This window comes from Candidatus Nomurabacteria bacterium (assembly GCA_020632075.1).
Lineage (GTDB): Bacteria > Patescibacteriota > Minisyncoccia > Phycocordibacterales > UBA918 > OLB19.
The window spans coordinates 113267-170937 of sequence record JACKGH010000002.1 but is presented as its reverse complement, the minus strand read 5'-3'; the positions used below and the strand labels follow the sequence as shown (position 1 = coordinate 170937).

The 57671-nt window shown below is 49.7% G+C and carries 56 protein-coding genes, 2 tRNA genes and 1 other RNA gene (2 of these 59 running past the window's edge); 29 read left to right on the top strand and 30 right to left on the bottom strand.

Annotation, left to right across the window (positions count from 1 at the left end; all coding sequences use genetic code 11):
* A protein-coding gene (locus H6786_05915; GenBank protein MCB9816895.1) for a PAS domain-containing sensor histidine kinase crosses the window boundary here: on the top strand, window positions 1-42 show its end. 1278 nt of this gene lie to the left of the window's left edge; the window shows 42 of its 1320 coding nt (coding positions 1279-1320); the start codon falls outside the window, past its left edge; the stop codon is at window positions 40-42.
* A gap of 5 nt (window positions 43-47) precedes the next feature.
* On the opposite strand, the gene H6786_05910 is transcribed toward H6786_05915, so the two are convergent.
* Window positions 48-422 carry a response regulator gene (locus H6786_05910; GenBank protein MCB9816894.1) on the bottom strand — a complete coding sequence of 125 codons (375 nt, stop codon included), beginning with the start codon at window positions 420-422 and terminating at the stop codon, window positions 48-50.
* Between the two features lie 121 nt (window positions 423-543).
* Between H6786_05910 and H6786_05905 the strand changes: the two genes are divergently transcribed.
* A complete protein-coding gene (locus H6786_05905; protein ID MCB9816893.1) occupies window positions 544-1152 on the top strand; it encodes a hypothetical protein in 609 nt (202 codons plus the stop codon).
* A gap of 83 nt (window positions 1153-1235) precedes the next feature.
* Here the strand turns inward: H6786_05905 and H6786_05900 are convergent, their stop codons facing one another.
* The 3 genes from H6786_05900 to H6786_05890 form a co-directional block, all read right to left on the bottom strand.
* The gene (locus H6786_05900; protein ID MCB9816892.1) at window positions 1236-1967 is read right to left on the bottom strand and encodes a hypothetical protein; all 732 of its coding nucleotides are present in this window, start codon (window positions 1965-1967) and stop codon (window positions 1236-1238) included.
* Window positions 1968-2169: 202 nt separating this feature from the next.
* A complete protein-coding gene (locus H6786_05895) occupies window positions 2170-2391 on the bottom strand; it encodes a hypothetical protein (GenBank protein MCB9816891.1) in 222 nt (73 codons plus the stop codon).
* Window positions 2392-2415: 24 nt separating this feature from the next.
* A complete protein-coding gene (locus H6786_05890) occupies window positions 2416-2745 on the bottom strand; it encodes a hypothetical protein (protein ID MCB9816890.1) in 330 nt (109 codons plus the stop codon).
* A gap of 183 nt (window positions 2746-2928) precedes the next feature.
* Between H6786_05890 and H6786_05885 the strand changes: the two genes are divergently transcribed.
* Entirely contained in the window at window positions 2929-3375 is a 447-nt protein-coding gene (locus tag H6786_05885) for a response regulator (protein ID MCB9816889.1), read from the top strand.
* 44 nt (window positions 3376-3419) lie between these two features.
* Here H6786_05885 and H6786_05880 read toward each other — a convergent pair whose 3' ends face one another.
* Window positions 3420-4259, bottom strand: a complete 840-nt coding sequence (locus H6786_05880) for a hypothetical protein (protein ID MCB9816888.1) — start codon at window positions 4257-4259, stop codon at window positions 3420-3422.
* A gap of 451 nt (window positions 4260-4710) precedes the next feature.
* Between H6786_05880 and H6786_05875 the strand changes: the two genes are divergently transcribed.
* From H6786_05875 to H6786_05855, 5 genes are all read left to right on the top strand, one after another.
* Window positions 4711-6360 carry a hypothetical protein gene (locus tag H6786_05875; protein ID MCB9816887.1) on the top strand — a complete coding sequence of 550 codons (1650 nt, stop codon included), beginning with the start codon at window positions 4711-4713 and terminating at the stop codon, window positions 6358-6360.
* Window positions 6361-6491: 131 nt separating this feature from the next.
* Window positions 6492-7949: a VWA domain-containing protein gene (locus H6786_05870; GenBank protein MCB9816886.1), complete on the top strand. Its 1458-nt coding sequence runs from the start codon at window positions 6492-6494 to the stop codon at window positions 7947-7949.
* Window positions 7950-8046: 97 nt separating this feature from the next.
* Window positions 8047-9720, top strand: coding sequence for a hypothetical protein (locus tag H6786_05865; GenBank protein ID MCB9816885.1), 1674 nt, complete (start codon window positions 8047-8049; stop codon window positions 9718-9720).
* Between the two features lie 6 nt (window positions 9721-9726).
* Window positions 9727-10722: a hypothetical protein gene (locus H6786_05860; GenBank protein ID MCB9816884.1), complete on the top strand. Its 996-nt coding sequence runs from the start codon at window positions 9727-9729 to the stop codon at window positions 10720-10722.
* Between the two features lie 3 nt (window positions 10723-10725).
* Window positions 10726-12423 carry a signal peptidase I gene (locus H6786_05855; GenBank protein MCB9816883.1) on the top strand — a complete coding sequence of 566 codons (1698 nt, stop codon included), beginning with the start codon at window positions 10726-10728 and terminating at the stop codon, window positions 12421-12423.
* A 46-nt stretch (window positions 12424-12469) separates the two neighbouring features.
* On the opposite strand, the gene H6786_05850 is transcribed toward H6786_05855, so the two are convergent.
* Both H6786_05850 and H6786_05845 read right to left on the bottom strand, forming a co-directional pair.
* Window positions 12470-12961, bottom strand: coding sequence for a hypothetical protein (locus H6786_05850; protein MCB9816882.1), 492 nt, complete (start codon window positions 12959-12961; stop codon window positions 12470-12472).
* A 101-nt stretch (window positions 12962-13062) separates the two neighbouring features.
* Window positions 13063-13368 (bottom strand): hypothetical protein, encoded by a 306-nt coding sequence (locus H6786_05845; protein ID MCB9816881.1) that lies wholly within the window; start codon window positions 13366-13368, stop codon window positions 13063-13065.
* Between the two features lie 252 nt (window positions 13369-13620).
* Between H6786_05845 and H6786_05840 the strand changes: the two genes are divergently transcribed.
* From H6786_05840 to H6786_05830, 3 genes are all read left to right on the top strand, one after another.
* Entirely contained in the window at window positions 13621-15528 is a 1908-nt protein-coding gene (locus H6786_05840; GenBank protein ID MCB9816880.1) for a hypothetical protein, read from the top strand.
* Between the two features lie 5 nt (window positions 15529-15533).
* A complete protein-coding gene (gene amrB / locus H6786_05835) occupies window positions 15534-17198 on the top strand; it encodes an AmmeMemoRadiSam system protein B (GenBank protein ID MCB9816879.1) in 1665 nt (554 codons plus the stop codon).
* 97 nt (window positions 17199-17295) lie between these two features.
* Window positions 17296-17742, top strand: coding sequence for a hypothetical protein (locus tag H6786_05830; protein ID MCB9816878.1), 447 nt, complete (start codon window positions 17296-17298; stop codon window positions 17740-17742).
* 15 nt (window positions 17743-17757) lie between these two features.
* On the opposite strand, the gene H6786_05825 is transcribed toward H6786_05830, so the two are convergent.
* Window positions 17758-18270, bottom strand: coding sequence for an SRPBCC domain-containing protein (locus H6786_05825; GenBank protein ID MCB9816877.1), 513 nt, complete (start codon window positions 18268-18270; stop codon window positions 17758-17760).
* Between the two features lie 14 nt (window positions 18271-18284).
* Window positions 18285-18614 carry a winged helix-turn-helix transcriptional regulator gene (locus H6786_05820; GenBank protein ID MCB9816876.1) on the bottom strand — a complete coding sequence of 110 codons (330 nt, stop codon included), beginning with the start codon at window positions 18612-18614 and terminating at the stop codon, window positions 18285-18287.
* 76 nt (window positions 18615-18690) lie between these two features.
* Here H6786_05820 and H6786_05815 point away from each other — a divergent pair, with 76 nt between their 5' ends.
* On the top strand, window positions 18691-20478 hold the full coding sequence (locus H6786_05815) for a TIGR04141 family sporadically distributed protein (GenBank protein ID MCB9816875.1): 1788 nt from the start codon (window positions 18691-18693) through the stop codon (window positions 20476-20478).
* Window positions 20479-20493: 15 nt separating this feature from the next.
* On the opposite strand, the gene H6786_05810 is transcribed toward H6786_05815, so the two are convergent.
* The 3 genes from H6786_05810 to smpB all read right to left on the bottom strand — a co-directional run bounded on the left by H6786_05810 (window position 20494) and on the right by smpB (window position 22358).
* Window positions 20494-21072: a YdeI/OmpD-associated family protein gene (locus H6786_05810; protein MCB9816874.1), complete on the bottom strand. Its 579-nt coding sequence runs from the start codon at window positions 21070-21072 to the stop codon at window positions 20494-20496.
* Between the two features lie 62 nt (window positions 21073-21134).
* Window positions 21135-21528, bottom strand: a transfer-messenger RNA (tmRNA) gene (ssrA, locus tag H6786_05805).
* Between the two features lie 380 nt (window positions 21529-21908).
* Window positions 21909-22358: an SsrA-binding protein SmpB gene (gene smpB / locus H6786_05800; protein ID MCB9816873.1), complete on the bottom strand. Its 450-nt coding sequence runs from the start codon at window positions 22356-22358 to the stop codon at window positions 21909-21911.
* 44 nt (window positions 22359-22402) lie between these two features.
* Here smpB and H6786_05795 point away from each other — a divergent pair, with 44 nt between their 5' ends.
* Both H6786_05795 and hflB read left to right on the top strand, forming a co-directional pair.
* Complete coding sequence (locus tag H6786_05795; GenBank protein ID MCB9816872.1) at window positions 22403-23320, top strand: hypothetical protein; 918 nt, start codon at window positions 22403-22405, stop codon at window positions 23318-23320.
* 242 nt (window positions 23321-23562) lie between these two features.
* Entirely contained in the window at window positions 23563-25467 is a 1905-nt protein-coding gene (gene hflB, locus H6786_05790) for an ATP-dependent zinc metalloprotease FtsH (GenBank protein ID MCB9816871.1), read from the top strand.
* Between the two features lie 45 nt (window positions 25468-25512).
* On the opposite strand, the gene H6786_05785 is transcribed toward hflB, so the two are convergent.
* From H6786_05785 to H6786_05770, 4 genes are all read right to left on the bottom strand, one after another.
* Window positions 25513-27519 (bottom strand): GAF domain-containing sensor histidine kinase, encoded by a 2007-nt coding sequence (locus tag H6786_05785; protein MCB9816870.1) that lies wholly within the window; start codon window positions 27517-27519, stop codon window positions 25513-25515.
* Window positions 27520-27606: 87 nt separating this feature from the next.
* The gene (locus H6786_05780) at window positions 27607-28212 is read right to left on the bottom strand and encodes a thermostable hemolysin (protein MCB9816869.1); all 606 of its coding nucleotides are present in this window, start codon (window positions 28210-28212) and stop codon (window positions 27607-27609) included.
* A complete protein-coding gene (locus H6786_05775) occupies window positions 28209-28961 on the bottom strand; it encodes a methyltransferase domain-containing protein (protein ID MCB9816868.1) in 753 nt (250 codons plus the stop codon). Before H6786_05775 ends, H6786_05780 begins: the two co-directional genes overlap by 4 nt.
* Before the next feature lie 118 nt (window positions 28962-29079).
* Window positions 29080-29769, bottom strand: coding sequence for a response regulator transcription factor (locus H6786_05770; GenBank protein MCB9816867.1), 690 nt, complete (start codon window positions 29767-29769; stop codon window positions 29080-29082).
* 124 nt (window positions 29770-29893) lie between these two features.
* On the opposite strand from H6786_05770, the gene H6786_05765 reads away from it, so the two are divergent.
* Window positions 29894-32419 (top strand): hypothetical protein, encoded by a 2526-nt coding sequence (locus H6786_05765; protein ID MCB9816866.1) that lies wholly within the window; start codon window positions 29894-29896, stop codon window positions 32417-32419.
* 117 nt (window positions 32420-32536) lie between these two features.
* Here H6786_05765 and H6786_05760 read toward each other — a convergent pair whose 3' ends face one another.
* The 5 genes from H6786_05760 to H6786_05740 all read right to left on the bottom strand — a co-directional run bounded on the left by H6786_05760 (window position 32537) and on the right by H6786_05740 (window position 36769).
* Window positions 32537-32989, bottom strand: a complete 453-nt coding sequence (locus tag H6786_05760; protein ID MCB9816865.1) for a hypothetical protein — start codon at window positions 32987-32989, stop codon at window positions 32537-32539.
* 98 nt (window positions 32990-33087) lie between these two features.
* Window positions 33088-33777 (bottom strand): ABC transporter ATP-binding protein, encoded by a 690-nt coding sequence (locus tag H6786_05755; GenBank protein ID MCB9816864.1) that lies wholly within the window; start codon window positions 33775-33777, stop codon window positions 33088-33090.
* Between the two features lie 9 nt (window positions 33778-33786).
* A complete protein-coding gene (locus H6786_05750; protein ID MCB9816863.1) occupies window positions 33787-35034 on the bottom strand; it encodes an FtsX-like permease family protein in 1248 nt (415 codons plus the stop codon).
* A 7-nt stretch (window positions 35035-35041) separates the two neighbouring features.
* Entirely contained in the window at window positions 35042-36547 is a 1506-nt protein-coding gene (locus H6786_05745; GenBank protein MCB9816862.1) for an HlyD family efflux transporter periplasmic adaptor subunit, read from the bottom strand.
* A gap of 148 nt (window positions 36548-36695) precedes the next feature.
* Window positions 36696-36769, bottom strand: a tRNA-Ile gene (locus H6786_05740).
* Between the two features lie 296 nt (window positions 36770-37065).
* Here H6786_05740 and H6786_05735 point away from each other — a divergent pair.
* The 7 genes from H6786_05735 (at window position 37066) to H6786_05705 (ending at window position 41643) form a co-directional block, all read left to right on the top strand.
* Window positions 37066-39051, top strand: a complete 1986-nt coding sequence (locus tag H6786_05735) for a S8 family serine peptidase (protein ID MCB9816861.1) — start codon at window positions 37066-37068, stop codon at window positions 39049-39051.
* Between the two features lie 497 nt (window positions 39052-39548).
* The gene (locus H6786_05730; GenBank protein ID MCB9816860.1) at window positions 39549-39818 is read left to right on the top strand and encodes a hypothetical protein; all 270 of its coding nucleotides are present in this window, start codon (window positions 39549-39551) and stop codon (window positions 39816-39818) included.
* Window positions 39819-39939: 121 nt separating this feature from the next.
* Complete coding sequence (locus H6786_05725; protein ID MCB9816859.1) at window positions 39940-40194, top strand: hypothetical protein; 255 nt, start codon at window positions 39940-39942, stop codon at window positions 40192-40194.
* A 126-nt stretch (window positions 40195-40320) separates the two neighbouring features.
* A complete protein-coding gene (locus H6786_05720) occupies window positions 40321-40533 on the top strand; it encodes a hypothetical protein (protein ID MCB9816858.1) in 213 nt (70 codons plus the stop codon).
* A 74-nt stretch (window positions 40534-40607) separates the two neighbouring features.
* Complete coding sequence (locus tag H6786_05715) at window positions 40608-40982, top strand: hypothetical protein (GenBank protein MCB9816857.1); 375 nt, start codon at window positions 40608-40610, stop codon at window positions 40980-40982.
* Window positions 40983-41052: 70 nt separating this feature from the next.
* Window positions 41053-41319, top strand: a complete 267-nt coding sequence (locus H6786_05710) for a hypothetical protein (GenBank protein ID MCB9816856.1) — start codon at window positions 41053-41055, stop codon at window positions 41317-41319.
* Between the two features lie 3 nt (window positions 41320-41322).
* Window positions 41323-41643, top strand: coding sequence for a hypothetical protein (locus H6786_05705; GenBank protein ID MCB9816855.1), 321 nt, complete (start codon window positions 41323-41325; stop codon window positions 41641-41643).
* Between the two features lie 3 nt (window positions 41644-41646).
* Here the strand turns inward: H6786_05705 and recG are convergent, their stop codons facing one another.
* The gene (gene recG, locus H6786_05700) at window positions 41647-43827 is read right to left on the bottom strand and encodes an ATP-dependent DNA helicase RecG (GenBank protein ID MCB9816854.1); all 2181 of its coding nucleotides are present in this window, start codon (window positions 43825-43827) and stop codon (window positions 41647-41649) included.
* Window positions 43828-43957: 130 nt separating this feature from the next.
* Between recG and H6786_05695 the strand changes: the two genes are divergently transcribed.
* From H6786_05695 to H6786_05685, 3 genes are all read left to right on the top strand, one after another.
* Entirely contained in the window at window positions 43958-44479 is a 522-nt protein-coding gene (locus H6786_05695; GenBank protein ID MCB9816853.1) for a cold shock domain-containing protein, read from the top strand.
* A 799-nt stretch (window positions 44480-45278) separates the two neighbouring features.
* A complete protein-coding gene (locus H6786_05690) occupies window positions 45279-46427 on the top strand; it encodes an NADP-dependent malic enzyme (GenBank protein ID MCB9816852.1) in 1149 nt (382 codons plus the stop codon).
* Window positions 46428-46603: 176 nt separating this feature from the next.
* Window positions 46604-47410 carry a ZIP family metal transporter gene (locus H6786_05685; protein MCB9816851.1) on the top strand — a complete coding sequence of 269 codons (807 nt, stop codon included), beginning with the start codon at window positions 46604-46606 and terminating at the stop codon, window positions 47408-47410.
* Window positions 47411-47504: 94 nt separating this feature from the next.
* Here the strand turns inward: H6786_05685 and H6786_05680 are convergent, their stop codons facing one another.
* Window positions 47505-47792 (bottom strand): hypothetical protein, encoded by a 288-nt coding sequence (locus tag H6786_05680; protein MCB9816850.1) that lies wholly within the window; start codon window positions 47790-47792, stop codon window positions 47505-47507.
* Window positions 47793-48052: 260 nt separating this feature from the next.
* Here H6786_05680 and H6786_05675 point away from each other — a divergent pair, with 260 nt between their 5' ends.
* Window positions 48053-49441: a hypothetical protein gene (locus tag H6786_05675; protein MCB9816849.1), complete on the top strand. Its 1389-nt coding sequence runs from the start codon at window positions 48053-48055 to the stop codon at window positions 49439-49441.
* 59 nt (window positions 49442-49500) lie between these two features.
* Here H6786_05675 and zupT read toward each other — a convergent pair whose 3' ends face one another.
* From zupT to H6786_05660, 3 genes are all read right to left on the bottom strand, one after another.
* Window positions 49501-50322 carry a zinc transporter ZupT gene (zupT, locus tag H6786_05670; protein MCB9816848.1) on the bottom strand — a complete coding sequence of 274 codons (822 nt, stop codon included), beginning with the start codon at window positions 50320-50322 and terminating at the stop codon, window positions 49501-49503.
* 90 nt (window positions 50323-50412) lie between these two features.
* Complete coding sequence (locus H6786_05665; protein MCB9816847.1) at window positions 50413-50847, bottom strand: DUF296 domain-containing protein; 435 nt, start codon at window positions 50845-50847, stop codon at window positions 50413-50415.
* A gap of 60 nt (window positions 50848-50907) precedes the next feature.
* A complete protein-coding gene (locus H6786_05660) occupies window positions 50908-51714 on the bottom strand; it encodes a ZIP family metal transporter (GenBank protein ID MCB9816846.1) in 807 nt (268 codons plus the stop codon).
* A 97-nt stretch (window positions 51715-51811) separates the two neighbouring features.
* Between H6786_05660 and H6786_05655 the strand changes: the two genes are divergently transcribed.
* Window positions 51812-53986 (top strand): valine--tRNA ligase, encoded by a 2175-nt coding sequence (locus H6786_05655; GenBank protein MCB9816845.1) that lies wholly within the window; start codon window positions 51812-51814, stop codon window positions 53984-53986.
* 46 nt (window positions 53987-54032) lie between these two features.
* Here the strand turns inward: H6786_05655 and H6786_05650 are convergent, their stop codons facing one another.
* On the bottom strand, window positions 54033-54554 hold the full coding sequence (locus H6786_05650) for a hypothetical protein (GenBank protein MCB9816844.1): 522 nt from the start codon (window positions 54552-54554) through the stop codon (window positions 54033-54035).
* Between the two features lie 140 nt (window positions 54555-54694).
* Between H6786_05650 and H6786_05645 the strand changes: the two genes are divergently transcribed.
* The gene (locus tag H6786_05645; GenBank protein MCB9816843.1) at window positions 54695-55207 is read left to right on the top strand and encodes a hypothetical protein; all 513 of its coding nucleotides are present in this window, start codon (window positions 54695-54697) and stop codon (window positions 55205-55207) included.
* A 253-nt stretch (window positions 55208-55460) separates the two neighbouring features.
* Here H6786_05645 and H6786_05640 read toward each other — a convergent pair whose 3' ends face one another.
* The 3 genes from H6786_05640 to H6786_05630 form a co-directional block, all read right to left on the bottom strand.
* On the bottom strand, window positions 55461-56084 hold the full coding sequence (locus H6786_05640) for a hypothetical protein (protein ID MCB9816842.1): 624 nt from the start codon (window positions 56082-56084) through the stop codon (window positions 55461-55463).
* A 283-nt stretch (window positions 56085-56367) separates the two neighbouring features.
* Window positions 56368-56454 (bottom strand) — tRNA-Ser (locus tag H6786_05635).
* A 196-nt stretch (window positions 56455-56650) separates the two neighbouring features.
* Window positions 56651-57238 (bottom strand): hypothetical protein, encoded by a 588-nt coding sequence (locus H6786_05630; GenBank protein ID MCB9816841.1) that lies wholly within the window; start codon window positions 57236-57238, stop codon window positions 56651-56653.
* 98 nt (window positions 57239-57336) lie between these two features.
* Between H6786_05630 and H6786_05625 the strand changes: the two genes are divergently transcribed.
* Window positions 57337-57671, top strand: the 5' portion of a protein-coding gene (locus H6786_05625) for a hypothetical protein (GenBank protein ID MCB9816840.1). It continues 67 nt past the right edge of the window; only the first 335 of its 402 coding nucleotides appear in the window; the start codon lies at window positions 57337-57339; the stop codon falls past the right edge of the window.

The following is a 57671-nucleotide window of genomic DNA, read 5'->3' as shown; positions in this document are numbered from 1 at the left end:
GTGTTGCCACTTGAACTACCAAAAGGCAAGAAAAAAGCGTAGACTCGCTACGCTTTTAGCTGTTCTTCAATTCGCTCTAGTAAGTCGGGAACGCTCCATTCAGGTTTGAATAAAATAAGGTCAGTTGGCAGGTCAATATTCTTTGAGATATTTTCAGTAGACTCTGAAGCAGTAAGAACCATAATGTTGGAGTCCTTTCCCCAGTCGTTTTCACGTATACGACGATAGACTTCGTACCCGTCGATATCGGGAAGTCTGATATCGAGGAGGATCAGGTCTGGTTGGTGCTCGATGGCCATCATGGCTCCTTCGCGTCCATTTGGTGCGATCAGTGCTTTATGGCCCTTGATCGCGAGCATATCTTCAAGAGACTCAGCCAAGTACGGTGAGTCTTCGATTACGAGTACGGTCTTCTGTGACATATGAACTAGTGTATCGCATTTTAGGCATATCTGTACCCCTTAGCTGTGGTTCTGTGGTGTATAGTCGTACCGCCCCTTGCCAGCAGGTAAGAAACTATGAGACCATACGTCAACAAATACTATGAATAAGAAATACGTTGTTGCTGTCATTATCATCGTTGGCATTGTCGGATATGCGCTATACACGCAGCTTATTAAGCCAACACTCGATGACCGGATGGTCAGTGCGGTGGTGCCGATGACGATCCAGAATGAGGATCTCGCATTTGCCTTCACCTACCCAAGCGGGGAAGCGGGGTATACATTGATCGAACCTCCGGTACCGACCACCACTGCCAGCGGTCTACAAAAAGTGTATTTGCTCATGGATACGCAAGAGTACATTGCATTCCAGCAGAGTGAATCTGCAGAGACGCCGCCAACGGTCAGTGTGTTTGTAGTGAAGATGCCAGACGTGGAAGTTGAGGGTGATCGTGAGACGCGCCTCATTGCGTGGGCAGAGCAGTATCCGCAATTTTCTTCATACGCAGTGAAGAATGATGATACGGAACACTATGATCTTGATGGTGTGGATGCGATCCGGTATAGCACTGACGGTCTCTATCGCCAGCAGGTATATTTGGCTTCGTATCGAGGGAATGCATATGTCTTCGTGGGGCAGTACAACGATGATGCTGATGGTATTCGTGACATGTATCTGCATCTGGTGAACTCAGTGACATTTGAGTAAGTATAAAAATACGAAAACCGCCTGTGGCGGTTTGGGTTGGTTGTGCGGGTCCCCTCTGGGGACCCGCACTTTTACTGTAGTGCTCACGCATATCGTCGCCTGGTGGCGCTGTTGACCTGTTCCATATCGATGATGTACGGAGCGAATGCTCTGCAAGCTTCGATAAACCGGGCGAAAAGACCGACCTTGGTCTGAGTCAGCTCGTAGCAGATCACTGAACCAGAGATCACTCGTTCTCCGGCGGCGAATGCGCTTAGTCCGGAAATGACAAGGTGTAGCAGGCTGTTGATCAAGCTGGCACCATAATGCAGAGCCTTTCTCCGCACTTTGTTGCTGGTGTCCCACTTTTGGCGATGTAACACATGCTTTTGCACGCCTCGTGCGAACGCTCGTACGCAGACGGCATCAGCGTGGCCCTGACAACAATTCGGCGACACATAGACGCGGTCGATCTCAAGACTGTCATCAGGCAACTCGTGTGTCACGAGTTCCTTCCACTCAGATGGAAGTCCAAGCAGATCGTACACGATACGACAACCCAGCAGGATCGTCGGGTCGTGGTCCGGTCCGGTAATGGTGAGGACGTACTCTGACTGGTGATTGCCATCGAACATGTCGTCGACGTACGGATCACCAGTGCGGTCGAAGAGACCACCTTGTCGCATCGGGACAAAGCCCAAGACACCCGTGTGATGGATGTCATGGAAGAGGCTGATAAGCCTTACTTCGTCAACGTTACCTGCTTCCTGAGCGAGGAGTGGCGAAAGGGAAACGACTCGAATGTCGGTCCCTGGAATGGTTGTGAGCGTTTCCATTGGAAACCTCCTTTCTTTCTGTTGAACTGGGGGAGCTTTACCTCCCGTTATCATAACAGAGTGCGGGAGGCTAGCTCCATGGATATTAACGTCAAAGTAAACAAAAAATACAGCTGAGGGAAAGTTAGCATAAATATTGACATTTGTCAACATTTATTTCTATGAAAAATGCGCGGTTTCAAGCCGCGCATTTCAATGAGTATCAGACCATTCGATACCAGTGTTCGTCCTCAGGCACTCGTATTGTGGTGGTGCCGAGGCGTTGTTTTTCTTTAAAGAACATCCAGCCGCCCCCGCGACGTGCGATCACGTCATAGGGGCGGAGCTTTGTGTGTGCAGGAAGTTTGATCGCATAGATCTTCCAGGTTCCGCCAGTTTGCGCATGGAATTCCGGCGCAGGGAACTCGGGTTCAGGATTATTCAAGAAGCTGTACTCCAGGTGATATTATTATTTTTCAACTCGTTGGAGATCGGTGATGATATCGCGCAATCGAGGAACTTGGATGAGTCCCTCCTTCAACCTGTTCAGTTTTAGAAGGTGTCGAGATACCGCGTTCACACGATCTTGCAGTCCTTGTCGAGAGGTTTGGCTGTGTGCGTTAGCGCTGGTATTGATCGCTTCCAGTGTTTGCAACAGTCGCTCTCTGGTGCCTTTAGGTACCGTTTCTTCAGCTTCATTGAGGAGCGATATTCCTTGTCTTGAGAGGTTGTGATACTTTCGCAGCCTGTCTTGCATCACGTCAGGGCGCATCAACCTATTGGTGCTGCTTCTATGCATGTTGTTCCTCGCTGTGTTGGTGGTCAGAATGACTGATCGTCTGATCTGGGAAAGGTACGTATCCGCCGTGTGGCAGTCCGGTACTGTTATAGTCAGTTCAGTACAGACTGTCAATCAGTCTATCGACAGTCTGTCTGTGTACTAGCTTGAGCCGTGTTGTAAAAGGAGTATGATGGATAGAGTATGAAAGGTCATAAAGATCGAAAGATAATTTTGGTTGAGGATGATCCGAACAATCACCCATTATTTGCAGAGGCCTTTTCTGCGGCGGGCTTTGAGGTGGTTATTTTCCCAGATGCTGACAGTACAGATTTTATTGGAGAGGTGCTCAGTGCGACGCCAGATATCATCTCGATGGATCTCATGATCGCACGAGAAAATAACGACGCGTTGCGTGATGGATTCGAAGCGGTCGAACTCCTTAAGTCAGACGAGCGCACCAAGGACATTCCGATCATGATCCTGACGACCTTCTTTGAAGAGCGTAAGGTAACTCGGGCCAAAGAACTAGGTGCGGTTGATTTTATTAGCTTGCAAGGGCATGACATTAAGCGTATTCCCGATATCTTCAATCGTTACTTGGATAATCCTAAGAAATACGTACCAATGCATCCGTTGATGCGAGGGTAGGACACAAAAGGGCCGCGGCGAAGCCGCGGCCCTTTTGTTTGGTCCTATCGGAATAGGTCTATTTGTGACTGCTGGAGGGCAATGATCTGCTTAAGTAAGGTAATCACCTGGAGTAGTTGTGCAATCTGTGCGTGGAGCGCTGCCTCAGTGCTGTTATATGCAGTGTTGCTTGCTTCTTTCTCGTCATCGATGTCGTCATCGCTACAGTGATTGCAGCCCTGGTCGTCGTCAGCATCCTCTTCGTCCTCACTTGAATCTTCCTCCTCCTCATCATCAGTAAGATAGTCTTCAATTCGTAGGTCAAGCTCATTAAAGACGTCATCGGCAAAGTCGGCAGCATCTTCAGCCAACTCCTCTGCGTCATCGTAGTGCTGGTCATCAAAGGCTTCTTCAGCGTCCTCGAGGGTTCGCTCCGCTTCGATGAAGATCAACATAGCGTCTTCGTAGTCAAGATCGTCTTTGTCAGTATCGTCGAGGATATCATCTGCGAGTCTGACCCACTGTCTCGCAAGAATGATCTTTTCTTTTGATTCCGCTGAGAGTTCCTGGTCAAGATCATCGATCGCATCATCGAGAATATCGTACGCTTCATCGGCAAATGCGAGCGCGTCGTCCCAGTCCTCATCGAGCTTTTGCTTCATCGCGTCGTCGTATAGGTCCACCGCATCGTCGAGCGAGTCTTCGGCGTATGAAGTGAAGATATCTTTTTCCTGTGCCTGATTGATCAAGCTGCGGATCTCTGAGAGTTGTTTCTCGACAGCATTGATACGGTCAGTCGCTTCTTTTTCGTATGGTTCTGCTGCCAGGGCGGTAGTGGCGCACAGCGCGCTGAGCAGTGCCGCAAAGATAAAGGTAATAACTCTGGTGTTGGTAGTGGTTTGCATACTAACTACTTAACAATAAATATGTTGTACATCATACATATCTGAGAGGGAATTGGAAGGGAAGAAGCTGTATTCCATTGACTCACCAGCGATCTTGTATCGTGTTTAGCTGCAGTGCGTCTATTCACAGATAAGAACATAGTTATCAACAGGTTTATGCAGGTTATCCAGAGGTTTATCCAGGTTTTTATACACAGTTACACATTTGATGGCCTGAAGAGGCCAATAAATAAGCTTATTTTTAAAGTGCTTGACGCACACTGACCTTTTTTGACGACCGCACTACTAGGCGATACCTTTGATACACAACAGACCACAACTGATGGGAAGTGGTACATACAATTTGGGGAAATTGAGCACCACTCAATCGGTTGTTTGAGACCTGTTTGGGTTCTTTTTGCGTCTGTGATGGGAAGTCTATTAGTACTTACACGTAGTAAATAAAATTTATATGTCTAGTTCAATTAGCTATATGAAGCTGATCATGAGTGTTGGAATGATCGCCTTCGTAGCCGCATTAGTAGTAGGGGGCACCGGTGCATTCTTCAATGACACTGAGACCTCAACCGGCAACGTCTTCACTGCCGGTGCGATCGATCTCAAGGTTGATAGTGTTGGCCACGTAAATGGTCTTGTCTGTTATGAAGGAAAGTGGGCGTCTGAAGTTGCAGTGCAGTGGAATGAAACAGATGAAGTGCTCGAGGTGGTCGGTGATCTGGTGGCTGAGAATGATGCATACAACCAGGCCTTTCCATCAAATGTGCCGCAGGCAGGTGATGATTGTGCAAGCACCTGGGCTGAGACCGACCTTGGTGTAGAGACTTTCTTCAGCTTCGCTGACTTGAAGCCAGGAGACAACGGAGAGAACACGATCTCACTCCATGTGTATGACAATGATGCATACGCGTGTGCGATCATCGACGACATGGTTGATGCCGATAACGGTCTCACCGAACCAGAAGCAGAAGATGGAGATGTTACCCCAGAGCTTGGAGAACTCTCACAGGAACTACGCTTCTTCGCGTGGGCTGATGATGGAGACAATGTATATGAGCCAGGTTCTAATGAGCGACCACTCTTCTCAAACATTGAAGGTCCTGCGAGTGACGTGATCGATGGTGTAGTGTATCCACTCTTTACTCCACAGACAGAGGTGCTTAAGGCAACCACCACACAGTACATCGGTCTCTACTGGTGTTACGGTGCGATCTCAACGGTGGACGGTGTGCTTTCTTGTGATGGGTCAGAAGTGACAAATATCACTCAGACCGACAGTCTCTCAGCAAGCTTCACCTTCTATGTTGAGCAGGCTCGAAACAATGAGAACTTCCAGTGTCCAGTGTTGGAGACCCCACCAGTTGCTGGTCCAGTTATTGTCGACACCTATGGAATCGGCTTTGAGCCACTTGCCTATGCAGTTGGAGACATCAATGGTCAGGACGGATGGAGTAAGACTGGTGGGTATGATGCAGCGGTAGTTGACAATCCAGTTATCTCAGACCTACAGTCACTCCGTATCTCTAATGCAGTCACGAGTGGTTCATTTGGTGATCAGACTATTGCGCCTGAACTAGCAGAGTCTGCTGGTGAGACAGGTGTTGCGACCAACAATTACTACGAAGCTGAGTTCCAGATCTCTTCAACTGACCTTAATGAACAGCCAGGTCTAGTTCTCTCAGTTTCACCTGACGATGGAGCTGGTTCACGCATGAGCTACCTCAGTTTCGCTGATGAAGCTGGTGGTATTCGCGTAACCTTCTACGATGTTACCAACGCCGGCCCACTTCCTACAGTGTCGTCATTCAATCCGACTGACCTCGGTCTCCTTGATCGCAGTACAGCTCACACGATCAAGTTTGCGATTGAATTTGTAGACGGTCCTGGTAACGACATTGTACAGATCTACATCGACAATGTCCTGGTACACACCGGTACTACTTGGGAGGATTACTACCGCTTTGACGGTGAGCAGACTGGTAACGGCAACGTACTATTCCCAGTTGATTCACTCATCATCCCGGTTCGTGGAACAGCCGTTCCTACAACACTTGGTGGTGGATACCTCTTCGACAACGTTTCACTCTCAGTAGGTACTATCTAAGACTCGAAATTGGTTCTCGTAATAACCAATTTTCCTTAGCCGTACAGAGTCCGACACGTTCGGGCTCTGCGGGCTGCGGGAAACAGCATTGTAAATTTGTAAACCATTTAATCACTTAAGCTTAAGAACTTATGAGCAGAATTATCATGAGTCTTGGTCTGGTTGTCTTTGTGGCAGCGGTCGTCGTAGGCGGCACTGGCGCATTCTTCAATGACACTGAGACCTCGACCGGAAACGTATTTACGGCTGGTGCAATCGATCTCCGTATCGATAGTGAACAGCATTACAACGGCAACGTCTGTATCGATGTTAATGATGACCCAGAGATCGATGATTATCAGTGGAGCGGTAATGCGGCCTACCCGGTACCTGGCACCGCGTGTGATGGATCTTGGGAACTAACCGACTTGGTGCCTGGTGTGCACAAGTTCTTCAACTTTGCTGACATCAAGCCAGGAGATGAAGGAGAGAACACAATCTCAATCCATCTCGACACCAACCCAGCGTGGATGTGTGTTGATATCGAGACTGTCGCAAACGATGATATGGACTGTACCGAACCAGAGACTGGTGACGATGCAGACTGTGACCCATCACTCGATCCTGATGCAGACGCATTCGACGGTGACCTCGCGCAAGAACTCAACTTCTTCGCGTGGCTTGACGATGGTTCGATCGATGGCTTCCAGGGCCAGGAGACTGATCCAGAAGAAGGAGACAATATCTGGCAGGCAGGGGAGGCTGCGTTGTTCTCTAACGACATCGGTCCGATCAGCGACACGATCGGCGGTGTAACCTACGCGTTGGCTGATTCTGGTACTGGTCTTGGTCCTATTCCAGCTGGTGCAACCCAGTACATTGGCCTCGCGTGGTGTGCTGGAGCATTCACTATTGTTGGTCCAGGAGACCTCGATTGTGATGGTTCACTTATGGACAATGCGGCTCAGACTGATGAGGTGATCGCCGACATTACCTTCCGAGTAGAGCAGTCTCGAAATAATGATGATTTCGTATGTCGTCCTGAGGGCGGCGGACTTGCTTGTAACGAGGAGAACGACGTGATGTTCGTACTTGATTCTTCAGGCAGCATCGACTCAGGTGAGTTGTCGACTATGGCAACTGCAGCTAAGACATTTGCTGCGGCTCTCATGCCAGATACACCAGGTAATCATATCGGTGTGGTCGACTTCGACAACACTGCAACTCTTCGTTCGCAGCTGACTGACGTGAATGCTGACATCGACAATGCGATCGACGCTATGATCTCAGGTGGCTCAACCAACCTGGCAGCTGGTATCGATGAAGCGGTGGCAGAACTTGCGAGTACGCGTGACCGTAACGACGCAACGGTGCCTGACTTCATGCTCATCATGACTGATGGTGTGCCTGATAGTGTGGGAGCAGCCGAGACAGCAGCGGATGCTGCCAAGGCTGCGGGTATCACCGTGTACGTGGTGGGTATTGGTGATGGAGTCGATGACACCTTCCTTGAGGGTATTGCGACTTCAGCTAACCATTACTTTACTGCAGCAGAGTTCGACAATCTTGAAGCTATCCTTGCTGGATTGGCAAGTTGTCCGATCAACTAGTTTTCACTAGCCGGATTGGCGGCAATTTGCTTCGCAAATTGCCGCCAAGGGGCTGCGGGAAACAGCACATTACCATCAACGAGTAACCATCATTTTTATGCAACGTATTATTCTCAGTCTGGCAGTCATTGCAGTACTGGCAGGCGCGGTCACCTTCGGCGGCACCAATGCTTTCTTCAATGACACCGAACGTTCCACTGCCAACGTATTTACCGCTGGTGCGATCGATCTCACGGTCGATAACGAAAGCTACTACAACGGTCTATTTAACAAAGACACAAGTTGGGAAGCGACCGATCTGACCGTAGAACGCTTCTTCGATTTCTTGGATCTGAAACCAAACGACTATGGTGAGGATACGATCTCGCTTCATGTTGCAACCAACGACGCATATCTGTGTGCCAACATGACCATCACCAGCAACAACGAAAATGGCTGTACCGAACCAGAAGGGGAAGTCGATGGCACGTGTGGTGATCCGGGTGCGGACGAAGGTGAACTGCCGGGGCTCGTAGAGTTCATCTGGTGGGCAGATGATGGTGATAATGTGCTTGAAGATGATGAGCTGGATTCAGTGTTCTTTGAGTCGACTGTCGATGACCTTTCGAACATTGTCGCACTGGCAGACTCAGACGAAAACGTGTGGACTGGTACTGGTGGTCCGGTGCCTGGAAATGAGACATTGTATCTTGGAAAGGCGTGGTGCTTTGGTTCGATCGGGACCGATCCGCTTACCCAAGATGGTGGTGATCAAGGACGTTCACCAGCTGGCGACACCGATGGTAACGGCACTGCTGGTGAGCCAGAAGATGGTGGTATCACCTGTGATGGTTCTCTCCTAGACAACATTAGCCAGACTGACTCACTCACGGCCGATATCACGTTTGAGGCAGTGCAGGCTCGCAACAACGAAGACTTCCAGTGTGTACCACCACGTCCTCGCACCACACTTACATTGGTGAAGGTACTCTTCAGTCCTGAAGACGCTGCAACTGACTGGACGTTGGTGGCTGATGGTCCAACAGCAGTCAGTGGTGTCACTGGTAGTGCTGATGTGACAAATGTCGTGATCGATCCAGGTAGCTACGATCTCTCTGAGACTGGTCCAGACACCTACAACGCATCAGTCTGGAACTGTGTTGGTGGTACGCAGGACGATGACGACACGATCACGATCGCAGAGGGTGAGAACGTCACCTGTACGATCATTAACTACATCAGTTGTACAGACCCACTTCTCCAGTACGCCGACAATGTCGTCTCGGTAGCGCAAGGCAAGCGAAAGAATGGTACAGATATTAACCTTGATCGTACCGATCCAAACGATGTGCTTGGTGCACCACAAAGTAGCGGCGCACCGTATGATAATCCAGTGCCGACCGGAGAATTCTTCAGTCTCGGATTCAATCCAGATACTAGCGTGAACTTTGATGGTGGAAAGATCACGATCGAGTTCGTGAACAACTTCTTGATCGATGGTCCTGGGAATGACCTCCGGATGTGGGAGATCACTGGTGGTACGAGTTACCCGGTAGAGAAACTCAAGATCGAGGTCAGTCAGGATGGTGGTACCTGGGCCGAGGTGGCGTCGAGTCTCGACCGCGATGCTGAAGCTGACCTGGCAAGTTCTGGTCTCGCCTGGGCACGCTACGTGCGCTTGACTGATGTGTCAGATCGAACACAGTTTGAAACGACTGCCGACGGGTATGATCTCGATGCCTTTAGTGCGCTTACCTGTGCTGACCGAACCTACCTAATTCAACAGCAATAATCGCGTATGGAGCTCTCCCGCTACAGCATCATTAAACTCACTTCGATAGTGGTTTTGGTGCTGTTTGTGGGTGTGCTCGCGCTTGGCGTTCGGCCAGTGGGGACTACCTTTGCGACGGGACAGGGACAAGGCGGGCTGGAGCTCCTGATCGACAGCACCACCTACTACAATGGCGCGCTCCAGCCCGCCCTGTCCTGGGACCTCAAAGACCTCGTCCCCGGAGTCGACCACTTCTTCTATTTCACCGACGTGAAACCGGGCGATACAGGCATCTCGACTATCAGCGTACACTTGCGCAAAAATCCAGCCTGGGTGTGTCTCGATTTTCTAAATCTTGTTGATGAAGAGAATGGTACGAGTGAGCCAGAGGCGTTGGTCGATTCGACTGAGGGTGGAGATTTATCGAGTGAACTCGAATTCTTCGCGTGGCTTGATGATGGCGACAATACCTTTGAGGTTGGCGAGGAGCCGCTCTTTGGTACGAGCTCGCAAGCGGCAGCTGTAGTTCTTGGCGGACAGACCTATGCGATCACCGATCGAAACAACGGTCCGGCACAGCGTCCAAATCAGACCAAGTATGTTGGTATTGCGTGGTGTGCTGGTGATCTTAGTGTCGATCTTGATACGGCAGAGATCACGTGTGATCCACTCGCGATGGGTAACGAAGCACAAACTGACTCAATGTCGCTCGATATTTCACTCCGTGCAGTCCCGGCTGGACTCTTTCCTGGGTACAGTTGTACGGAACCTGGTGGTCCTCTTGGCGGCCCAGGCCGTGGCAACAACGGCCATGGCAACGACGACGATCACAACGACGACAGCAATCCAGGTCACAGCAACGATGAAGACGACGACACTGACGACGATGGTCTACCACCTGGTTTTGTAAAGGATGACAATCATCACAACGACGACTACACGATGGAGTGGCACAAACCAACCAAAGAGGAGAAAAAACAGAGCTGGTTGGCTGGTTGGTCATTCTTCAAGAAGTTCAATTAACGTATGAAAATTATCAGCAACATCATCCAAGGATTCTTCGTTCTCCTCATGCTCGGAGTGGCCGGGTTATTCTTGGTACCAATGTTGCCGATCGAGCACAATATCGAACTCCGTATTGTGCAGTCTGGATCGATGGAGCCAACGATCATGACCGGATCACTGATCGTAGTACAGCCGCAAGATGAATACTCTGTCGGAGATGTGATCATGTTTGGCAGTCGTTATGCCAAAGTGCCAACCACACACCGGATCGTCGACACCTATGAAGATCGCGGACAGACCTGGTTCATCACCAAGGGTGATGCCAATGAAGAAGCAGATGCAGAGGCTGTGTCGCTTTCAGAAGTGAAAGGGGTGGTGAAAGCTGATGTGCCACGGCTTGGCTTTGTGCTTGATTTTACGCGGCAGCCGATCGGGTTCATGTTTTTGATCGTGTTACCAGCAGCACTCATTATTCTGAGTGAGCTCGAAAAGATCTGGCGTGAACTACGCAAGAAGCGAAAGGGGAAAGAAGTCGACGATCTTGATGATCGAACTGATGGTGGGACCATGCCCGACGATGTGGTGTCGGTAAAGGTGGCACGTCATACCCGCATGATGGATATCAGCATGCCGGTACATTTTCCGCTGGTGCCAACACTCGACTTGCGGTCGGCTGCGATCCATAAGCATTCTTCGTGGGAACTATTCTTTAAAGCGCTTGGGTTAGTCATTGTCTTCGTCTCGGTCTACGCTAGTGTTGGACTGCTTGGTTCGACTATGTCCTATTTCAATGATCTCGAAACCAGTCAGCACAATGAGCTACGAGCTATCGCGCTTGATTTTTCGGCGGCTGCTGACGGACAGACGTACAATTTTGCCGAGGGAGGGATTGTTGGTGATGATGGCTCCATGATCCTGACTATCGCACCAGAAGCAGGGAGTGTCGATATGCGATATGGTATCGAAGCTCAGGTGGTAGGTTCCTCGTCACCGCTGTGTGATGCGTTGGTGGCTGAATCGATCACGCCGTTTGCATACAATAACCTGCTAACCCTTCTTTCTGCGCACGATATTTCCTTCGCGGAGCCATGGACAGTGACACTTTTAATTCCAGACGAGACGGGCTTGGTGGGTGGTGAAGAGTGCGATATCGACCTTATCTTCACCGCTTGGTATTTTGATGAGATAGAAGATCAGGGATACTACGACGAAGAAGTCATTCCGCTGCATTTCAATTATCTCCCAACAGTGGCACTGCAATTGGTTTCACCGGCACTCCAGAGCTTTGCTGCCTTTAGCGCGGAATCAGGAGATGGTGGTGATACAGTGCCGCCTGAAGAAGAAACTCCTGCATCAGCTGATGACACTGGCGAGTCTGAGGAGGAGAGTGATCAAAAGTCTGAGCCTGAGACGCCAGTAGAGGAAGACGTACCGGAAGACGAGAAGGCTGAAGGATCAGGTGAAGAAACTGGCTCAACCGAAGGAGGAGAATCGGAAGATCAGAATTCTGAAGAGGAAGTCGAAGAGGGTAACGATCAGGATGAACAAGCAGAATCTCCAGCCGAGGAAGAGAGTGAGGAGGTGACAGAAGAGGGTGAACAGACAGAAGAGCCTGAGGAACTTCCTGAACCGGAAGCAGAAGAAGAACCGGAGGAAGAGAGTGAACCTGAGCAACCGGCGCCAGAACCTGCAGCAGTAGATGAGCCAGCCGCTGAGTAGTAAATACAGAATCAAAAACCCCGCAAACGCGAAGGCCTACGGGGTGCTAGAGGAGCAAGGTCTCGATCTGTCGCCAGTTCGATACTTGTGTGGTGTATGCTAAGTGCTTCTCAAAACCTCGAATTTCACGCACGCTTCCTCGGAACAGGAATTGGTGCGGTACTGTCGTGAGATAGCTGAGTACCTCCAGACGGTCATCGATGAAATGCGTAATGCCGAGTTCTGCGCAGATCGGCGCCTTGCCGTCGCGCGTACGACAGAATCGTACATGTTCGGGCTTGATGCCGGTTAGTTCAAAAAACTGGTGGTGTGCAAACCAGGCGAGGGTTTTCTCCTCGACTCTCTTGCCACACTTTGAAACGATGAAGACTCGGTCTCCAAAACGTTCACGGACGAGTCGAGTGAGAACTCGGAACACCTCAGGCGAGGCTGAGGTGTTGAGAAAATTTTCTGAAAAGAACGACGTGTCAGTGTTGTCATTTACCTTATCGATAATAACGCCGCCGACATCTACTCCAAGTGCTTCTGGTATGTCCATTGGTACCTCCTTTCTTCTGGTTATTATTGGACACCGCAGTAATACCACTAAACAAAAAGCCGCGCAAGCTTTGCTTGCGCGGCCGGGGGAAGAGCGAGATCTTACTTGGCCCGGAATTCGTAGTAGGCGTCGTAGGACTCGTTGTAGCCCGGCTTGTCGAACTCGACATGCCAGCCCTGTTGACGAAAGATGTCCTCGACATCGAACCAACCACGATTAAACGCCTCATGGCGGTCGATGCCTTTGCTGACGACTCGGTCGGCTGCCTCCTTCAGTTTGATCGTTGCGCTGTTGCCGTTGAACTTTTCTACGATCAGTTCGTTGAATGCTTCGATCATCTCGTTCGGGATCGATTCTTTGCGAGCATGTACAACATCTTTTGGACGAAGTGGTTTGATCGTTGCCATGACAGCCTCCTTTCAATGAACATGAATGACCGTACATAGCATAGTCGTAAAAGGGAATGATTGCTGTCTTTTCTGTAAAAAATGTATCAAAAAATTATAAAAGGTAATTTTACATTTATGTAAACATCTTAAAAATACTATCTATGCAGTTTTTTTATACAGCATTCAGTAGATGAATCTGTCTGTTGTGGTGGTCTCGGTGCTATACTGGATACATTGAAATTATTTTTGTAGTAACGCACCTTGTAACGTATGGAGAATCAAACACCGCTGCCACCAAACAATGGAGAGTCCCCTGTGCCTCTGCCGCCGGTTGAGCCGATCGCAAAAGATCATACGCAATCGATTATCATTGCTGTCGGGATTGTTTTTGCAGCCCTTGTTTTAGCTGGAGCCTATGTCTTTGTGTCTCTGCATAAAGTCGAAGCGCCAATCATTCCGGTCCCAGTTGTTGAGCAGTATGAGCACGAATCTGAGTTGCCGAAAGATACTGATGAGCTGATCGCTGAAGCGTTCAGTAAGGTTTTAGATGTAGAAGTGAGCAAAGAGAGTGAATTTGCACACAGTCTCAGAAATGACAATACCGACTATAGTCAGTACTATCAAAATCTAGTCGACCAGCCTGGAGTGGAATGGTTCACTGGTCCGGTTGAGGTTGGTGATCTACAGCTATTTAAAATGACTGGTGAAGCAGTGCAGTATTCATACGGAAACCTGAACCATTTTCAGTATTGGCAACTAGGTACGATCAACGGTACGCCGCTATACGTCACGATCGTGCCGTGGTGCGAGATGGGTTGTGTAAATAAGTCTTTGTACTTCCTAGGTACGCCGGAGGGACAGTATGAGTTGTTGCTCAAATACTCTGACTACGAAGACTTGACCAATGATTTCTATGGTGCAGTTTTTGCCACATCTACCGTACAACTCAACGATACAACTACTATCCTAGCGTTTGATCTACCTAAGACACTCATGGTGGGTAGTGAGACACTTGTGGTTACTGATGGTGAATTCTTTAGTAGTGGTAGAGATTTCTTTGCGAACTCCAGTTTTAACACTACTGACGAAAGTGAGAATCGGTACCTGCGTGAATTCGTTGCTGACACAGAGTATGGGCCACTATTCCGTCTATATCGTGATCTTGGTAATGGAGAAACCGCTGACGTTGACTATGCAATTCGTTTGCCGGGAGGCCTAGAGGCAACACTGTCCCAGGAGGATGGTTTCATCGGAGACGATCGAGTGCCGCTCATACAGTGGCTTGATGGAACGAGTAATACTGAAGCGTATCGGACTGATGGTGTTGGTAGTTGTGGCGGTTTTGGCTCGGAAGTGATGCTACAACCAATCTCTGAAAGTAGTCTGGAGTTGGTTGGTCATACGTACAATGAGATACCAGTGTATTCGGTAATCGATCCCGGGAATATACTGATCACCCGATTGTTCACTGATGGTGATGTTCGTAGTTACTACGAATACAACGAAGTGACTGGTCGGACAGAGGCGTTTGATCTCACTAAGGAACAATTCATAGCTGCGCACGGAGTGCTGATCTTTGAAGATTCGTTTGGTATCCAGCATACTCTTACCAACACCAAGTATGGTCCACAAGCTGAGTGTGCTAAGCCGGTGGTGTACTTGTATCCTGAGACTCCTACCACTATCTCGGTATCGCTTGATGCGTTGGTGACTAAGTCTGATCCGCTCTATGAAGATGGTTGGACGGTATTAGCGTATCCTTCTGGAGAACTACACTCCGATGGTGAAGTGTACGAATACCTTTTCTGGGATGGGTACGGTAATGGTGAGTATCCGGTCTTCGATTCAGGATTCGTGGTCCCGACCAGTGAAGCAATGAGTCTCATGCGCGAGCATCTGGCTACAATGGGTTTCAATGAAAAAGAGATCAGTGACTTTGCAGAATTTTGGACTCCACATTTGCCAGAAGAACCATACACACGATTTTCTTGGATCGGGACACTTGGAATGGAGCGGCTAGCTAAGCTTTCTATTGAGCCAGTACCAGACACGATGATCCGCGCATTCATTGATTTTAAAGGTCTGTCAGAATACGAATCAATTTCACCACAGACAATTCCACACCGCGAGCGCCGTGGGTATGTGGTGACCGAGTGGGGTGGACTCTTGCGTGAGTAGGCGGTATGAAGCGCGCGGCTGTTACTTTGGGAATCATAGGGCTGCTCTGTCTGGGTGGTTTGTCTGTTGTTTCTAAACCGGCGCCTGCGAAGCAGGCGCCGGTCGGTATCGTCGTACCGCATCACGACATGGTAGCTGCAGCACGTCGAGCATACTTTGATGAGGTTGCCGCACAAGTGCAACCAGAAACGATCGTTATTGTCGCGCCCGATCACTTCGACCAAGCAGTTGCTCCGATCGTCACTTCGCAGCAAGACTGGGAAACGGTCATAGGTACTGTCCCGGCTGATCGGGCGCTCATCGAGTCGCTCAACATTACCGTCCAAGCTGACTCATTTACCTCGGAGCACGCCATCACTTCGCTCCTTAAAGATATCAAGCAGAGCTTCCCGAGCAGCAAGATCGTACCGATACTGATCAATCGCGCGGCGACGTATGAAGAAGTGACTGCGCTGACCAAGCAGCTGTATGTTACCTGTCCTGAATGTCTACTCATTGCCTCGGTTGATTTCTCGCACACGATCGATGTGATGGTGGCCGACCTGCATGATGTTGCGGCACTACGTGGTCTTTTTGCTGCTGATGCGCCGCAGCTGTACCGTGAAGCGGAGGTTGATTCACCTGAGTCGCTCGTGGCGTTGGTGACTTGGTCGGCGCTCCATGGTGCTGAACAGTTTGATCTTTTCTCACACACCAATTCAGGCTTTCTCTCTGGCACGGTCAGTGGAGAGATGACCACACATATCATCGGTGGCTATCATATTGGTAGTGCAGCCCCGCAAGCTGGATCTATCACATTCATGATGGCGGGAGACGCAATGTTTGCGCGCGGAGTGCACGAACGATTCCAGCGAGATGCGACAGTGTTCGAATCTCTCGGACAGCGATTCTTCTGGGGTGCTGATGTGGCGTTGGTAAATCTTGAGGGATATTTCACAGATACCGTTGATAAAGAACTATGGCAAGCCGACCCACCACAGTTTGGCTTCCACACCGCGTACGTAGATGTGTTGCGGTACCTGCGAGTGAATGTGGTCAATGTCGCTAACAACCATGCTGGTGATGGAGGAGCGTCAGCATTTGGTGACAGTCTGAGGACTGTCGCTGGAGCAGGTATTTCATACATTGGAGACGATACAGACAGCACAAAAGCTTCTGTATATACAAAGGAGATCAACGGTGTGAAGCTCGCGATCATTGGGGTGTACACACATCAGGGATTTACCGGATTGCGAGAGACGATCGAACAATACTCGAGGGCTGGGTATCATGTCTTTGTGTATGCGCACTGGGGGGAGGAATACGCCGCTAAGAGCAATGAGATACAGCAGCAAATGGCACACGACTGGATCGATCGGGGCGCTGACTTGGTGGTGGGTATTCATCCCCACGTAGTGCAAGAGGTGGAAGTGTACGCTGGTCGGCCTATTGTCTACTCACTCGGAAACTTCATCTTCGATCAGGGCTTTAGCGATGAAACAAAAGTCGGTGCGGTTGTGGGTGGGGCAGTAAAGAGTGGTGAGCTATCAGTCTTTCTGGTCCCAGTGCAAAGTTATTTGAGTCCGGCAGTTTTAGAGCCCACGTTATACAAAAAGTATCGCGATACGTGGGCTGCTCCGTGGCAGGTGTATCAGAGTGAGAACGGGTACTACACATTTGATCTAGAGTGAAAACAGAGTTTGCTACCACCGACCTAGACTTGATTATATGAATTAGTACTTCAAGTCGTGTCATGAATGGTGGTGTGTCCTGCTATAATTTTGATATATGAAAGAGATAACCCTTCACGATCAGTGGGTCATTAAGGCTTCGGTAGCGGAAGTTGCGAACATCATGACCGACTTTGAAAGACTGCCTGAGTATTTTCCAAAGGTTGCCGAATCAGTGCTGGTCACTTTGCGCGACGGAAACAATTTAGAGATGGAAGCAACGGTAAAATCGTTCGGCAGGAGTTTTAAGGTAAAGATGAAGACACAGATCCTTCCGGGGAAGGGATTTATTTCAGACAACGACAGCTATCAGTTTGGCACTTCTGGGCATGAGGAGTTGCTACTCAGCGAGCACGGAGAGGGGACACTGATCGACTACACGTATCAGGTCACCATTCATAAGCGTTGGCTTCGGATCGTGGCGACACCATTGATCAAGTGGTATTCGATGAAGTTCTGGGAAAAGGCAGTTATAGATGAGCTGCGGAAGATGCTTGAGAAGTAGGGTTTATTAGAGCCTCTATTCTGCGGTGGTTACCATTTCTTCTAGTCTATCAAGTGTCATGTCGTAACCTTGCTCCATACCCATCTCGATGACGGTCTTGAGGTCGGCTTCGGTGTTGTAGGTCGTGGTGGCGGTGAAGGTGGTGGTGCCGTCGGCATTTTCGACAAACTCGATCTTTGAGTGTGAGCTCGGCATGTTTTCATTGATGGTAAACGACTCATCGGTGAAGTAGTCAGTGTATGAGAAAGAATCGTGCGGATCGATCTCTTTGTATACGCCCTTGCCAGCGCTGGCTTTGCCGTACCACTCGGTCTGCTCTGGGTCGACGCAGCGCATGATGTACTGCCACTCTCCCCCCACGGTGAAGTCGAGTTTTGGTACCTCAGTCTCCCATCCGTACGGGCCCCACCACTTGGCGACTAGCTCGGCGGTAGTGTACGCCTCCCAGAGCTTCAGCTTTGGTGCTGCGAAGGTGCGCGTGGCCACGAGAGTCTTTTTGTCTTCTCCAATAGTGAAGGTTGTTTTCATAAATACTTGCAAAATTACTTGGTTACTAAGTCCTCAAGCGCACTAAAGCGTGCATCCCACAGCTGTTCGTAGCGGGCGAGGTGTTCGGCGGCGATCTCGATCGTCTTTGGTGCGGCGGTGATGATCTGCTGCTTGCCGCTACGTTTTTTGATAATCAGCTGCGCTCGCTCGAGCACTCCCACGTGCTTGGCGATCGCCGCAAACGACATCTTGTATGACTCCGCGAGGTCTGAGATCGAGAGGGAAGCGGCAGCCACCCGCCGCAAAATATCCCGCCTGGTCTCATCCGCCAGTGCCTTGAAGATGTTGTCTAAATTATGGCCACTAATACTTTGTTCAACCATATAGTTGAATGATATAGGAATGGTGGGAGATGTCAAATTCTTGCCGGGTTTAGGAATTAGGGTATAGTCATTTTATATGGCAGAAAAGAACACTATTGGACTCTATAAGCTGAGCACAGACCATGAGGATTTTGAAGACGCTAACGAATCTGCTGCTGACTCCATCAGACGCATTGTAGAGCTTTACTCGGAGAAAAAACGCAAACAAGTCGAGGGGTATAGGTTGATTCCTATGGAACTTTCAGAGAATGTTGAGTTGCCTGAAGGATTTGTTGTGACTGCCTTTAGACATGAGAGGACAAATCCCAACGCATGGCAGAGGTTCCTTGAAAGTGCATTTAATGAAGTGCCCTCATTGCTAAATAAAAATCATGATTTTCTAGTATTTGTTCACGATACCTCGAGCGAATTGTTCTGTTTTACTGGAGGGTCAGCAAATCATGCTATTTCTGAATATATTGATGTAACTTTTCCAATTGAGTTGATGAAACGAATTACTGACCCTGAAAAGATTAAGCAAGCCAAAAGTCGAAGTGTCACAGGAGAATTATATGCCCGTGACCACTATTACCGAGGTTACTCAGCTGTAAGTGCAACAGAATCGTTTGGGCAAGTGTGGAAAGATTTATTAGCTTCAATCAGAGAGGATGTCTGGGACGATCCCGATATGGCTTCAATGCTTGGAACTAAAAAGCGAGTTGGTGTTGAAGTTAAAGGTTTCTTTAAGATTAAAAAAAGCATCAGTTTTGGTAACGTACTGAAGCTGATAGAGAGAATACAACACTATTTGGCAAATCCAGTTGATGATGAGACTGAAACGTCTTTTGCTTTTTTAGATTCAGTGATGCTGGTTAAGGGGCGAGTCATTGAAATGCAGCTAAAGCAAAAAGTGTATGAATCAATCTACGCGCGTGTAGCTAATCCTGATGCGGAATTAGATTTTGACCTTTGCCACGTCAATTATGATGATTTTTTTAGCGCAAACACATATCAGCTTCGATATAAAAACATTACATTTCAGGAGCTTGATACCTTGCCCACAACCGAAGACGTGATTGATTACACACTTGAGTATTTTCAACAAGAAAAACCAGAAGCCTTGGCAGATATTGATATTTTTATAGAAAATATTGAGCAAACTTTTATTGAAACCACTCACGACGAGCCGTTTTTTGGAACGGCAGGGAAAATATATGCGCACTTACATGGTGAGGTTCAATTAAACAACAAAACATTCTTCTTAGTTGATAAGCAGTGGTATTTAGTAAAAGATAGCTTTATTGAAGTCTTGCAAAGAGATTTTGATCAGTATGTAAGCAATAGCCGAATTTTAGGAATGGCAGACGTTGGTTTATCAGCTTGGGCCACAGGTCGAGAAGGTGCTTACAATGACAGTTACTGTCCTAATAATAATTTTATTGTTGGCGATAGAGTTATTCTGGACGGAATTGAGTATTTTGACCTACTCTACATTGGTGATCCAGATAAGGTTTATATAATTCAAGTTAAGAAGGGATTTGGAGGTAAGACAAGAGAGTCGTGTTCTCAAATTAGAAATTCTGCAAAAATGATAGAAAGTTCAGCTGTTGCAGATGGACATAGAAAACTCGTAGAACTTTACGAAAAGTTGGCAAGCCGCACAACAGCTACGTGCCCCGATCGACTTCATGGGATTTCTCAGACAAGTTTTGTAAATCTATTTCTCAACAGAGAACGAATATACTTACTTGCTGTAGGTGGAGTGAATAGTAGAGATGTGCTAATTGACACGGATTCAAACATTGCAAAGTTTGAAGTTTTGAGTACACGCGATGCGCTAAGAGTGATTAAGGAGAGTGATAGTTTCAGGATTTGTCTGGTTTAAATAATACAAACCAAATCAAACAATCTTCTCTCCCTTTGAAAACATCTCGATGAACCTCTCCGCGCGGTTTTGCTTGGTCTCTTCTTTCTTGGCGTTGTGGAGGCGGAAGGCAACGGCGTAGTGTTGGGTTTTGTTGAGCGTTTTGAAAAACTCGTACGCTTGCTTGTCGCGCTTCAGCTTAATGATAAACCAGGTGGGAACCCGCATGTCCATGGGTGAGTCGTAGGCGCTATCCCACCGACCGTCTTTCTTGGCGCGTGCTACCTCGGCGAGGCCGGGCGCTTCCATGCGCTTTTCCTTGATGAGCGTTTGTGCGATACCGCGATTGATCTTCGACCACACGCTGCGGGGGCGACGCTTCGAGAACAGCCGCATGAAGTACTCGTCGTCGAGCTTACTCAAAAGCCCGTCGATCCAGCCGTACCGGATCGCGACCTCGCGCGCTTCTTCGTAGGTGAGGGAAGTGGCGCCGGTGCCTTTCTTGGCAAACATGAGCCAAATACCTTCCGGCTGCTCGTGATGGGCTTTGATCCATTTCAAAAAAGCAGCCTCGGTCTTGAAGTGATGTACGGCACGGTCTTTGTGGGTTTCCATGATTTTGAGTATAGCAAAATAAAACCACTCAATAGAATTGAGTGGTTTTGTTTTTTAAAAGTATGTGGAGATGGGGAGAATTGAACTCCCGTCCGAATCAGGGTGCGAAGGTGAGTCTACAGTGTGTAGCTAGCCTTTTGGTTTGAAGATCGTAGCTAGAAGACTAGCCAAACACTACGATCTCGAGTTCATACATTTAAGTGGACTACGTGAACGGCGTGGTCGCACCGAGTCTCGTGGCTATTCTACCCAAGTCGACGTATGAGACGTTTATCGACTGAGCATCGCATCGGCGAGCGTTAAGTTACGCTACAGCGGGTGCGAATCCAAACGCGCGAGCGTAAGGACTTGGTACTGCTTTGTTTGCACGTACAGAGTGGAACCTTTTAACGAATTGATTACCAATTTCGACACGCACACATCCGACACGACTAACCGTCGATGCCTGGCATCCCCGCGGTAGGGGCGGGCGGGAAATTCCGTGAGGAATTTCCCGCCCGTACGCACTGCGGGAACGGTGTACATCATTAACTGCAAAACGGTAGGTCGGACGGTGTGTGTACCGTCCGACGATCGGGGTTACCGAGTTGGTTTCTCTCTCTGTTTGACTTTTTGTTCCGCCTGGCGCATCTGTCGTTCGGATTGGATACAGATACCCGCACGACACAGCTGACGATCTGTCATCTGTAGTGCAGTGTTTCCACCGTATGGTGTTGTGTCCGCTCCGGTCAGAGCAGCAATTGCCAGTAAGTCTTCATGAGCTGAAAAAGCCATTTTTCCTCCCCAGGAACAGTTTTACAATGGTGGGGCTTCATACCCACCGTTTTACAGTTAATTTAATACTGACTTTTCAAAGTACGATCAATGTCTCGCTTGGTGTCGCGAGCTTTGATGCTTTCGCGTTTATCAAACTTCTTTTTACCACGTGCGATCGCAATTTCAAGCTTGATATTCCGGCCAGAATTATACAACTTAAGTGGCACAGCTGTCAACCGATCAGTTTCGGTCTGTTGCTCGAGGTGTGTGAGTTCTTTCTTAGACAGAAGCAGCTTGCGGGCACGTTCGGGATCGTAGCTTTTTGGGGTGTTGGCTGGCTGGAAGGGGGTGATGGTAGCACCGACGAGGAATGCCTCACCACCGCGAATGATCACATACGCCCCTTCCAGCCGGCCCTTCCCAGCTCGAATAGCCTTCACTTCAAACCCATGCAACACCAAACCAGCCTCGAGTGTTTCAAGGATCTCAAAATCAAAGCGAGCTTTGCGGTTTTGGATATACGTGCTCATATTGGAGTACTGTACTCTATCAATGATACTATAGTGAGACAAGCATGATTTTTGATGGAGACCATTCAGTTATCGCTGCGCTGCGTGAAAAGAAACGTTTACGCGAAACGAGCCAACCACACGAACATATTAGACCGCTCTTGATTCAAGGTGGTGGGCTGATGCGTGGTGTCTATGGTGTAGGTGCGGTACTGGCGCTAGAAGAACGGGGCTTTACAAACGCATTCTCGACGATGGTCGGTATCTCATCAGGCGCACCGATCGTCGCACATTTTGCCGCCGGTACTGCCAAGGAAGGCGTGCAAATACTCCTTGAGGATTGTACTGATCCAAAGTTTGTGAATCCGTGGCGGTTTTGGAATCAGGTCGACACCAATCATTTTATGGACGTTGTGCGCAATGATCCAAGAAAAAAGATCGATGTTGCAAAAGTCTTCGCTAATCCAGCTGAGGTGTTTTTTGGCGTGGCGGAATACAAGACTGCTTTACCGAAGTTGATCAAGCCGCATAATGAGGAGCATTTCTTTAAGAGTATGCACGCATCGATCAACATGCAGAATGTGTCTTCGTACAAAGTGATCATCGATGGGGTGCAGTATGCTGATGGAGGTTTTTCGAGTCCGCACGTGATCGGAAAGGCGATCGAAGAGGTCAAACCAACCCACGTACTTGTGGTCACTAATAATGATCGTGATTTCACACCGATCTCCCGCAAAGAACGATTACTCAATCGTACGATCTTTCGGCTGCGACTCAACGGAGTACTAGCTCAAGCGATCAATTCTCGGCGCGAAGCGCGTGATACAGCGATCGCGGATGCGATTGAGGGAGGTATTCCGACTGCGGTAGTGTGGGGTGACGGATCCATCAGTGGTATGGAAAAGAATCCTGCCAAGATTGCCGCTACTGTTGAGGCATCACGCGTGTGGTGGCACGGTTTTTTGTCTGCGGACGAAAATTGAAAAACATAGCCATTTGGGCTGTTTTCTGTATAATAACCCTCATGAATACCCCCGAAAAATCAGATAAACCAACTGATGAGACGTTGGAAAATAAGGAGCAAATGAATGATCAGGCTCAGTCTGGCCAAGCTGAACCGAAGCCGATGCCAAAAGCATCTGGCGACAAGGCAAGTCCTGGAGGTCTTCGCCGAGGCGGCAAAAAGCTACCGGTAGGCCCCGGGCCAGGAAATTTTTGGAACAACATGCTCTCAACGCTGTTGTTACTGATCTTCGTGACTGCGCTTTTCTCATATCTCACAGAAAATAAAGTACAACCTGAAGAGTTGACCATCACGGATGTGGTTGAACAGGTAAAGGCAGGAGAGGTTGATACGATCATCGTCCGGGGGGCGACACTAGAGATCGACTACAAAGATGATACTCGTACACCAGCGGAGGCAAAGCGTGAGGTAGATGCGTCGATCACTGAATCTCTCACTAACCTCGGTGTTACTACTGAAGAATTGGCGAGCATAACGATCGACGTACAGCGTGAGACTGGCTTTATGTACTGGTTTGGTCAGTTTGCACCATTCTTGTTTCCACTTCTCTTCCTCGGGATCATCATTTGGTTTTTTACTCGTTCGGTAAAGGGAGCAGGAATGCAGGCAATGAGCTTTGGCTCAAGCAAGGCACGCATGATCGATCCAAATGACACCAATCAAAAGGTGACTTTCAAAGACGTAGCTGGTGCTAAGGAGGCCAAGCAAGAGCTCGAAGAGATCGTAGACTTCCTCAAGAACCCAAAGAAATTCCTCGATATTGGCGCAGAGATTCCAAAGGGTGTGATGATGATGGGTTCACCAGGTACGGGTAAGACACTGTTAGCCCGTGCGGTAGCCGGTGAGGCTGGGGTACCATTCTTCTCGATCTCCGGTTCTGAGTTTGTTGAGATGTTTGTCGGTGTAGGTGCGTCACGAGTGCGCGATCTCTTCCAGATGGCAAAGAAGGCCGCTCCAGCGATCATCTTCGTCGATGAGATCGATGCCGTAGGTCGCATCCGTGGTACTGGTGTTGGAGGTGGAAATGACGAGCGCGAACAAACCCTCAACCAGATCTTGGTGGAGATGGACGGCTTTGAACCAAACGCCAAGGTGATCGTCATGGCAGCTACCAACCGTCCAGATGTGCTCGATCCAGCGCTCCTTCGTCCAGGACGATTTGATCGTCGGGTAACGATCGACTTGCCAGATCGCGATGATCGTAAAGCGATCCTTGAGGTGCATGCACGCAAGAAGCCGCTCCAAGAAGATGTGAATCTCGACATTATCTCACAACGAACCCCGGGCTTCTCAGGAGCAGACTTGTACTCACTTATGAACGAAGCAGCGATCTTGGCTGCGCGTGAAAACCGCAAGAAGGTAGGGCAGTTCGATCTCATTCGTTCGATCGAAAAGGTGATGCTTGGTCCAGAGCGTAAGAGTCATGTGCTTACCAAGTACGAGAAGCTCGTGACTGCGTACCACGAGACTGGTCATGCGCTTGTCGCGTCAGTCTTGCCATACGCAGATCCAGTACAGAAGATCTCGATCATCTCACGAGGTCGAGCTGCTGGCTACACTCTTAAGCTACCTGATAAGGATCGTCGCATGCAGACGCGTAAGGAATTCATGGATGATATCGCAATGACACTTGGTGGGTACGTGACTGAGGAAATGATCTTCAAGGACCTCTCAACTGGTCCATCAAATGATCTTCAGGTGGTCGCGAATCTCGCTCGTGACATGGTGACTAAGTATGGTATGAGCGAGAAGCTCGGCCCGGTTGCACTTGAGGGAACTGGTGGTCGTCTCATTGGCGGCGGTATCTCAGAAGACCGTGGCTATGGTGCAGCGACCGCCAAGCTGATCGATGAAGAAGTCACGCGTATCATTGAAGAAGGAAAAGACAAGGCTCGTGAGGTTTTGACTAAGCATCGTGATGCACTTGACGCGATCTCAAAGAAACTGGCTGAAGTCGAAACGCTTGAGCGCGATGAGTACGAGACACTCCTCAAGCAATATGGTGTAGAGATCAAGGATGCGTACAAGGAAATGTATAAAGACGAAGAAAAGATCGGTGATCCGAGTCGGAGTCTCGAACTTGGTCCAGAGGAGTTGCGAGGGTAGGTGAATGTAAAAGCGGCGCGAGCGAAGCTCGCGCCGCTTTTACGTCTAACTCTCACCGGTGTGCCGTGGTAGTGTTATTGAAAAGGTGGTGCCGACCCCGACGGTACTGTACGCAGCGATCTCGCCGCCGTGTTTAGTGACGATCGTTTTGGCGATCGAAAGACCGAGTCCTGAGCCTGGGATGTCTTGGGAACGAGCATTGTGTGCTCGATAGAAACGGTCGAATATGCGTGATAATTCTATGTCAGGGATACCAATACCACTGTCAGTCACGGTAATAGTAGCGTGTGTGTCGGTGGTAGTGAGGCCAAGGTATACACTGCGCTGGCTATCTGGGGCTAAGTATTTCATCGCATTGCCAATGATCACGTGAAGCATTTCCTCGATCCTTTTTGTGTCTGCTCTGATCATCACCCCGGCTGTTATATTTGAGGTAAAAGAAATGTGTTGTTCTTGTGCAAGTACTGATATGAAAGACGACATGTCTTTGAGTAGGTCACTCAGATCAATCACCTCTAGCTTCATTTGATTGGACGAAGTCTCGAGCTGCGATAGCTTAAGGAGATCGTAGATGAACATTGAGAGTGACGAAAGCGAGCGTTCGAGAAGTATGGCTTGGTCGCTAAGTCGCGGGTCAGTTTTTAGTGTGTCTAATTCATTGGTGATGATCGTGAGTGGGGTTTGTAGTCCGTGCGCGATCTGTGACACCATGTGTTGTTGGTTTTGATGTGCAGTATGCAGTTCGTTGGTACGTTGCTGTACTTTGTACTCGAGTTCTTTGGAATAATCTTGTAACTGTTGGTGCAGCAATGCTCGTTCGCAGGCGAGTGCTAGTTGATATGAAAGTGTTGTGATGAACTGTTGGTCAGCAGTGCTGTACGGTTCTCCTGAGCGTTTTGGTTGCAGAGATAACCTGCCTACTAGTTGCTTATTGCTAACAAGCGGTGCGATGAGTGCTCCGTTTCCATCCACGTACGCCTTTTTGCTGTGTTTGCGACCGTGGGCATGTGCGTCTGTGTGTACTTCGAGTTGTACTGCGCTCGCCTTCAGTGCTTGCTGGAGCACCTTACTTACATGCAGTTTGATGCGGCTGATCTCGATGCTCCGGTTCAGAACCTCACTAAGTTCGTCCAAGACCAGCGAGGGATCGTATCGGTCTTTGAAGAAGAATCGGTCGGTCTTACGGCGCAGAAATGTATCGACCTGTGAAAAAGAAAAGATACCGATCACTGAAGTAAGAAGACCACTGAAAGCTGAGTTCACAAGTATTGCCTGGTGCACGAAGCTTTCAAGAATAAAGAGTATTGCTAGATAAACTGCAGTGATGCCTCCAAGGAGTATCGAATAGATGAAGCCACGTTGGACAATGATCGAGAGGCCAAGAAAGTTGTGTTTGTTGATGATGTAGAAAATGATTCCGGCGAGAATGAGTGCGAGAGACGGACCGACGCCATTGAAGTAGTAGATATCAAACACCACTGGCAGGATCGAGTTGGTTGCAAATCCAATGATAAAGAAAAATGTTACGCCGAGAAAGAGAAATCTGATCTGATCAGCAATATGGTTTTGATATTGCTCATCATGGAGTTTCCGATAGAGGTTGATGATCGGAATGATCAATATGATGAATATGGAAAGCATGTACAGACTAGCGTACGGTCCGTCAGAGATCAGTATGTAGCTTTGGCTTACTACAGTCAGATCGCTGGCGAACACGCCATCCATGAAAGAAAACCCAACAAGCAAAAGGGTGATAAAGAGGGGAATGAATGATCGGAGTGTTTTGGGTGTCTCTCCTTCAGGGAACGAAATAATGAAATAGTACTTGGTGGTAATAAGGATGGCAGCGCTGGCATAGCCGATCTGAATGGCAAGCCAACTTTCTTGTCGTAGTGCGATCAAAGCTGCCATGGCCCAGCTCACAATACTAAAGAGGTGGATTATTAGGAGTACACGAAGGTAGGTGAGTCTAGTGCTGTTGTATACAAAGATGCTCAAGAGTGTTGAGCAGATAATGGTCGTGGCAAGGATGAGTTGTATAAAAAATGCCATAGGTTAGTCGCTAAAGAAAACACCGCGACATTGCTGTCTCGGTGTTAGTGTAACGCACTTGCGACACGTAGGGTATCTGTTTTTGCCTTAGGCGGCTAGTTGTGCTTGTAAGGACGGGGCCAGATGGGCTTTTCGAGTAAAACGTCCGGCCACATTGTGGTAGACATCCTGTGCTCGGGTGGTGTCGAGGATGCAGGTTTGTGGCTGGAATTGCTCCAGCCAGTAGGCGTAGTGTGCGCGGTCTTGAGGCGATGTGACCGCCTCAGCGGTTGGGCCTAGTACGTCGACAGAAAAACCGAGTTGCTCGACGGTTCGGCAGGAAACGCCGATGCCGGCAAATACTATCTTTTGGATGCCAACATGTTCTGCGTACGCGGCCAATGCTGAAAAGAGCAGGGGTACGCCAGCCGGGAAACCGCTGATCGCTAACATGCTTTGCTCGCCGATCCGAGTGTCCGAAGGGAACATCGAAACAGCTCGCTGGTAGCGAGGATCATCCTTGAAGAAGTGCCACTGTACACTGTGATTGAAACCGATACAGCCAAAGACATTTTCGCCCTCGATCGCGGCCAGGAGTGTCTCCGGGGGGTTGCGTGCACTGACGTGCAGGGTTCGTTCGTACACCGAGTTTACAAACGACACAACCTGCTTATGTTGTGCATGCTCTGGTGTAATGAGTTCAAGCGATTTCATTTGGTCACCTTCTTGGCATGGATGAAGTGGCTTTGGTCTGCGTAGGTCAGTGAACGACTCACGATCGTGAAACCGACGCTGGTGAGCAACTGCTCCAATTGTTCCGTGGAAAAGAAGTGGAACTGCAGGGTGCTTGCAATCAGTCGATTGTGCTCAGCTACGTAGCGCATTTGTGCCACCACCTGAGCGTCGTCGATCGCGCGTGTCAGCAGTTCCATTTCCCGTTCCGGAGAACGGTGTGCATGCAACCAAGCTTCTTCTGGACCATGATCACCGGCATGAGTCTTCAGGATAAGTCCGTTGTCGTACCCTTGTTTGGGGGTAACAACGATCAGTTCTCCATCTTTGCGCAGTACACGGTGGATCTCCCGCAGCGTAGCAGCGGGGTCTTTGAGTGCATACAGCGAGTGTATGCTTGTGACGATCTCAAACGACTCATCGGGCCAGGGAAGTCCCTGGTTCACGTCGTGTTCTCGAAGTAACGCGCGCACTTTGTTCTGTGCTCGCTTCAACATGGCGGGAGAAAAATCGACACCTGAGAGGTCCAGTTCGGGGTGTTCGGTTGCGATCAATTGCAGCAGGTTGCCGGTTCCGCATCCTACATCAAGTAGGTGTGCGGCTGGCTTCGTTGTGAGAGTGTCGTTGATCTGACGCAGTAACGCTTGGTACGGGATAAGCTGTTGCAGAGTGTCGTAGCAGGTAGCGTAGACACTCCAGTCAGTTTCTTGAAATGCGAGGTTTGTCTTCATCGCGGTCTCCTGTTGTGTGAAAGAACAAGTGGAATGTGCCGCAATTAGTATTACTTTTTAGTGGTTTCAAAAAGGTGAGTAAGAGATAAAGTTTCTCTTAACAGAACATAAGCGTTGATTAGTACTGTGCCGAACCCTCAAAGGCGCCAAATTTGTAACCGCAACCTGAAATGGTCATGATGTACTCATTCGTTTCGGCATCACACAACTTTCGTCGCAGGCTTGCGATGTGTGTTTCGATCGTGTTTGAAAAAGGGTCGGCGTTCATGTCCCAGACATGTTCCATGATCATGCCTCGTGAAAGGACGGAACCTTGATGGCGCATAAGATAGGTGAGGAGAGTGAACTCTTTGCGGGTCAGGGCAACTTCAGCGCCGTCTTTTGTGACGGTGTGTTTTCGAGTGTCGACAGTCAGGTCTTTGTAACAGAATACCTCTGCCTCGATCTGTGGCGGGCGTCGCAAAAGAGCTCGAATGCGCGCAAGGAGTTCAGTCAGTGAGAATGGTTTGGTGAGGTAATCATCAGCCCCAGCATTGAGGGCTTGCACCTTGATGTCAGTATCAGATAAAACTGAGAGGAGAAGGATCGGTGTTCGTAAATTACTCCGTCGTAATTCAGTACACACCTCAAGTCCGGTCATGTTTGGCATGACGTTATCGAGGATGATCAAGTCGTATTCATTCAATGTTGCTGTTCGCAGTCCTTCTGCACCATCGACGCAGGTGTCAACCGCATAACAAGCTGCTTCAAGATTGTGTTTCAAGAAATCACGGATCTTTTTTTCGTCTTCAACGATCAGTATACGCATAGATACAATAAGTATTCATTTGAGGTACGGTTGAGAGATTTTAGATTTTTTTCATCTCCCGTTTACGTTCATTTTAGTGGAGTTCTGCCATATTGTCGACATTAGTAGTGGGTTAGTAAGCAATATGGATAGTTCATATCAAAAAAGCTCGCTGGTAAAACTTATACAGCTGTCGGTCTTGATCGGCATGCTGTTTTTTGGTTTGGTACACGCAGCGAATGCAGAGGTAGAAGTTGATTGGGTCAAGCAGTATGGTGCCGCAAATCATGATGACGGTCATGATGTTGTTGCGGTCGATGGATATACGTATGTGGTCGGTGCGGTCAGTAGCGCGCTGCCAGGAGAATCATACAGCGGTGGATTAGACGCCTACATTCGAAAGTACGACAGTGCCGGAAATATTGTGTGGACCGATCAGTTTGGTACCGCGCAAGATGATTATGCAGTGTCGGTGACAGCTAATCAGAATTATGTAGTGGTGGTTGGAATGACCAATGGTACTTTTCCAGGAAAGACCAATCACGGCGGACAAGATGTGTTCATCCGCACTTACGAACTCAATGGGACGCTTGTGCTGAATCAGCAGGTGGGCACAACTGAGACAGACATTGCTCGGGCTGTGGCTGTAGACGAGTACTACATGTACGTCGTGGGTGCCACGCCGGCTTCACTTGATGGGCATCTACAGAGTGGGCAGTTCGATGCGTACATCCAGAAAATTCATCTCACTGGTGGTGCTGTGATCTGGACACGTCAGATCGGTACGGGTGAATCTGAGTGGGCTACGGGTATTACATATGTAAACTCATCTATCTACGTCCTTGGAAATACCTTTGGTGCAATCTCAGGTTTCACAAGTCAGGGTGGTTCGGATGTATTCATTCGTAAGTATGATACGAACGGAAATACGTTATGGACCCAGCAGTTTGGTACTGCTGGGTACGATCTTCTGTTTGATGCGACTGAGCAAGGTTCGTATGTGTATGTTGTGGGTGACACAAGCGGTGCCTTTTCAGGTGAGACAAACGTTGGGTCTGACGACGCGTTCATTCGTAAGTACAATGCGTCAAATGGATCACTCGTATGGACCGATCAGTATGGTACGAGTGGTACAGATGAAGCGTATGCGGTTGTGTCTGACGCAACTGGTGTATACGTAGGCGGCTTCGTGGAAGGAGCTCTTCCCGGCGAAACAGCGCTCGGTAGCTACGATGTGTATGTCCGGAAGTATGACTTTGATGGAAGTATTTTGTCGACCAATCAATTTGGTACGACGGGTGGGGAAGATCTGTATGGTCTAACAATGGATGGTGGGTACCTCTACCTAACCGGGACTGTAGACGGTAGTTGGTCAGGCTATACCAACGGAGGAGAGGATGATGGATACATGGTTCGTCTCTCGCAGGACCTCGATGGAGACGGTATTTACGACTCAGTAGATACGCAGACACTTGTTGTCTCAAGTGACTTCAGTGATGGTACTACGTACGGGTCAGTTGTCACAGTTGGTGATCAGACACTGTCGATCAAAGATTCACTAGTGAGCGGGGAAGGTGTTATTGTAACCGCAACCGCTGGTGGTGGATCAACTCAAGCAGAAGTATTTGCCTGTGGCATCTCCACCTTCTATCTTGATGCTGGCGATTCGGTGACGATCACCTGTGGTAGTGTGACGTTTGATGTGGAAGGAGGTGAAGTGCGTGTCGTCTTCTATGCAGACGATGGGCGAGTGGCTGAGTCCACTGTCGGCACAGGTAATCAACTTACCTTTGATGCGGTTGATGGGTCAGTTGAAGCGCCAAGTACCAATGCTGACAATGTAGTGATCACCGCAGGAAATGAAGTAGTGATCCTCGCTCCAGGTAATACTGACGAAATGCCGTCTGATATGCCAATTACGGTTGATGAGCTCGGCTTTACTGCCGCAGCGATTCCGGTTGGTTCAAATACAACACTCTTGGCAACTGTCAGTAGTCCGATTGATGAAGTTTCAACTATCACAGGTGTTGAGTACTGGGTAAATACAGGTGCACATGTATCCGCAGCAGCAGATGACGGAGCCTTTGATGAAGAGACTGAGAGCATACAAGTTGACCTCGGGACCTTTGCTGCTCCTGGTGTGTATGAGGTGTGTGTCATGGGGCACGACAACGTCGGTAACGTAAGTGAAACAGGCTGTACTATTCTTGCAGTCTACGACCCTACAGGTGGCTATGTGACTGGTGGTGGACAGTTTGAGTCTCCTGCTGGCGCGTATGTAGCAGATCCGACACTTACCGGTAAAGCACACTTTGGCTTTATTGCTGAGTACGAAGCTGGTATGCAAACTCCAACCGGAAACACTCAATTCCGATTCAACGCAGGCGATCTTAAATTCAAGAGCACCAGCTACGACTGGTTAGTCGTAGCTGGTGCACGAGCACAGTACAAGGGGTATGGCGAGATCGATAAACAGGCTGGATATCGATTTATGCTTACTGCTGTCGATGGTGACTTGCTTGGGCAAGGAGCTAGTGACGACACGTTCCGGATGAAGATCTGGGATGACGCCACTGGTGGCCTTGTGTACGACAACCAGTTAGGTGCGAGCGAAGCTGCTACTCCTTCGACTGTGATCAGTAACGGAAGTATCGTCATCCACTCTGACTAACAGTGGGTGACGCAGCGGGGACATACATTTCTCGCGCCAAAACCGCCAGGGCATGCACCGCTCCTGGCGGTTTTGTGATATGTAAAATCGGCGCGAGCGATAGCTCGCGCCGCTGTTCTACTGCAGACGTGCAGTAGGAATCATTTGTGATATCAGATCACTGTCTAGATATAGATCGTTTTGCACACACAGATCGCGCATCAAAACTAAGTTGGTTTGTTCAGCCACAGAAAGCTCCTGCGACTGTTGCCGAAAGGCAACAGCGTCGTCAAGGAGAGAAGTGATCGGGAGCTGTCCTGTTTCTGCAAACTCAGTAAGTAGCTGATGATGTTTTTGCAGCTGCGCATCAGCCGCGTGAAAGCAGATTCCAAGAATGTGTACTTTCTCGTCGTAGGTGTGACGAAGTAGTTCATACATGCCGTAGAAATGCGAATGACATACATTGTTCCAATTGCCATCAAACGACGCATCAAAGCAGTACAGGTAGCGCAGACTAGAGTGCCAGGCAATTTTGTCTCCGCTCTGCAGCCGGTCAAGAAACTCTAAGAAATTTGGATCGATAGCAAGCACGACAGTTCTCCGTAGTTGTGGGGTACATCCAAAAACTAACTATAGCAGAAATAGGGTGGGGAGTGCAAAAGCCGGCGCGCCGACTGTCTGGATCATTGCTATGTTAGTCTTTCTTCGTTCGTGACCAATCCATCTTCCATATGAATGATGCGGTCACAGTCCATAGCGTATTCACGTTCGTGGGTGACCATAACAATTGTCTGATTATTCTCATGATGGAGCCGCACGAGTAGGTCTATGACTTGCTTACCTGAGACTGAGTCGAGGTTAGCGGTTGGCTCATCGGCAAAGATGATCTTTGGTTTGCCAGAGAGAGCGCGGGCGATCGCGACGCGCTGTTGCTCACCACCGGAAAGTTCATTTGGAAGACTGGCGTATTTTCCGACTAGTCCCACATTATCAAGCGAGTGGTGTGATCGTTCTTTAGCCTTTTCCCAATCGTACCCGCGCATCAGAAGTGGTAGCATCACATTTTCCTCAGCCGTCAGGTCGGGCACTAAGGCATAATTCTGAAACACGTAGCCAAGTGTATTGAGTCGAAAGGCAGTTCGTTCACGTTCGTTCAGTTCTGATACGCAGACATCATTTATTTCAACACCACCCTCTGATGGTTCGTCGAGTACTGAGAGTTGATACATGAGCGTTGATTTACCAGCACCAGATTTACCCATGATAGCCAAGAATTCACCCTCTGCGACGGTAAGATCGATACCTTTAAGGACGTGGGTGATCAGATCACCTTCGCCGAATTTTCGATGGATATTTGTGGCTGTGATAAGAGGTTTCATATACAAATGCTACTTACGACCTAAGATCGAGTTAAGGGTGTTTTGTTTCACGATCATCCAGGCGGGCAAGAAACCAGCTGCAAGAGTTACGACGAAGAGAACGATAAAACGCAAGAAGGTCTCTTCTGGTGGCGCTACCAAGACCCCATCACTAAAGGGGAACTTGATCGGATTTCGTTCAAAGTATCCGAGTAAGAAACCGTATGTCAAAAGTGCTCCTAAGCCAGAGCCGACGATTGCATACACTGCTGCCTGGAAGACATACGCTACTTCAATGGCACTTCGATCGATACCGATGCCCTTGAGAATACCGATCTGCTGGCGTCTGGAGAGAGCATTGATGAAGATGATGATGAAGATCGTGATTGATGCTACGACGATGCCAATTGAGCCAATGAAGGTTCCGAGTAAGTTCATTGTGCTTTTGATGTCAGTGATGAATTTTGGCTTACCTTCGTCAAAGGTTTGGATCTTGGCATATTTATCGAGCTCATTTTGTAGCAGTAGTGTCTTCAGGTCGGCTTCTGATCCAGTTTGACCGACTCGGATGAGAATACGATCGGCATTATTATCAATGCGATCAAAGAGACGTCGGAACTCGCGTTCAGGAATGTATGTGTTGAGCGAAACATCATCCACCTTAGATTCAACGATACCTTTGACGATAAACTCTTTCGACACATTTCCGACTGTTAAGCGGACTGTTTCGCCTGGCTCTTTGATGGCGAGCGTATCAAATAAGTCGCCGAATTTATCAGCGGATTCGTCAAGGTAGTAGTATCCAATGAGGATGTAGCCCTCTTCCGACGGATCGAGGTATTCGCCGCGGGTGATGTTCTTGCTAAGGGATGAAAATTTTTCTTCTTGCAGCGGATCGATCCCGGTCACATTCACAGTTGCGGTGTCCCGTTCAGCGCTCAAGCTGCGTCGTTCTTTGTAGTTTGCCTCAAGCTGCCCGGCGCCTTGGTAGCGCGCAGTATAAGCTTCAATCTCTGGATAGGTAGCTAGTTCCCGCAACACGCTGGCAGTTTCGATAATATTATTTTCACCACTTTTCTCACTCAATATGATATCCCCGAGAGACTCAGCTCGTACAGCACGCTCGGCTCCTTCGATGAGGCCAACTAGGACACCAGAGACCGCGATCAGGTTTAAAAAGGTAAGCATCATCACTGAAATGATGAGGAGGGTGGTCCACTTACTTGCACGCTGGATCTGTCGCCAGCCAAGAAGAAGTCCGATGCGGATGATGCGCATACGCGTGTTATGGGGCGAGGAGGATGTCGCCCTCAGTAAGACCAGTAATTGCTACAAAACCGTCGTTCCCCTCAAGTAGTACTTCAATGGTAGTTGAAGCGGTGGTGTCGTTTTGTAATCGGAGCACCTCGTATACCCCATCTCTTTGAGAAACGAAGCGTTTTGGCACCCGAAGAGTATCTGTCCGCTCAGTGATTATGATATCGATGTCAGCATTCAGTCCACTACGGATCCAAGCTGGAACCTCGTCGAATTGAATGATCGCTTCATAATATGCGACACCGTCGATCTCGGTTGCTTGTGGAGAGATAAAAGAAATCGTACCGCCAAGCGTTTCTTCTGAACGAGCGTCAAAGACCATGCTTGCGCGCTGATCCACGAGCAGCTTGCCGATATCGATCTCTGGGATGCGAGCAGTTACCTCAAAAGCAGTGTCGGCGAGCAGTGTTACGATCGGTGCAGTGGTAACTGTTTCGCCAGGAAGGATATCGATGTTAGTGATAGTGCCAGAAAACGGTGCTCGTAGAGTGCGATCTGCGATGGTCGCATCAATGCGATTTAGGCGGGCTTGTGCCTGCGCGACCGCAGCGTTGGCACGAGTGATCGCTTCGCTTCGTGCGGGGGCATTCTGATTAGTAGCGTCAGCTTCTGCGACTGCGACTGCTTGCTCAGCGAGCAGGATAGCGCTCTCCGCTTGGGTTTGTGCGAGTGCATAGGCGTTGCGGTTTGTGATGTAGCTACTTGATTTCGTGTTTGGGATATCAATGTGCCACACGGATCGGTTGTAGATGGAGTCAGCATCAAAGATGATCCGGAGGCCACAGGTGCCAAGGGGTACTGGTTGCTCGGTCGAGATCACGTAGGTGCCAGTCTCGATCCCTGATAGTCGGTAGGAGTATCCTGATTCTGACTTAGATAAAAATACTTCGAGGGTGTAGCTGCCTTCTTGGTTGCAAGTGTATGTCCCGCTGACGGTTGGTGGAGTGGCGTCTTCAGTGTCGTCATTTGAGTAGACTGTCAGACCAGAAGAGAGCAGGGCTTGGTATGCATTTGCGATCTTTTGAGCCTCATTCTCTTTGGTGGTGCTGAGTGCCTCTTTTGCGGTTGCGAGATTTTCTGCGACGAGGTCACGTGCGGAATCAGTCAGGCCGGATAAAAGCTCATCGCGGTTGGCAACTGCTGTAGCGACTGCAGCTGCGGCATCTTGGCGGTCAGCATAGAGTGTTCGCGCATCGATCTTGGCGATAATATCGCCTTTTTCAACGACATCCCCCGTGTCTACCAGGACTTCTTCGACGATCCCTCCTACTGGAAATGCGAGCTCAGCAGTTTGTTCAGCCTCTGCGACGCCTGATACAGAGACTAGTTGCTGTACGGTACCGCGCTCAACTGAGGTTGTGATGAATTCTTGCTTGTTTCGCTGGCTGGCGCCGTGTGCCATCGTAATGACGACGATGATCGCTAGGAGAGCGGCTGCTACATATGTGTAGCGGTGGTGGAGGAGTTTTTGCATATGTAGGTAGTATACCACTATGAGAAGTGGCGGTGTTGCAGGGGGTGGTAAAACAGCGGGCGGGCCCGAAGGGCCCGCCCGCTGTTTTATGGTCCGTCCTCCTGGATTCGAACCAGGGACCACAGAGGTATATCAATTCAATATTTTGTCCGTGCGCCAGGATTCGAACCTGGGACCACGGAGGTATAAGCTCCGCGCTCTAACCAACTGAGCTACGCACGGACAAAATATTTAATTGATACAAAATTTCACTTCGTGACTCGAAAGAGAAGAATCTCTTTCTCCACTCAGTTCATTTTGTAAGTTCTGCGCTCTAGCCAACTGAGCTAAGGACGGATACGACACACATCTCTCGCTCGACTTACCCTGAGCTAAAGGCGGTGGCGCATCACACTATACCGCACACCAGTATCAGAAACAATTCTGAAAAAGCTCTGTGTACAGATACTGTGTTTTACGTCGTAGTGCTTGATACAATCAAACTACTTACGATTTAATCATTATTTTAAACATTGTGTATGTCTTTCTTTAAAAGTGTGTCCGTTGGTGCGATCGTGACACTCGGTGTTGGCTTGTTCATTCTTGCAGCAGCCGTGGTCGGCGATTTTGATCGTGACTCAATACCTGACCAGCAAGCGGGGGCGCTTAATGCACGGATCGATCAGGTGGCCGATCAAGTTTCGGATGTCATAAGTGCAGTGGATCAATTGGCCGCTGCAAATGGAGCGAATGCCAATAATGATCGAATGACAGTTGATTCAGGTGACATGTCTAACACGCTCTTGTTGCGTTTTAAGTCGGGTATCTCAGAGACCGCAATGCAGAATATCTTTAAGAATTCTGGAGTCACTATGGTAGATGAGATCGGACAGATAAATGTCAAAGTGCTTCGTGTACCAGAGCAGGCACTTGAATCAGTACGAGAAGCACTCTCGCATAATCCACGAGTGGAATTTGTTGAGGTTAATGAATTAGTGCAACCAGACTTTGTTCCAAATGATCCTGAGTATCCAAATCAGTGGCATCATGGTGTGATCGGTTCGCCGCTTGCATGGGACATTGCATCAAATACACCAATTGTAGTAGCGGTTGCAGACACGGGCGTTAAGGCGACTCAGCCAGATCTTAACGGGATCGTTCTCCCGGGGTTCAACACAGTAGACAACACAACCAATAGTGATGATGCTCACAACCATGGTACATGGGTGGCAGGTACGATCGCAGCGATCGGCAACAACGCAACACAAGTGGCTGGTGTTGCGTACGGTACCAAGATCTTGCCGATCCGCATCTCAAATAGCGCTGATGGTTATGCGTATATCTCAGATATGGCGCAAGCGATCACGTATGCAGCTGATCATGGCGCTAAAATAGTCAACATTAGTTATGGTGGTGCAGCTGGAAGTGCGACGATCTGGAACGCTGGAGCATACATGAAGAGTAAAGGAGGTCTCACATTTGTATCGGCGGGTAACGACAATACAGACTATGGATACGCTGACAGTGCAGACATCATTGTGGTTGCTGCTACGACCAATGCTGACTCTAAAGCGAGTTTCTCAAGTTATGGAAACTTTGTAGATATTTCTGCACCAGGTTCTGGTATCCGAACCACCGCGAAGGGTGGTGGTACCGCTTCGGTCAGCGGTACCTCCTTCTCGTCACCTGTGACAGCAGCTGTTGCTGCTTTAGTGTGGATGACAAACCCATCACTCGATCCAGATACAGTGGAACAGATCCTAAAAGATACTGCCAAAGATCTAGGTGCTAGCGGTTGGGATAAATACTACGGCTGGGGCCGTGTCAATGCTGGTGCAGCGGTGGCACTGGCTAAAGCTATTGAAGGACCTGCGCCTGATACTACCGCACCAACAGTTACTTTTGGACAGCCGCTTGAGAACGCTGAAGTGTCAGGAGTTGTGTCAGTGGCTGTAGATGCGGTTGATAATGTCGGTGTTGATCGAGTGGTCTTGCGAGTGAATGGGACTGAAATTGGTACTGATAGGAATGCGCCGTATCAATTCACGATTGATACCTATGAGTACGAGAATGGTGTGATCACGCTTGAAGCTGTTGCGTACGATGCGAGTGGTAACCTTAGTTCGGTATCGCGAACGGTGACAGTACTGAATGTACCTGATGTTGAGGCGCCAACGGTACGAGTAGTCTCACCTGCAGATGGCGCTGGTGTTTCAACTAAAAAAGCATTTAACATTTCTGTGTCAGCCAGTGATAATGTGGGTGTAGCGGAACTCGATATTCTCTTTGATGGGGTTGTGCGGGCTGCTTGTACTAATAGTAGTTCTTGTTCTGCGAGTGTAAATGCTCGAAAGGAATCGCAAGGGACACACACCATTACCGCAGTTGCGTATGATGCGGCAGGTAATGTGGCGGTTGTAGACAGTGTTGTAAATATTGGAAGTAGCAGTACTGGTGATAGTGGGTCGGGTGATAGTGGAACTACAAAGCCAGTGAAATGTGAGCCGTGGCCGAGTTGTCGGTAGAGTAGATGAATTACACGACGAAACACACTATACCGTACCGCCGTGACAGAAACAATTGTTGGGCTAGTGTATGGTCATCTGTGTAGTGCGTCTTTACAAACCCTTCAGTTTTTTGTAATACTAGATTTGAGCGATGTCGCTCGTAGTTATTCAGGGAGAAGACAGTGAGAAACGCGAAACCGTTGGCTCATGATGGGAAGACCATCATCCATCTTTCTCCGGTCTATCAATAAAAGGAGGTGATCGGGCTTCGGCCCCATCTACAAAGGACAAAAGTGAAGGAGCTGCTACGGTGGCACCGATGAACGGCGTCTAAACGGGGTCTCATCCACCCCACCTAGGAGTCTTTCCACCCCTGGGGAGCAAAGATCACCTCCTCAACCCATTCACGCTCGGACAAATTGTCCGAGCATTTTTTTGCGCACAGTCATTACATGTACAGTCAGTTCACTCCATGGTTCACTGGGGACAGAAAGTAATGAGGCGGGTATGCAGTAATGAAAACGTGGTCAATCCGAGATGAGCTTAGTTTTGATGCAGTAGTTCATGTATTTGATCTCCTCATGCCAACGCAGTCGTTCCTTGTTGTGCAGGTGTTTGATTGCAGTGATAGTTGTGATCCTAAGGATGCGTGTATCATATACGCATTGTTTTCGCTTGATGGTTTCATGTTGTACTATGACGATTCCTTGCAAGGTCTGCGTGAGTACATTGCGAAACGTAATCGAGACCCAAGCACGTGGCTGACGATGAACTTTCTGCACTAGGCAACTACTGGTAAAGGCGGCGCTTCGCGCCGCCTTTCAAATTTCCACGCACCTTCCAGTTGCATTTTTCTCCAAAAAAGGTTTTCATAAAAATAGATCCAAAGCAACGAGGGTGAGAATCATGACTGACATCTATTCTGTAGGAAACCCTGACGCAACACCAGAATTTGTTGACGAGATCTTTGCACTCTACATGGAACCTTCAGCTGGGTATGTGCGATTGTTCAAGCCTTCTGACAAGGGAGGTCGACACTACAAGCCAGGCGCGTACGGCTTCTTTGACGCTTATGGCAATCAGCTCGGTAACGAATCGAGTTTCGAACGAATGGTGCGATTGGCTGAGGAGCATAATTACGTGACCTATGATCTGCACTGATGCAGGTACGTCGGCGGCGCTTCGCGCCGCCTTTTGCTTCTACTACACTTAGACACATCTTGAGTTGAAGTTGTCTTGTGGGTGCGCTATAACGAAGTTTGAGTTGTACCAATGGGGAGAGGTGTCATGTTTTTTAATACGACGTCTGAACGGCCGGCAGCCTATGTGCGCGAGCTTAAGGTGGAAGAGATTCCGAATCTCATGCACCAACCGTATGAGCCATATTACGGTGCGCGCCCAGCTGATGATCCGTACGGTCTCATCGACTGGGGCTACGATATGGCGCTTGTGATGATGCGCACAGCTTGGAAAGGATTCGAGGTGTTCAGTGCTCATTAGGCAAGTAATAGACGGACGGTGCGCGATCGCGCACCGTCTTTTCGTTTCTACCTGAGCGCGTATAATGCACACATATGGGAATCTACGATGGCATGAAAGACGCGGCCAAGGTGCTGAAGGAAGCGAACAAGATCGAGGAATACAAAGAGATCCTCGAAGCGCAAGAAAAGATGATGGAAATGCAGCGCACGATTCGGCAGCTGGAAGATGAGGTGACCGAACTCAAGAAAGCAAAAGTCACGGCGGATCAGCTTGAGTACCGCGACAAGTCATACTGGCTTGAGGAAGACGGTCCGTTTTGTTCGCGCTGCTTCGACGCCGAGGGCAAGCTGATCCGCCTCCGCCAACAAAACATCCAGAAGTCGGATTATGATTGTGACCACTGCGACACGAAGGGGATAAGGATTTTTCCGGAGTTGTATGATCCTAAGAAGTCGTCGATGTTTTGAGTAAGTGTCATGACACATCGTACGAGATTTGTCTTTTGATGAAGCATAGAAGTGTGAGTATAATTTATTTATGAATAGCAAAGAAGTAAAAGTTGAATTCTCCGAAGTTAGAGATCAGATCATTGATCATCTCAGTCAAATTCAGAATACCAACATTAATGAGCCTGTAAGTTTGGTGGATGGTTTTTTTTACAACAACTTTACACAGACATGGACAAACAAAACTGTGCTTGGTGGTAATACCGTCGTGTCCATTATGCTTGTTGGTAACAATACTGGGCAAATCTATCATTTTCCATTGAAAAAATTCTTCCCTAACTTTCCAGACATCGACTAATCTATGAGCAATCTTCAGGTTTCAAAAGGAGCACCACGCAATCCTCTCGGTCAGCAAATGAAAGACTTAGAGGATAAAACGGATAAAAAATTCTCTGACTTCCATCGTGTCATTGTTGCGGTCGTAGTTGTGTTGGTGGTAGCCGTCATAACAATGTTGGTGATGGTTATTGCCATGGTGATTGATTCCTTACGCTTCAATTCAATGATATATATGGAGTATGCTGAAAACAAAACATTGAATACCTACTTAATGAGTGAAAATGGACGTCTTGCGAAAGAGTTGAGGTTATTAGGGACTACGACTGAAGATGTAATTGAGTAAGCATTACTCCATATGCAGCACTTCACCCAACCGCGTGACCTTCTCCGCGATGAGCGGGAAAGACTTGGCTAGGTCGGAGTGTTGGTCGACCAGGTGCTTGGCCTCGGTGCGGGCGGCCTCGACGAGCTTGAGGTTGCGGATGGCCTCCATGCCGAGGTCGGAGAGGCCGCTTTGCTTGCCGCCGTAAAGCTCGCCGGAGCCACGGAACTGTAAGTCGTGCTCGGCGAGCTCGAAGCCGTTCTTGGCCGTGGCGAGCGCCTTGAGGCGGTCGCGGGTTTTGTCGCTCTTAGACTCAGTCACCGCAAAACAGTACGGCTGATGCGTACCGCGCACGACGCGCCCACGGAGCTGATGGAGCTGCGCCAGGCCAAAGCGCTCCGCGCCTTCGATGATGATGTTGGTAGCATTCGGGACATTGACCCCCACTTCCACCACACTCGTGGCGCAGAGAATGTCGATCTTGTGCTCGGCGAAGCGCTTCATGACATCGTCCTTTTCAGCTGGTGTCATTTTGCCGTGGAGGGGTTCGATGACGTAGTCTTGGAAGACGTCTTTCTTCAGGCGCTTGGCTTCGGCGATGACGCTCTTCATATTGAGCGCGTTTTCTTTGGTTGGGTCTGGTTCGTCGATGCGCGGGCAGATGACGTAGGCTTGCCGGCCGGCCGCAAGCTCACTGCGGACGTGGTCGTACATCTCCGCGCTCTGGCCGGGGCCGACGACGGTGGTCTGTACTGGTTTGCGGCCGGCCGGCATTTGATCAAGTAAGGTGATGTCGAGGTCACCATAGATCGTGAGCGCAAGTGTGCGCGGGATCGGGGTGGCAGTCATGGAGAGGAGGTGTGGAAGCCGCGCGTCTTTCTTGGCGAGCTTCTTGCGCTGGTTGGTGCCGAAGCGGTGCTGCTCGTCGATGATCACGTAGGCGAGATGTTTGAATTCCACGCTCTTATAGATAAGTGCATGTGTGCCGATGAGGATCGGGACTTCGCCGTTGGCGACCCACTTCAGGAGCTGCGCCTTGCTGATCTTGGTTGGCTTCGTCGGGTCGGTCTTCGAGGGGAACTTCATACAGCCGGAGCCGGTAATGAGCCCGATCGAGATCGGGAGATGATGAAAATACTCGATGAACGATTCGAAGTGTTGCTTGGCGAGGATTTCAGTTGGTGCCATGTATGCGACTTGAAGGTTCCCGTACTCAATCTTTTTATCCGTGCCTTCTGGTGGGCGAGAGGTAGCGACGGCATACGCAGTAGTAGCCGCTACGGCAGTCTTGCCGCTTCCTACATCTCCTTCAAGGAGGCGCGACATAGCGTGCGTGCCGGCGGCGAAGTCAGCGAGGATAGATTGTATCGAGTCGTCTTGGGCGGCGGTGAGCGAGAATGGGAAACGTTCGGTAAAGGCCGCGAGGTGTTCGTCGCTCGTCTTGATCGTGTAGGTTTGCGCGGCGCTCACCGCCGCCCGTTCCTGTGCTTTCTGGACTTGTATATAGAAGACCTCTTCAAAGGCAAAGCGCTTGCGCGCTGCTTCAGCATCGGCGGCTTTTTTGGGCGAGTGCACCCACACGAGCGCGGTCTTAAGGATCGGAAGTTTGTACTTCTTCAGGATCTCTTCCGGGATCGGGTCGCTCAGGGTATCGAGTGCACCTTTTTCAAAGAGCTTGAGGACTGTGTGGTAGAGCCAGCGGCTCGTGATGCCCTTGGTCTCGCGGTAGACGGGGTAGAGCGTATCGTCGGCGCCTTCGGTCCCAGCAAAGATGCTGTCGTGGCGATCGATTGGCAGTGAATCGAGCGGCTCAACTTCTGGATTGCTGAGATACAGCTTGTCTTCGCTTCCAGCCACTTTGCCTGCCAACTTCACATACATACCATCGGTATACATCTTGGCGATGTATGGCTGGTTGAACCACATGATCTTCATCTTGGCCGAACCATCTTCAACGTAGCCTTCAGCAATCGGCTTACGACTCTTCCAGGCTTTGCGGGTCTTGAGGCCAGAAAGCTGGCCGTACACGACTGCTTCTTGGCCTTTCTCCAGGCCACCAACCGACTGTACATCGCTAATGTCTTCGTACCGAGCAGGGAGGTGATAGAGAATGTCGCCGACGGTTTCGATACCAAGTCGTTTGAGAGCTTTTTGGTGAGCAGTATCAACTCGAACGTGCGACGTGAGTGGGTCGGTGAATAACATGTCCCGTATTGTACCAATTTACCTAGCGCTGCGAGACCATTGACAAAAAGTATTTTTTATGATAAAAATATCAAGTATCAAGCTGCGTTTTGTAGCTAGTTCCATCTAATCACTGGCCGGGGAGGTCATGATGAGCAATATCAAAAAAGGTTCGGTCAAATTCTTCAAGGACGACAAGGGGTGGGGTTTCGTCGCGCTCAAAAGCGGTGATGCCTTTCTCCACATCAGAACCATCGAGGAATACGGCTTCACCGCCAAGGACGTGAAGGGTATGCCGCATATCGAGGTCGAGACCGTCATGGGTCTGAAAGGTCTCGAAGTTTCGGTCGTCCACAAGATCCGCGGCAAAGAGTCGCCGGTCCTTCGTGCCCGGGAAGCAGCTAAGCAGGCTGCTGCCGAAGAGGCTAAGCGGGTCGCTGCTGCCCTGGCTGCAGCGGAAGCGGCACGTCTGAAGCAGAAGCAGTTTGGACGTATCGTCGAAAAGAACGACGAGAACGGTCGCTGTGTCTGTATCATCGAGGGTACTCATCCGATGCGCTACGAAGTGTGTCAGGACGACGGTCTCGGCGCCATGGTAGCGGCGGGTCCGCTCACTTTGTCGGAAGCCGAGGCAGAGGCGCGAATCTATCGCAACGCTTCGGCTGCGGCCTGATCTTCAATCTACCTTCGGGTATTTCAAAAGGCGGTGAGCAAGTCTCTCCCGCCTTTTTTCTATACAGCGTTAGGTACAACCAGCTTGCACTTTGTGTGCCGTAATGCTATAAAGAAAAGACCAGCTCCTCATAGTAGGATGACAGCTGGTGCACACCACCCTCCCAGCAAAGGAGATCCAGTATGAAACGTGACACCCCCGACTTCACGGAACGCATCGCCGATCCGACCTGGATCAACAATACGGTCCACACCCGCGCAAGGCCCATAAGCGGCGTCTGAACGCCGGCACGTGTCAACGGAATGATATCTACGGCCAAGGATGGCCCCAACAACCGCCTACGGCGGTTTTTTACTTGTGCAAGTGTAACACTTGCGGTTTATGGCTATAGTGCTATAAAGAAACTACCAGCGCTCAATGTGAGGCGGGCTGGTACAGTAACCTCCATCAAGGAGAAACTCGATGAAGAAGACCGCTTTCGGGCATGAGCTCGATCAGTATGACGACCGGTGCGTCGGTGCGGCCTGTCGCCGCAACAAAGCCAATCCTGGCTTCGGCGGGGGTGGCGGAGCGATCACAACCGGCAAAGGGCCGGGTATCTGACACAACGCGGCACGCGGTGAGATTATCTCAATAGTCCGCAAGGAGGGGCGGGAAGCGATAGCTTCCCGCCTAAATTTATGCCCGAAAGGGCTTTTTGTTTGTTGGGCGGGCAAATTTTCGGAGAAAATTTGCCCGCCGATTTTGATGGCGTATACTAAAACTCTGTCGCACTTATTTTTAAAATCATCACGATCACATGGCTGCTAAAAAGGACTACAACAAACTCGCGCTAGCTTTACACAAGAAACTCAAAGGCAAGATCAGTATTGCCACAAAAGGAAAGCTTAAGACCAAAGATGACTGGAGTACGATGTATACGCCAGGAGTCGGTGCGGTTTCTTCGTTTTTGGCCAAGAAGCCACAGGAAGCTCGTAACTACACCATGAAGCGCAATACGGTTGCAGTTGTGAGTGATGGTTCGGCGGTGCTTGGTCTAGGCGACTTGGGTGCGATCCCGGCACTGCCGGTAATGGAAGGGAAAGCGGCGATCTTCAAAGAAATGGCTGATGTGGATGCAGTTCCGATCGTGCTCGATACCGATGAGCCAGAAGAGATCATTCGTACGGTGAAACTGATCGCTCCGGGGTTTGGTGGTATTAACCTCGAAGATATTGCTGCGCCAAAGTGTTTTGAAATTGAGGAACGACTCAAGGCTGAGCTTTCGATCCCGGTGATGCATGATGATCAGCACGGTACGGCAGTGGTAGTGTTGGCCGGTCTTTTAAATGCAGTGAAAGTAGTGGGAAAACAGCTAAAGAAACTCAGGGTGGTGATCGTGGGGGCTGGTGCGGCCGGCCGGGCGACTGCGCTTATGTTGGTTAAAGCTGGGGTTGTAGATGTTGTGGTGGTAGATTCACGGGGCGCGATCTATGAAGGCCGACCGGGACTTGAGGGATACAAGAAGGACTTGGCGAAGGTGACGAATCCAAATAATCTCTCAGGAGATGTGATGCAGGTGGTTGATGGGGTTGATGTGATCATTGGTGTGTCTGGTCCGGGTACGATCGCACAGGCTCATATCGAGCGGATGTCAAAATCGCCGATCGTGTTTGCGCTCGCGAATCCGGTTCCAGAGATCATGCCGGAGGATGCAAAGCGTGCCGGAGCGATCGTGATCGCTACGGGCCGGTCTGATTTTCCTAATCAGGTAAATAACTCACTCGCATTTCCAGGAATTTTCCGTGGTGCGCTTGATCACGGTGTGACTGAGATCACTGACGAGATGAAGATCGCAGCTGCAAAGAAGATCGCAGCACTCATCAAGAAACCAACGGCTGACAATGTTATTCCGTCGGTCATGACGCCAGGCTTGGTAAAAGCAGTGGCGAGCGCGATCAAGAAGTAGTGGAAGTGGGCGCGAAAAAGCCGGACGGAGGTCCGGCTTTTTCGCGCCTGTTCCTAACCTACTTGCTGAAAATCGATCTTGTCCGTATACTACAAATGTAGCTTTAAACAGCTCCACTTACTAAAGAGTTCTTATTTCTCTCTGAACTCATGAATAATAATTGTAACTAACAACGTATGGTTGAATGGTTTATTGGACTTGGTCCAGTTGAGCAAGCGTTGCTTGCCGGACTTTTTACTTGGAGTGTCACCGCGCTTGGTGCCACTATCGTGATCTTCTTTAAGGAAATCAATAAGCGCATCTTGAACGCGATGCTCGGCTTTGCAGCTGGGGTGATGATCGCTGCGAGCTTTTGGTCGCTGCTTTCGCCTGCGATCGAAATGTCAGATGGTGGTTGGGTGCAGCCTCTGATCGGATTTTTACTCGGTGTTGCTACGCTGTGGGTGATGGATAAAGTCATTCCGCACCTGCACATGGGCTTCCCGAAGGAGGATGCTGAAGGGCCGAAGACGTCTTGGCATCGCAGTATTCTCTTGGTGTCTGCTATCACACTGCATAACATTCCGGAAGGACTCGCAGTTGGTGTGGCGTTTGGAGCTGCGTATGCTGGGCTTGAAAGTGCGACGCTGGCAGGGGCAATTGCGCTCGCTGTTGGTATCGGTATTCAGAACTTCCCAGAAGGAGCCGCAGTATCAGTACCACTTCGTCGTGAAGGATTTAGTCGAAAGAAGGCATGGTGGTTTGGGCAGCTATCGGGTGCGGTTGAGCCGATCGCGGCTGTGATCGGCGCTGCGGTGGTGCTTGTGGCGACACCTATCTTGCCGTACGCACTGGCATTTGCGGCTGGTGCAATGCTGTTTGTGGTGGTGGAAGAATTGATCCCGGAAGCACAGCGTGGCGGTATGGGAATGACAGATCTGGCTACTACCGGAGCGATGATCGGCTTTGCGGTCATGATGACACTTGATGTAGCACTTGGATAGGTGAAAAGAAAATGGCCGGCGCCTTCGGCGCCGGCCACTTTCTTTAGCATTAAAAAAGCCCCTCCAAGCTGGAGGGGCCGCAGGCCGTAGCCGTTTACGCCGCGATGGCGTTCAGGTCGCCGACGGTGATCACGTGCATGATGGCCAGGGACATCATGCGATCGTCCGGGCTCATGTTGGCGAAGTCGCGGAACTTGAGGTTGCCAGGTTTCGTGATCTTGAACTCGGGCGAGTGGATCTCGCGCGTGCCGTTGTCGTCGGTGATGCTGCCGGAGATCTTGCGGTACCCGTCGGTCACCTGGTCGGTGATGTCACCGATGTTATTGATCGTGATGGTCGCGCCGTTGTTGATCTGCAGGCTGAACGGATTGGTCTGGTTCAAGGGGATTTCCTCTTGTGTGGTGGAACTACACCCGCCCGAAACCGGGGAAGTGGGTGGTGTTTCTGGGTGAAACACCGCACGAATATACAGTATATAAAAAATCTGTCAATGATGGATTATCCCCCCTCCTCTTGTATGGCAAAAAAGCGGGAGCGGGATTCCATTTTTTATGGAGTGTGTTACAGTGCCAGCAGGTTTTATCTGTACAAACTACAGGTTTTGTTGTTTACAAATTTCTGCAAATTGCAGAGGGGGAGAAGATGAAAGACACAGATATCGTGATCGTGAGTATGGGTGCGATCGATGGCGCTGGTACGACTGTCGACGAGCGTATCGAAATGCTCAAGGTAGGCGGTCCGGAGTTTATAACTGTCGGTAAGGCCGACAAATACATGCCGATCGACTTCTCGACACGAGACACATCGCTCAGTACTGCCTTGGTAGCGCCGGTGCCCCTCACTGATGGTGAGCTGGCCGAACTGGCTGGACTCACGAGAAAAGAGGCGAAACGGTATGACCGGCATCAGCTCTTCGGGCTGATCGCGGCGAAAGAAGCCATGGCTCCGCTTGAAGGTATCGACGTGTCGCGGTTTGCGTGCACAACCGCTACAGGTGGAGCAGGTCTCAATACCGTCGCTGAAGCCGAGGCGGTTTTGGCAGCTGGGAAACCGCTGCGCAAGATTCATTACAATCTCGGCTACTTGCCGAACATTCTGCAAGGGTATCTCATCGAGAAGTACGGCTTCACCGGCCCGGTTGGTGTGAAGGGTGATGCTTGTGCCGCGTCGGCGATTGCGATTATCGACATGATTCGAATCATCCGGGCTGGCGATGCAGAAGCTGGTCTCGTGGTTGGCGCCGAAGCCGGGATTTCTGACTTTGGCATCGGTTCCTTCCAGGTGCAAGGTGTGCTTGGGAAGGGCTTGCCGTTCCATACTGATCGGGACGGATTCGTGATGGGTGAAGGTGCTGCGGCGATCGTTATGATGACGTACGCCAAGGCGCGCAAGCTCGGTCTCAAGCCGATTGTAAAGATCGCTGGCTATGGTGACTGTGGTGGCGGTACGACTGGCGGCTCTATTACAAGTCCGAATGCTGAAGCTGCGGCAATGGTCATGGGCTTGGCATTGGCAAAAGCTCGTGTGCCGCTCGAAGATGTCGACTGGATCAAGGTTCATGGTACTGGCACTGGAGCGGGTGATATCGCTGAAACAAATGCCGTCGTCAGACTGGCGTTGCAGGAAATGTTCAAAGATATCGCACGCTTCCCGGAACTCGGTATGTATCTGAAAGAAGGATTGACCTGGGAAGAGGTCGAATCTGATCCGGAGTATGCGCTTATAGCTGATGCGGTCTCTGTGATAGCTGCTGAGATCAAAGTTATGTCGATGAAGTCGTACATCGGGCACCTGCTCGGAGCGGCAGCCATCGCAGAGCTTGTGGCAGTTATCAGCTTCGTGCAGGCTGGACTCATTCCACCGACACGTGGTCTTGAAGCCGATGGGTCCCTCGATCCGGAGTGCGATGTGGTCAATCATGTTCGGACTACGATCGTGCAAGACTCAATCTGGGTGCTCCTCAATAGCTTCGGCTTTGGTGGGGTGTATGCTTCGCTGCTCTTGGAGTTCCTCGATCTTGAAGATGAATGAGTAACGCAACGGGCGTGCTGCCTTACGACAGCACGCCCATTTTTTAATCGTGACTTCAACTAAAAGAGGAAGAGTACCAAGCTGACCGCCATGATTCCCATGCCGATGATGGCACCGATGATCGAATGATGATGGTAGCCATACTTCTGTGCAGCGGGGAGGAGTTCATCAAGTGCAATGAACACCATGATACCCGCCACGCCAGCGAAGATCACTCCGAATACCTGATCACTGATGAACTGGATCAGGAGGAAGTAGCCGAGTAGGGCACCGACCGGTTCGGCCAGGCCTGAGGCAAATGAATACCAGAATGCCTTCACGCGGCTACCGGTAGCATGGTAGATCGGGATGGATACTGCCACACCTTCAGGTACGTTGTGGATCGCGATCGCGATCGCGAGTGAGATACCAAGCGCTGGTTCGTTCATGGTTGCCAAGAAAGTCGCAAGTCCTTCGGGAAAGTTGTGGATCGCGATAGCGAGCGCAGTGAAGGTTCCCATTTTGAGGAGAGCGCGTTTTTCATGCTCCTCTTTGTCTGGGTGGTCCATTTCGTGTGCTTCATGCGCTTCGTGCGGACTGCCTTCAGCACTGCCGTGCATGAAGTGATCGATGATCCAGATCACGGCCACGCCACCAAAGAAGCCGATGGTAGCCCAGAGGTAGCCAGTGGCATGATCACCAAAGGCTTCACCAAGCGAGGTAACTGCCTTTTGAAATATCTCAACCAGTGAGACATAGATCATCACACCGGCCGAAAGGCCGAGCATGAAGGATAAGAATTTTTTGTTTGTGTCTTTTGCTGCGAACGCGAGGAAACTCCCGATTCCGGTTGCAAGACCGGCTCCGAGGGTGACCAGGAACGCGAGTAGGATTGGTTCCATAGTGTTTAAATCTATTCTGTTTTATAGCGTTAATACTATAAATCCTTTGTATCACGCTCGGACACTTGCAGCAAGTGGTTGTCCCCAAAATTACTCAGGCACGTGGCACATGAGATTGAGACCGGTTGCCTCATCGAAGGAGCGGTTGATCGTGCCATCAAACACCGTGAAGTGGATCTCTCCAGCGCCCGAGATCTGCATTGAAAAAAGGTGGCCGCCGAAGACCGAGAGGTCTTTGCGTCCAAAGGTGCCGTGGATATGCATAATGATCTGCCCGTCGTCTTTAGCGCCGATGTTGCCGATGAGACTGAGCACCTCGACTTCTTCGTCGATTGTGTGTCGTTCGTATTCTTTGGTGGCGAGGTTGTAGTAGGCGATATCGAGTTGATCAGCTGCACCCAGACCGGTGAGATGTGCGGCGGTGATGTTATGTTTTTTGCAGTGGTCTGCAATGACGCTCATAACTTCCTCGCCGCGACTGAAGGAGAGGGTGTAGACATTGTCTTGTTGGTGGACGATCTGCATGTGGGTAGTATAGCAAAATGAAAAGGGAGGCGGGCGAAGCCCGCCGCCCGTGGTTCAACCTCATTCCACCATCACCTCATGTAGTAAGTGCGAATCGTACTCGTCGTGCGCATCAGCACCATGACCAAAGTGTTCGTGCGTCCAGGTCAAGACGACTGTCATGAGGATAAAACCAAGGATGATCGAAAGAGTAGAGTGCCAGATACTCCGGTAGTGTGAGAGGTTGCCGTGAATGCGAGGTAAGAGATCACTGGCCGCAAGGAAGAGGAGGTTCCCGGCCGCGATTCCAGTAATGAGCCATACAAAATCCTCCGCGTGCTCTGCAATGATAAAAATGAGTACAACGCCAACAATAATGCTGCTGGCAGAGAGGAGATTAAGAAGAGCAGCTCTCGTGCGGGTGTAGCCGGCGCGGATCAATACTCCAAACTCAACGATCTCCTGCGGGATCTCGTGGATCGCTAGTCCGACAGCGGTTGCGATACCTACGGTCGGATCGACCATAAACGCACCACCAAGGACGACACCGTCTGCGACATTGTGAATCCCGTCACCGATGAGTAAGAGCATCGCAGCACCCTTACGATCACAGTCTTCGCTTTCGAGGTGGTGATACTTTTGGTGCAGTGCATTCGCTAGTATGTAAAAGAGGATAAAGCCACCTGCGATGGCAATACCACCCCATTCCGGTGAAAGTGAGAGTGTCTCTGGGATCAGTTCGGTCAAGATCAAGCTCAAGAAGACACCAACTGCAACTGGAACAACAAACTTCTGTGCGCCAATGAGTCGCTTTGTATTACCAAAGAAAAAGACACCGACGAGTGAGACGGAGGCGACGCCAGCAGCAGCAATGAGTGATTCAAACATCTATGACGGTGAGTATAGCAATTTCCGGTTGAGTTACAAGCGTAATCGCCTTGTAATTACTTGTTTAAACGACAATATTAGTTATGATAGCCCTTGTATGCATGACAAATTTTTAAAACCATATAATCCGCAAGAGACCGAAGAAGCTGTCTATAAAATGTGGGAAGAATCAGGGTATTTTAATCCTGACAATCTTCCAGGTGACCGAGCAGAATCATTTACCGTGGTTTTGCCGCCACCAAACGTGACCGGTGTCTTGCACCTTGGTCATGCATACGAGGATTCACTCCAAGACGCCGTGGTCCGCTACCAGCGCATGCGCGGGAAGCGCGCGCTCTGGGTGCCGGGTACCGACTCTGCTGCGATCGCGACCCAGGCGCGCGTAGAGAAGAATATTCAAAAGGAAGAAAAGAAGAGTCGCCATGATCTTGGTCGTGAAGAACTCGTGCGTCGCGTGGCGGAGTACGCGAAGAACAGTGAAGATACGATCCTTAATCAGGTCCGCCGCGTTGGTGCTTCGCTTGACTGGAGCCGCTACGCCTACACCCTCGACGAGCAGCGCTACCTCGCGGTGCAGACTGCCTTCAAGCGCATGTACGACGCTGGGCTGATCTACCGCGGCAACCGCATCGTAAACTGGGACCCAAAAGGCCAGACGACTATTTCAGACGATGAGATCGTCTACGAAGAACGTACCGCGAAGCTGGTGACCTTTAAGTACGCGAAAGATTTCCCAATCCCAGTTTCTACTACTCGAATGGAGACCAAGGTCGGCGACACTGCAGTAGCAGTCCACCCCGACGACGCGCGATACAAGGAATTCATCGGTAAGGAATACGACGTGGTCTTTTGTGATGTGCCGCTCCATATTAAGATCGTTGCCGACGAATCAGTTGAAATGGAATTCGGAACTGGTGCGCTCGGTGTGACTCCAGCGCATAGTCAGATCGACTGGGAGATTGCCGATCGCAACGACTTACCGCGTCCACAGGTGATCAATGAATACGCCAAAATGATGGTCGAGGGACGACTTGAAGGCAAGAAAGTGCTCGAAGCGCGTGAAATGGTCGTGGAGTGGCTGCGTGAAGAAGATCTGCTTATTTCAGAAGAAGACGTACCACAGAATGTCTCAACCTCAGAACGTACCGGTGCGATCATTGAGCCATTGCCGAAACTGCAGTGGTGGATTGATGTGAACAAGCCATTTACAATTGAGCACTCAGAAATTCCAGGTATTGAAAGTGGTAGCGAAGTATCACTCAAGGAGCTTATGAAGCAGAGCGTGGCGAGTGGGGCAGTCGATATGCCGCAGGAGCGTTTCAGCAAGACCTACTTCCACTGGATCGAAAATCTTCGTGACTGGTGTATCTCGCGTCAGATCTGGTTTGGACACCGGATCCCGGTTTGGTACAAGGGCGAGGAGATCTACTGTGATGTCACTCCACCAGAAGGCGACGGCTGGGAACAGGAAGAAGACGTGCTCGACACGTGGTTTTCTTCAGCACTGTGGACCTTCTCGACGCTTGGTTGGCCAGAGAAATCGAAAGACCTCGAAACCTTCCATCCGACTGCCTTTATGTCACCAGCCTATGAGATCTTGCAGCTTTGGGTGTCGCGTATGATCCTCATGGCTGGCTTCCACCTCGGACAGGTGCCATTTAAGCGCGTGATGATCCACGGTCTCGTGCGCGATAAGCAAGGACGAAAGTTTAGTAAGTCGCTCGGTAATGGCGTTGATCCACTTGAGATCATCGAAAAGTACGGTGCTGATGCGCTGCGCATGGGCTTGCTCGTTGGTACCGCGATCGGCAACGACGTGAAGTTCGATGAAAGCAAGATCAAGGGCTACAAGCACTTTGCGAACAAGATCTGGAATATCACTCGCTTTATTCTCGACAACACCGACGGTGTCGACTTAGCTGGCGAAGTGACCAAGACGGAAGCTGACCAGCAGATCGAAACTCGACTGCAGGAGCTGGTGGCTGAAGTAACTGACGACTTCGAAAACTACCGTCTCTACCTCGCGGCCGAGAAGATCTATCACTACGTGTGGCATGAGGTGGCCGACATTATCCTCGAAGAATCAAAGCCGATCCTCCAGGGTGAAGATGCAGACGCAAAGCTGTCGCGTCAGCACACAATACGACATGTCCTCGATACATCACTCAAGCTGCTGCACCCATTTATGCCGTTTGTGACCGAAGAGATCTGGCAGACGCTGCCAGAGAAGAACGGGGAAGTACTGATGGTGTCAAAGTGGCCAGGGGCATAAAGCAGAGCAATAATAAAAAACCACCCGCGTGCGGGTGGTTTGCTTGTTAGTTCATCAAGGCTGGTGACAGCAGGACGAGCTCCATAGTGTTGAGTGGACCGAGGACTACGTCGACCTGGTCATGTGTGATGTTGCTGAACGGTTCATCGAACGAACCGTGTTCTTCAGGTCCAGTTGCGATACCGACACTATGACCTGGTCGAAACACGATCGGCCCAGTCGCGCGCTTTTGATCGTGATCTACGTTGGTGATGAGACCGACGTAGCCTGCAAACGTACCTTCGAAGATAAAGATGGCGTCGCCAGGTGCGTAGTCTTCTTCAGTTTGCCGTTCCGGTGTGATGTCCGGATTGCCGCTGATCGTGTGCTTGTCGACAATAATTGCTTCTTTTTCACGATACTTTCTGACCGCGTACCTGAGCGCAGTACGGGCATTGGTAAGGCCGAGTGCAGGCAGCGTTGCGGTCGGTGTATTCTTGCCACGCTGCCTGCGCCAGATCATATGTGCGATCACGTACTCGATAGTTCCTTGGTCAAAAGAGTTGACGATCTGTCTTGAAATGGTCATGAACTTCCTCCTGTGCTGGTTCGGAATGCACAGTAGAGGTTAAAGTGCTTACTGTCAATATGTTTTGCGTAGCCTTGCTTAGCATGTAAAAATATGTTCCTATAGCCGCTGGGTGAACATAGGAAACTATACGGAGGAATATGACTATGAAACCGAGTCAGACAGCTATGCCTGTGCCAGATTCTCTGGCAGACACTCGAGGTGAATTCTCTTTGCTCGATAAAGCATTGGTTGATGCGCGAGCTACTGCACACAAAGCAATGGTTACCGAACGTGCGCTTCATCTTGGTCGTTGGCGATCATTTGCTACTGCGGTATTTACCACTCATGTGGGTGTGCTTACGGCATACTTTACGCTCGATTCGTGGAAGAGCGACCCGGTGCTTCTTGCGCTCGTTCCGACACTCGCGATTCTCACGATCATCGTGACGCTGATCGTTGTGCTGTTGCTGGTGAAAGATCGACAGCATACCTTGGACGAAGGGGTGTGGATCGAAACAGCTCAGGAAGAGATGCTTGGCGCTTCGCCGTCGAATTACTTCAGGAAGTTGGACCGAAATGTCGGGTTCTGGGGGTTTACCGACCTCCATGTCTACCAACTGATCCTGGCGTTGATCTGGATTGCCGTTTTCACCAAGACTACGCTGCTCTAACGCACCTGGAGGAATAAAGTATGTTAGGTAAAGCACTTTTGTACCTTTTGATTCCGGTCTTTCTTTTCATGGCTTTTACGACCGTGCAGGTCATGGTTTCCGGCGACGTCACAAAAACTCCTACTGTGGAGCAAGTCGCCGACTGATCGGCAAAAAGAAATAGAACAAAGCTTCTCGAAAAGAGAAGCTTTTTGTTTGCGGGTAGTCTCGAGTTAGAACCGTAGTCGGTCAAGCAGAGCTTGACGGAATCAGTTCATTTTACACTTCGCTCCCGAAGCGTCTCGAGCGCTAAATCTATGAACCTATTCAAATCCTCTTGGGATGAGAATTTTATCCTGTAACTATATGATGGTAATGGCAAAAGAAGTCGTTTTTTTAAATAAATTCTTGCCTCTTGACTTGCAGATCCTTCTACAAACCGTATAGATTTCCACCGCACTTTTGTTACGCCATATAATCCATCTTTGCTGACGAACAAGCTGAATTTAGATTTAATTAACTCCTTCAAATCATACGTTGTACCCAAACCACTCATGTCACTGTGGTGTCCGTGTGCAAAATAACCACTAAATACTATTAGTGTTAGCATTACAAAAACAAAACCCCATGTATAGATTTGGTCGTTAGCTAAATTTTGTGAAAACAGATTACTTCCATGATCAAGGTAGAGTAGGAAAAAGACCAGAGGACCAAAAACAAGAATGATTCTAAACAAGAAAGCAAGTGTGAATTTCATAGCCCCAACAAAGCCCTTATCATAAAGAACTTGCACATTCTCAAAGACGAAAAGACTGTTCGAAGACACTTCTCTTCTCTGTGCCTGTCTACGGCTTTTTAGAATAAAATATAAGAGCCAGTCTAAGAAACTTCGTAGCATAACATCAGTATACACTCATCTTACTCACGAATTAGCACGAGACAGGTGTCTCGTGCTAGCTCTTGGATGCGGAAAAGCCGCTTAATACAAGTATTATAGCATTTTTCAGGATTCGGTCACAGATAAATTTCTTGCAGAAATTTTCCGCGACCCCGTCTCGCATTGTTCGTCGCAAGCTCCTCACATCGCTGCGGCTTTCGAATCCCAACGTAAAGTGCCGCAGGGCACTTTACTTACTCTCCGCTCAAGAAAATAGCCACCTGACGGTGGTATTTTCAACGAGCGGAGAGTATGGGATTCGAACCCATGAAGGGGTTTAGCCCTTACCTCGTTAGCAGTGAGGCGCTTTCGACCACTCAGCCAACTCTCCGTTTCACTTCGAGTTGGCTTCAGGTCGAACAAGTTCGTCCACCTCCTTTTAGTCGGATGAAAATGTCTCCCAGACATTTTCATCCACTCAGCCAACTCTCCATAATTTATTCAATTGTGCACGGTAGGATAACACATTATGTCCAGAGTCTCAAAAGGGCCTCGCGGGGAGGCCCTTTGGTGAAACGGATCGCGGATCACTGAAGTATCCGTGGCGTTGCTGGTGTGGTGTTTTCTGCTGCCAACCTAGACAGATGTTCGCTGATCTCGAGGACTCGTTCGTGGTAGCGGTGCGTGAATACATCATAGACGACACGTGCCGTTTGAACGAATGCGTTACAGAGCAGGATGTCTCGTTCTGCCAGAGCTTCATGATGCTCGCGTAGCGCAGCATCGTGGTACGAGCTGCGACCGAGGGTGACGAAGTAGTCAGGGTCGAGGCCACGCCGGAGGACTTTGGGCAATTGTAGTGAAAGGATCAGTAGGGCAGTGTCGGCGATGGAAAGAAAGTCGTGTGCAGACCGGCGCGGCTGTTTCGCAGCCCGCAGGTACCGTAGTGCCAGAGCTTCGTGCGACCACTCTGTCCGCCAGTGAGTTACGAGTACGCCGACAGTGTACAGGCGCACCGTTTCCTTTAGGTCAACATTGACTCGCATTTCGGCCTCAAGCAGGAGGCGTCCGAATTGATCGTGTAGGTAATTGCTTACTGCAGGTTTCATTTCGTTCTCCTGAGGTACTTCCAACTTCATTACATACCCATATGAATAGTTTGTAAAGTGGATCATAGGTCTCTCGGGTGCAAAAAGGGACTTTACTAATAATGTATTTTTTTGTACGTTTGATATGACCAATACTGGTCTTTCATACAGGAGTTCTTTGGCAGATGTTTTACAATAGAAGTAGAGCGTTTACCCGTCAGTCGGAAAAAAGGGGAAGAGAGTCTGTCCGTGCAAAACACGAGCAGGCTGAAAAGACGATCGCTCGCAAACTCGCGATCCAGAAAGCAAATGGTCAGCTGACCGCAGAGCGGCGTGAGACTGAGGCAGCAGCGCGTAAGCAAGCTGAAGCGCGACAGCGTGCGCAGCACGTGAGATATCACGAAGATCAGGTCATTGCCAAGGAGCGTAAGCAGGCAACGGCAAGCGGTCAGATATTCACCATTGGTGATGCGCGGGCGGTGCGGAAGCAGTTGCGGGAGATCCGCACCAGCTGGCTGGC

What these genes read in the sequence shown, in the direction of transcription:
- H6786_05745 (MCB9816862.1), bottom strand. Translation starts at nt 36,547, where the DNA reads ATGCAAAAACTCCTCCACCACCGCTACACATATGTAGCAGCCGCTCTC.
- H6786_05845 (MCB9816881.1), bottom strand. Translation starts at nt 13,368, where the DNA reads ATGGCAACGATCAAACCACTTCGTCCAAAAGATGTTGTACATGCTCGC.
- H6786_05665 (MCB9816847.1), bottom strand. Translation starts at nt 50,847, where the DNA reads ATGCAGATCGTCCACCAACAAGACAATGTCTACACCCTCTCCTTCAGT.
- H6786_05780 (MCB9816869.1), bottom strand. Translation starts at nt 28,212, where the DNA reads ATGAAATCGCTTGAACTCATTACACCAGAGCATGCACAACATAAGCAG.
- H6786_05660 (MCB9816846.1), bottom strand. Translation starts at nt 51,714, where the DNA reads ATGTTTGAATCACTCATTGCTGCTGCTGGCGTCGCCTCCGTCTCACTC.
- H6786_05820 (MCB9816876.1), bottom strand. Translation starts at nt 18,614, where the DNA reads ATGGTTGAACAAAGTATTAGTGGCCATAATTTAGACAACATCTTCAAG.
- H6786_05890 (MCB9816890.1), bottom strand. Translation starts at nt 2,745, where the DNA reads ATGCATAGAAGCAGCACCAATAGGTTGATGCGCCCTGACGTGATGCAA.
- H6786_05750 (MCB9816863.1), bottom strand. Translation starts at nt 35,034, where the DNA reads ATGCGCATCATCCGCATCGGACTTCTTCTTGGCTGGCGACAGATCCAG.
- H6786_05870 (MCB9816886.1), top strand. Translation starts at nt 6,492, where the DNA reads ATGAGCAGAATTATCATGAGTCTTGGTCTGGTTGTCTTTGTGGCAGCG.
- H6786_05710 (MCB9816856.1), top strand. Translation starts at nt 41,053, where the DNA reads ATGAATAGCAAAGAAGTAAAAGTTGAATTCTCCGAAGTTAGAGATCAG.
- H6786_05730 (MCB9816860.1), top strand. Translation starts at nt 39,549, where the DNA reads ATGAAAACGTGGTCAATCCGAGATGAGCTTAGTTTTGATGCAGTAGTT.
- H6786_05810 (MCB9816874.1), bottom strand. Translation starts at nt 21,072, where the DNA reads ATGGAAACCCACAAAGACCGTGCCGTACATCACTTCAAGACCGAGGCT.
- H6786_05785 (MCB9816870.1), bottom strand. Translation starts at nt 27,519, where the DNA reads ATGGCATTTTTTATACAACTCATCCTTGCCACGACCATTATCTGCTCA.
- H6786_05735 (MCB9816861.1), top strand. Translation starts at nt 37,066, where the DNA reads ATGTCTTTCTTTAAAAGTGTGTCCGTTGGTGCGATCGTGACACTCGGT.
- H6786_05905 (MCB9816893.1), top strand. Translation starts at nt 544, where the DNA reads ATGAATAAGAAATACGTTGTTGCTGTCATTATCATCGTTGGCATTGTC.
- H6786_05825 (MCB9816877.1), bottom strand. Translation starts at nt 18,270, where the DNA reads ATGAAAACAACCTTCACTATTGGAGAAGACAAAAAGACTCTCGTGGCC.
- H6786_05770 (MCB9816867.1), bottom strand. Translation starts at nt 29,769, where the DNA reads ATGCGTATACTGATCGTTGAAGACGAAAAAAAGATCCGTGATTTCTTG.
- H6786_05900 (MCB9816892.1), bottom strand. Translation starts at nt 1,967, where the DNA reads ATGGAAACGCTCACAACCATTCCAGGGACCGACATTCGAGTCGTTTCC.
- recG (MCB9816854.1), bottom strand. Translation starts at nt 43,827, where the DNA reads ATGTTATTCACCGACCCACTCACGTCGCACGTTCGAGTTGATACTGCT.
- H6786_05755 (MCB9816864.1), bottom strand. Translation starts at nt 33,777, where the DNA reads ATGAAACCTCTTATCACAGCCACAAATATCCATCGAAAATTCGGCGAA.
- H6786_05885 (MCB9816889.1), top strand. Translation starts at nt 2,929, where the DNA reads ATGAAAGGTCATAAAGATCGAAAGATAATTTTGGTTGAGGATGATCCG.
- H6786_05865 (MCB9816885.1), top strand. Translation starts at nt 8,047, where the DNA reads ATGCAACGTATTATTCTCAGTCTGGCAGTCATTGCAGTACTGGCAGGC.
- amrB (MCB9816879.1), top strand. Translation starts at nt 15,534, where the DNA reads ATGAAGCGCGCGGCTGTTACTTTGGGAATCATAGGGCTGCTCTGTCTG.
- H6786_05645 (MCB9816843.1), top strand. Translation starts at nt 54,695, where the DNA reads ATGACTATGAAACCGAGTCAGACAGCTATGCCTGTGCCAGATTCTCTG.
- H6786_05705 (MCB9816855.1), top strand. Translation starts at nt 41,323, where the DNA reads ATGAGCAATCTTCAGGTTTCAAAAGGAGCACCACGCAATCCTCTCGGT.
- H6786_05695 (MCB9816853.1), top strand. Translation starts at nt 43,958, where the DNA reads ATGAGCAATATCAAAAAAGGTTCGGTCAAATTCTTCAAGGACGACAAG.
- H6786_05720 (MCB9816858.1), top strand. Translation starts at nt 40,321, where the DNA reads ATGTTTTTTAATACGACGTCTGAACGGCCGGCAGCCTATGTGCGCGAG.
- hflB (MCB9816871.1), top strand. Translation starts at nt 23,563, where the DNA reads ATGCTCTCAACGCTGTTGTTACTGATCTTCGTGACTGCGCTTTTCTCA.
- H6786_05880 (MCB9816888.1), bottom strand. Translation starts at nt 4,259, where the DNA reads ATGCAAACCACTACCAACACCAGAGTTATTACCTTTATCTTTGCGGCA.
- H6786_05690 (MCB9816852.1), top strand. Translation starts at nt 45,279, where the DNA reads ATGGCTGCTAAAAAGGACTACAACAAACTCGCGCTAGCTTTACACAAG.
- H6786_05725 (MCB9816859.1), top strand. Translation starts at nt 39,940, where the DNA reads ATGACTGACATCTATTCTGTAGGAAACCCTGACGCAACACCAGAATTT.
- H6786_05655 (MCB9816845.1), top strand. Translation starts at nt 51,812, where the DNA reads ATGCATGACAAATTTTTAAAACCATATAATCCGCAAGAGACCGAAGAA.
- H6786_05630 (MCB9816841.1), bottom strand. Translation starts at nt 57,238, where the DNA reads ATGATCCACTTTACAAACTATTCATATGGGTATGTAATGAAGTTGGAA.
- H6786_05855 (MCB9816883.1), top strand. Translation starts at nt 10,726, where the DNA reads ATGAAAATTATCAGCAACATCATCCAAGGATTCTTCGTTCTCCTCATG.
- H6786_05685 (MCB9816851.1), top strand. Translation starts at nt 46,604, where the DNA reads ATGGTTGAATGGTTTATTGGACTTGGTCCAGTTGAGCAAGCGTTGCTT.
- H6786_05815 (MCB9816875.1), top strand. Translation starts at nt 18,691, where the DNA reads ATGGCAGAAAAGAACACTATTGGACTCTATAAGCTGAGCACAGACCAT.
- H6786_05840 (MCB9816880.1), top strand. Translation starts at nt 13,621, where the DNA reads ATGGAGAATCAAACACCGCTGCCACCAAACAATGGAGAGTCCCCTGTG.
- H6786_05675 (MCB9816849.1), top strand. Translation starts at nt 48,053, where the DNA reads ATGAAAGACACAGATATCGTGATCGTGAGTATGGGTGCGATCGATGGC.
- H6786_05830 (MCB9816878.1), top strand. Translation starts at nt 17,296, where the DNA reads ATGAAAGAGATAACCCTTCACGATCAGTGGGTCATTAAGGCTTCGGTA.
- H6786_05650 (MCB9816844.1), bottom strand. Translation starts at nt 54,554, where the DNA reads ATGACCATTTCAAGACAGATCGTCAACTCTTTTGACCAAGGAACTATC.
- H6786_05715 (MCB9816857.1), top strand. Translation starts at nt 40,608, where the DNA reads ATGGGAATCTACGATGGCATGAAAGACGCGGCCAAGGTGCTGAAGGAA.
- H6786_05850 (MCB9816882.1), bottom strand. Translation starts at nt 12,961, where the DNA reads ATGGACATACCAGAAGCACTTGGAGTAGATGTCGGCGGCGTTATTATC.
- H6786_05910 (MCB9816894.1), bottom strand. Translation starts at nt 422, where the DNA reads ATGTCACAGAAGACCGTACTCGTAATCGAAGACTCACCGTACTTGGCT.
- H6786_05875 (MCB9816887.1), top strand. Translation starts at nt 4,711, where the DNA reads ATGTCTAGTTCAATTAGCTATATGAAGCTGATCATGAGTGTTGGAATG.
- H6786_05640 (MCB9816842.1), bottom strand. Translation starts at nt 56,084, where the DNA reads ATGCTACGAAGTTTCTTAGACTGGCTCTTATATTTTATTCTAAAAAGC.
- H6786_05765 (MCB9816866.1), top strand. Translation starts at nt 29,894, where the DNA reads ATGGATAGTTCATATCAAAAAAGCTCGCTGGTAAAACTTATACAGCTG.
- H6786_05795 (MCB9816872.1), top strand. Translation starts at nt 22,403, where the DNA reads ATGATTTTTGATGGAGACCATTCAGTTATCGCTGCGCTGCGTGAAAAG.
- H6786_05775 (MCB9816868.1), bottom strand. Translation starts at nt 28,961, where the DNA reads ATGAAGACAAACCTCGCATTTCAAGAAACTGACTGGAGTGTCTACGCT.
- zupT (MCB9816848.1), bottom strand. Translation starts at nt 50,322, where the DNA reads ATGGAACCAATCCTACTCGCGTTCCTGGTCACCCTCGGAGCCGGTCTT.
- H6786_05860 (MCB9816884.1), top strand. Translation starts at nt 9,727, where the DNA reads ATGGAGCTCTCCCGCTACAGCATCATTAAACTCACTTCGATAGTGGTT.
- smpB (MCB9816873.1), bottom strand. Translation starts at nt 22,358, where the DNA reads ATGAGCACGTATATCCAAAACCGCAAAGCTCGCTTTGATTTTGAGATC.